Origin of the sequence: Sphingomicrobium sp. XHP0239, from assembly GCF_039555325.1 — a bacterium.
Taxonomy (GTDB): domain Bacteria; phylum Pseudomonadota; class Alphaproteobacteria; order Sphingomonadales; family Sphingomonadaceae; genus Sphingomicrobium; species Sphingomicrobium maritimum.
The window spans coordinates 2,073,494-2,126,849 of the sequence record NZ_CP154608.1; the positions used below are offsets into that span (position 1 = coordinate 2,073,494).

General features: G+C 65.4%; 60 protein-coding genes and 1 tRNA gene (2 of these 61 cut by a window edge). 24 read left to right on the forward strand and 37 right to left on the reverse strand.

Annotated elements, in window-relative coordinates:
• The 3 genes from WJT74_RS10465 to WJT74_RS10475 all read right to left on the reverse strand — a co-directional run.
• Positions 1–683, reverse strand: partial view of a hypothetical protein gene (locus WJT74_RS10465; protein WP_343344553.1) — the 5' portion only. The gene continues 379 nt to the left of window position 1, outside the view; 683 of the gene's 1,062 nt are visible here — the first part of the coding sequence; it begins with the start codon at positions 681–683; its stop codon lies beyond the left edge, outside the window.
• A 49-nt stretch (positions 684–732) separates the two neighbouring features.
• Positions 733–1,998 (reverse strand): spinster family MFS transporter, encoded by a 1,266-nt coding sequence (locus WJT74_RS10470; RefSeq protein WP_343344555.1) that lies wholly within the window; start codon positions 1,996–1,998, stop codon positions 733–735.
• Positions 1,999–2,081: 83 nt separating this feature from the next.
• Positions 2,082–4,433, reverse strand: coding sequence for a TonB-dependent receptor (locus WJT74_RS10475; protein ID WP_343344559.1), 2,352 nt, complete (start codon positions 4,431–4,433; stop codon positions 2,082–2,084).
• 120 nt (positions 4,434–4,553) lie between these two features.
• Between WJT74_RS10475 and WJT74_RS10480 the strand changes: the two genes are divergently transcribed.
• Complete coding sequence (locus tag WJT74_RS10480; RefSeq protein WP_343344562.1) at positions 4,554–5,219, forward strand: TetR/AcrR family transcriptional regulator; 666 nt, start codon at positions 4,554–4,556, stop codon at positions 5,217–5,219.
• Here WJT74_RS10480 and WJT74_RS10485 read toward each other — a convergent pair.
• The 3 genes from WJT74_RS10485 to WJT74_RS10495 are packed head-to-tail and all read right to left on the reverse strand — an operon-like array spanning position 5,202 to position 7,607.
• Positions 5,202–6,371, reverse strand: a complete 1,170-nt coding sequence (locus WJT74_RS10485) for a class V aminotransferase (protein WP_343344565.1) — start codon at positions 6,369–6,371, stop codon at positions 5,202–5,204. The genes WJT74_RS10480 and WJT74_RS10485 overlap by 18 nt on opposite strands.
• On the reverse strand, positions 6,368–7,129 hold the full coding sequence (locus WJT74_RS10490) for a tryptophan 2,3-dioxygenase (RefSeq protein WP_343344568.1): 762 nt from the start codon (positions 7,127–7,129) through the stop codon (positions 6,368–6,370). Before WJT74_RS10490 ends, WJT74_RS10485 begins: the two co-directional genes overlap by 4 nt.
• Positions 7,130–7,151: 22 nt before the next feature.
• Positions 7,152–7,607 carry an outer membrane protein assembly factor BamE gene (locus tag WJT74_RS10495; protein WP_343344571.1) on the reverse strand — a complete coding sequence of 152 codons (456 nt, stop codon included), beginning with the start codon at positions 7,605–7,607 and terminating at the stop codon, positions 7,152–7,154.
• Positions 7,608–7,760: 153 nt separating this feature from the next.
• On the opposite strand from WJT74_RS10495, the gene WJT74_RS10500 reads away from it, so the two are divergent.
• Together WJT74_RS10500 and WJT74_RS10505 are read left to right on the forward strand one after the other, a co-directional pair.
• A complete protein-coding gene (locus WJT74_RS10500) occupies positions 7,761–8,276 on the forward strand; it encodes a ubiquinol-cytochrome C chaperone family protein (protein ID WP_343344574.1) in 516 nt (171 codons plus the stop codon).
• A complete protein-coding gene (locus tag WJT74_RS10505) occupies positions 8,273–8,794 on the forward strand; it encodes a YceD family protein (RefSeq protein ID WP_343344577.1) in 522 nt (173 codons plus the stop codon). Before WJT74_RS10500 ends, WJT74_RS10505 begins: the two co-directional genes overlap by 4 nt.
• Positions 8,795–8,822: 28 nt before the next feature.
• On the opposite strand, the gene ssb is transcribed toward WJT74_RS10505, so the two are convergent.
• Complete coding sequence (gene ssb, locus WJT74_RS10510; RefSeq protein WP_343344579.1) at positions 8,823–9,311, reverse strand: single-stranded DNA-binding protein; 489 nt, start codon at positions 9,309–9,311, stop codon at positions 8,823–8,825.
• A gap of 201 nt (positions 9,312–9,512) precedes the next feature.
• On the opposite strand from ssb, the gene WJT74_RS10515 reads away from it, so the two are divergent.
• The gene (locus tag WJT74_RS10515) at positions 9,513–11,534 is read left to right on the forward strand and encodes a TonB-dependent receptor plug domain-containing protein (RefSeq protein ID WP_343344582.1); all 2,022 of its coding nucleotides are present in this window, start codon (positions 9,513–9,515) and stop codon (positions 11,532–11,534) included.
• Here the strand turns inward: WJT74_RS10515 and feoB are convergent.
• From feoB to WJT74_RS10530, 3 genes are all read right to left on the reverse strand, one after another.
• The gene (gene feoB / locus WJT74_RS10520) at positions 11,531–13,378 is read right to left on the reverse strand and encodes a ferrous iron transporter B (protein WP_343344585.1); all 1,848 of its coding nucleotides are present in this window, start codon (positions 13,376–13,378) and stop codon (positions 11,531–11,533) included. The genes WJT74_RS10515 and feoB overlap by 4 nt on opposite strands.
• A 1-nt stretch (position 13,379) precedes the next feature.
• Positions 13,380–13,646 (reverse strand): FeoA family protein, encoded by a 267-nt coding sequence (locus tag WJT74_RS10525; protein WP_343344588.1) that lies wholly within the window; start codon positions 13,644–13,646, stop codon positions 13,380–13,382.
• Between the two features lie 94 nt (positions 13,647–13,740).
• Positions 13,741–14,397, reverse strand: coding sequence for a COQ9 family protein (locus WJT74_RS10530; protein WP_343344591.1), 657 nt, complete (start codon positions 14,395–14,397; stop codon positions 13,741–13,743).
• A gap of 84 nt (positions 14,398–14,481) precedes the next feature.
• On the opposite strand from WJT74_RS10530, the gene WJT74_RS10535 reads away from it, so the two are divergent.
• Complete coding sequence (locus WJT74_RS10535; protein ID WP_343344593.1) at positions 14,482–15,567, forward strand: alkene reductase; 1,086 nt, start codon at positions 14,482–14,484, stop codon at positions 15,565–15,567.
• The gene (locus WJT74_RS10540) at positions 15,564–16,190 is read left to right on the forward strand and encodes an SOUL family heme-binding protein (protein WP_343344595.1); all 627 of its coding nucleotides are present in this window, start codon (positions 15,564–15,566) and stop codon (positions 16,188–16,190) included. The genes WJT74_RS10535 and WJT74_RS10540 overlap by 4 nt, the downstream gene beginning before the upstream one ends.
• Positions 16,191–16,194: 4 nt before the next feature.
• Here WJT74_RS10540 and ribH read toward each other — a convergent pair whose 3' ends face one another.
• The 9 genes from ribH to WJT74_RS10585 form a co-directional block, all read right to left on the reverse strand.
• Positions 16,195–16,614, reverse strand: coding sequence for a 6,7-dimethyl-8-ribityllumazine synthase (ribH, locus tag WJT74_RS10545; RefSeq protein WP_343344597.1), 420 nt, complete (start codon positions 16,612–16,614; stop codon positions 16,195–16,197).
• Positions 16,614–17,894, reverse strand: a complete 1,281-nt coding sequence (ribB, locus tag WJT74_RS10550; RefSeq protein ID WP_343344600.1) for a 3,4-dihydroxy-2-butanone-4-phosphate synthase — start codon at positions 17,892–17,894, stop codon at positions 16,614–16,616. Before ribB ends, ribH begins: the two co-directional genes overlap by 1 nt.
• Positions 17,895–17,939: 45 nt before the next feature.
• Positions 17,940–18,542 carry a riboflavin synthase gene (locus WJT74_RS10555; RefSeq protein ID WP_343344602.1) on the reverse strand — a complete coding sequence of 201 codons (603 nt, stop codon included), beginning with the start codon at positions 18,540–18,542 and terminating at the stop codon, positions 17,940–17,942.
• A complete protein-coding gene (gene ribD / locus WJT74_RS10560; RefSeq protein ID WP_343344603.1) occupies positions 18,542–19,501 on the reverse strand; it encodes a bifunctional diaminohydroxyphosphoribosylaminopyrimidine deaminase/5-amino-6-(5-phosphoribosylamino)uracil reductase RibD in 960 nt (319 codons plus the stop codon). Before ribD ends, WJT74_RS10555 begins: the two co-directional genes overlap by 1 nt.
• A 26-nt stretch (positions 19,502–19,527) precedes the next feature.
• Positions 19,528–19,854, reverse strand: coding sequence for a hypothetical protein (locus WJT74_RS10565; protein WP_343344605.1), 327 nt, complete (start codon positions 19,852–19,854; stop codon positions 19,528–19,530).
• A 65-nt stretch (positions 19,855–19,919) separates the two neighbouring features.
• A complete protein-coding gene (locus WJT74_RS10570) occupies positions 19,920–20,600 on the reverse strand; it encodes an energy transducer TonB (protein ID WP_343344607.1) in 681 nt (226 codons plus the stop codon).
• A 153-nt stretch (positions 20,601–20,753) separates the two neighbouring features.
• The gene (gltX, locus tag WJT74_RS10575) at positions 20,754–22,055 is read right to left on the reverse strand and encodes a glutamate--tRNA ligase (protein WP_343344609.1); all 1,302 of its coding nucleotides are present in this window, start codon (positions 22,053–22,055) and stop codon (positions 20,754–20,756) included.
• A 61-nt stretch (positions 22,056–22,116) separates the two neighbouring features.
• Positions 22,117–22,590: a hypothetical protein gene (locus tag WJT74_RS10580; protein ID WP_343344611.1), complete on the reverse strand. Its 474-nt coding sequence runs from the start codon at positions 22,588–22,590 to the stop codon at positions 22,117–22,119.
• Complete coding sequence (locus WJT74_RS10585; RefSeq protein ID WP_343344613.1) at positions 22,587–24,251, reverse strand: NAD+ synthase; 1,665 nt, start codon at positions 24,249–24,251, stop codon at positions 22,587–22,589. The genes WJT74_RS10580 and WJT74_RS10585 overlap by 4 nt, the downstream gene beginning before the upstream one ends.
• A gap of 90 nt (positions 24,252–24,341) precedes the next feature.
• Here WJT74_RS10585 and WJT74_RS10590 point away from each other — a divergent pair, with 90 nt between their 5' ends.
• From WJT74_RS10590 to rplT, 4 genes are all read left to right on the forward strand, one after another.
• The gene (locus tag WJT74_RS10590) at positions 24,342–25,274 is read left to right on the forward strand and encodes a ribose-phosphate pyrophosphokinase (protein ID WP_343348172.1); all 933 of its coding nucleotides are present in this window, start codon (positions 24,342–24,344) and stop codon (positions 25,272–25,274) included.
• Between the two features lie 10 nt (positions 25,275–25,284).
• Positions 25,285–25,842, forward strand: coding sequence for a manganese efflux pump MntP (locus WJT74_RS10595; RefSeq protein ID WP_343344616.1), 558 nt, complete (start codon positions 25,285–25,287; stop codon positions 25,840–25,842).
• A gap of 137 nt (positions 25,843–25,979) precedes the next feature.
• Complete coding sequence (gene rpmI, locus WJT74_RS10600) at positions 25,980–26,180, forward strand: 50S ribosomal protein L35 (RefSeq protein WP_343344617.1); 201 nt, start codon at positions 25,980–25,982, stop codon at positions 26,178–26,180.
• A gap of 19 nt (positions 26,181–26,199) precedes the next feature.
• Positions 26,200–26,571, forward strand: a complete 372-nt coding sequence (rplT, locus tag WJT74_RS10605) for a 50S ribosomal protein L20 (protein ID WP_343344619.1) — start codon at positions 26,200–26,202, stop codon at positions 26,569–26,571.
• Positions 26,572–26,629: 58 nt separating this feature from the next.
• Here the strand turns inward: rplT and WJT74_RS10610 are convergent, their stop codons facing one another.
• Entirely contained in the window at positions 26,630–27,247 is a 618-nt protein-coding gene (locus WJT74_RS10610; RefSeq protein ID WP_343344621.1) for a DUF421 domain-containing protein, read from the reverse strand.
• Positions 27,248–27,303: 56 nt separating this feature from the next.
• Positions 27,304–28,209: a DUF5996 family protein gene (locus WJT74_RS10615; RefSeq protein ID WP_343344623.1), complete on the reverse strand. Its 906-nt coding sequence runs from the start codon at positions 28,207–28,209 to the stop codon at positions 27,304–27,306.
• A 65-nt stretch (positions 28,210–28,274) separates the two neighbouring features.
• On the opposite strand from WJT74_RS10615, the gene pheS reads away from it, so the two are divergent.
• Both pheS and pheT read left to right on the forward strand, forming a co-directional pair.
• Positions 28,275–29,351: a phenylalanine--tRNA ligase subunit alpha gene (pheS, locus tag WJT74_RS10620; protein WP_343344626.1), complete on the forward strand. Its 1,077-nt coding sequence runs from the start codon at positions 28,275–28,277 to the stop codon at positions 29,349–29,351.
• On the forward strand, positions 29,348–31,699 hold the full coding sequence (gene pheT, locus WJT74_RS10625; RefSeq protein WP_343344629.1) for a phenylalanine--tRNA ligase subunit beta: 2,352 nt from the start codon (positions 29,348–29,350) through the stop codon (positions 31,697–31,699). The genes pheS and pheT overlap by 4 nt, the downstream gene beginning before the upstream one ends.
• On the opposite strand, the gene WJT74_RS10630 is transcribed toward pheT, so the two are convergent.
• From WJT74_RS10630 to ftsE, 4 genes are read right to left on the reverse strand one after another with little or no spacing between them, the layout of a single operon-like run.
• Complete coding sequence (locus WJT74_RS10630) at positions 31,688–32,413, reverse strand: lysophospholipid acyltransferase family protein (RefSeq protein ID WP_343344632.1); 726 nt, start codon at positions 32,411–32,413, stop codon at positions 31,688–31,690. The genes pheT and WJT74_RS10630 overlap by 12 nt on opposite strands.
• Positions 32,410–32,949 carry a YdcF family protein gene (locus tag WJT74_RS10635; RefSeq protein ID WP_343344635.1) on the reverse strand — a complete coding sequence of 180 codons (540 nt, stop codon included), beginning with the start codon at positions 32,947–32,949 and terminating at the stop codon, positions 32,410–32,412. The genes WJT74_RS10630 and WJT74_RS10635 overlap by 4 nt, the downstream gene beginning before the upstream one ends.
• Positions 32,946–33,794, reverse strand: coding sequence for an FtsX-like permease family protein (locus WJT74_RS10640; RefSeq protein ID WP_343344637.1), 849 nt, complete (start codon positions 33,792–33,794; stop codon positions 32,946–32,948). The genes WJT74_RS10635 and WJT74_RS10640 overlap by 4 nt, the downstream gene beginning before the upstream one ends.
• Positions 33,791–34,501: a cell division ATP-binding protein FtsE gene (ftsE, locus tag WJT74_RS10645; RefSeq protein WP_343344639.1), complete on the reverse strand. Its 711-nt coding sequence runs from the start codon at positions 34,499–34,501 to the stop codon at positions 33,791–33,793. The genes WJT74_RS10640 and ftsE overlap by 4 nt, the downstream gene beginning before the upstream one ends.
• A 103-nt stretch (positions 34,502–34,604) precedes the next feature.
• Between ftsE and WJT74_RS10650 the strand changes: the two genes are divergently transcribed.
• The 4 genes from WJT74_RS10650 to WJT74_RS10665 all read left to right on the forward strand — a co-directional run bounded on the left by WJT74_RS10650 (position 34,605) and on the right by WJT74_RS10665 (position 38,432).
• Positions 34,605–35,534, forward strand: coding sequence for a zinc-ribbon domain-containing protein (locus WJT74_RS10650; protein ID WP_343344642.1), 930 nt, complete (start codon positions 34,605–34,607; stop codon positions 35,532–35,534).
• Positions 35,535–35,623: 89 nt separating this feature from the next.
• Positions 35,624–35,710, forward strand: a tRNA-Leu gene (locus tag WJT74_RS10655).
• Positions 35,711–35,772: 62 nt separating this feature from the next.
• Complete coding sequence (gene msrB, locus WJT74_RS10660) at positions 35,773–36,183, forward strand: peptide-methionine (R)-S-oxide reductase MsrB (protein WP_343344644.1); 411 nt, start codon at positions 35,773–35,775, stop codon at positions 36,181–36,183.
• A gap of 44 nt (positions 36,184–36,227) precedes the next feature.
• Entirely contained in the window at positions 36,228–38,432 is a 2,205-nt protein-coding gene (locus WJT74_RS10665) for a transglycosylase domain-containing protein (protein ID WP_343344647.1), read from the forward strand.
• Here WJT74_RS10665 and WJT74_RS10670 read toward each other — a convergent pair.
• Together WJT74_RS10670 and WJT74_RS10675 are read right to left on the reverse strand one after the other, a co-directional pair.
• Positions 38,400–39,074 (reverse strand): M48 family metallopeptidase, encoded by a 675-nt coding sequence (locus WJT74_RS10670; protein ID WP_343344649.1) that lies wholly within the window; start codon positions 39,072–39,074, stop codon positions 38,400–38,402. The genes WJT74_RS10665 and WJT74_RS10670 overlap by 33 nt on opposite strands.
• Positions 39,064–39,480 (reverse strand): YcgN family cysteine cluster protein, encoded by a 417-nt coding sequence (locus WJT74_RS10675; protein WP_343344652.1) that lies wholly within the window; start codon positions 39,478–39,480, stop codon positions 39,064–39,066. Before WJT74_RS10675 ends, WJT74_RS10670 begins: the two co-directional genes overlap by 11 nt.
• 71 nt (positions 39,481–39,551) lie before the next feature.
• Here WJT74_RS10675 and WJT74_RS10680 point away from each other — a divergent pair, with 71 nt between their 5' ends.
• On the forward strand, positions 39,552–40,154 hold the full coding sequence (locus WJT74_RS10680) for an ankyrin repeat domain-containing protein (protein WP_343344655.1): 603 nt from the start codon (positions 39,552–39,554) through the stop codon (positions 40,152–40,154).
• A 10-nt stretch (positions 40,155–40,164) separates the two neighbouring features.
• On the opposite strand, the gene WJT74_RS10685 is transcribed toward WJT74_RS10680, so the two are convergent.
• The 10 genes from WJT74_RS10685 to WJT74_RS10730 all read right to left on the reverse strand — a co-directional run bounded on the left by WJT74_RS10685 (position 40,165) and on the right by WJT74_RS10730 (position 46,200).
• Complete coding sequence (locus tag WJT74_RS10685; protein WP_343344658.1) at positions 40,165–40,632, reverse strand: MmcB family DNA repair protein; 468 nt, start codon at positions 40,630–40,632, stop codon at positions 40,165–40,167.
• 50 nt (positions 40,633–40,682) lie between these two features.
• The gene (locus WJT74_RS10690; protein WP_343344660.1) at positions 40,683–41,384 is read right to left on the reverse strand and encodes a cell wall hydrolase; all 702 of its coding nucleotides are present in this window, start codon (positions 41,382–41,384) and stop codon (positions 40,683–40,685) included.
• A 176-nt stretch (positions 41,385–41,560) separates the two neighbouring features.
• Complete coding sequence (locus WJT74_RS10695; protein WP_343344662.1) at positions 41,561–41,899, reverse strand: DUF1491 family protein; 339 nt, start codon at positions 41,897–41,899, stop codon at positions 41,561–41,563.
• Positions 41,896–42,366: a PaaI family thioesterase gene (locus WJT74_RS10700; protein WP_343344665.1), complete on the reverse strand. Its 471-nt coding sequence runs from the start codon at positions 42,364–42,366 to the stop codon at positions 41,896–41,898. Before WJT74_RS10700 ends, WJT74_RS10695 begins: the two co-directional genes overlap by 4 nt.
• Positions 42,347–42,811, reverse strand: coding sequence for a PTS sugar transporter subunit IIA (locus WJT74_RS10705; protein WP_343344667.1), 465 nt, complete (start codon positions 42,809–42,811; stop codon positions 42,347–42,349). Before WJT74_RS10705 ends, WJT74_RS10700 begins: the two co-directional genes overlap by 20 nt.
• A 61-nt stretch (positions 42,812–42,872) precedes the next feature.
• Positions 42,873–43,442, reverse strand: a complete 570-nt coding sequence (gene hpf / locus WJT74_RS10710) for a ribosome hibernation-promoting factor, HPF/YfiA family (protein ID WP_343344669.1) — start codon at positions 43,440–43,442, stop codon at positions 42,873–42,875.
• A gap of 61 nt (positions 43,443–43,503) precedes the next feature.
• Positions 43,504–44,211: a DNA polymerase III subunit epsilon gene (gene dnaQ / locus WJT74_RS10715; RefSeq protein WP_343344671.1), complete on the reverse strand. Its 708-nt coding sequence runs from the start codon at positions 44,209–44,211 to the stop codon at positions 43,504–43,506.
• 8 nt (positions 44,212–44,219) lie between these two features.
• A complete protein-coding gene (gene coaE / locus WJT74_RS10720) occupies positions 44,220–44,813 on the reverse strand; it encodes a dephospho-CoA kinase (protein ID WP_343344673.1) in 594 nt (197 codons plus the stop codon).
• Positions 44,810–45,625, reverse strand: coding sequence for a shikimate dehydrogenase family protein (locus WJT74_RS10725; RefSeq protein ID WP_343344676.1), 816 nt, complete (start codon positions 45,623–45,625; stop codon positions 44,810–44,812). The genes coaE and WJT74_RS10725 overlap by 4 nt, the downstream gene beginning before the upstream one ends.
• Positions 45,625–46,200, reverse strand: coding sequence for a Maf family protein (locus WJT74_RS10730; RefSeq protein WP_343344678.1), 576 nt, complete (start codon positions 46,198–46,200; stop codon positions 45,625–45,627). Before WJT74_RS10730 ends, WJT74_RS10725 begins: the two co-directional genes overlap by 1 nt.
• Before the next feature lie 290 nt (positions 46,201–46,490).
• Between WJT74_RS10730 and hemE the strand changes: the two genes are divergently transcribed.
• The 7 genes from hemE to rsmG all read left to right on the forward strand — a co-directional run.
• Positions 46,491–47,534 carry a uroporphyrinogen decarboxylase gene (gene hemE, locus WJT74_RS10735; protein ID WP_432215241.1) on the forward strand — a complete coding sequence of 348 codons (1,044 nt, stop codon included), beginning with the start codon at positions 46,491–46,493 and terminating at the stop codon, positions 47,532–47,534.
• Positions 47,534–47,986 (forward strand): CopD family protein, encoded by a 453-nt coding sequence (locus WJT74_RS10740; RefSeq protein WP_343344684.1) that lies wholly within the window; start codon positions 47,534–47,536, stop codon positions 47,984–47,986. Before hemE ends, WJT74_RS10740 begins: the two co-directional genes overlap by 1 nt.
• A gap of 182 nt (positions 47,987–48,168) precedes the next feature.
• Positions 48,169–49,425, forward strand: coding sequence for a transcription termination factor Rho (gene rho, locus WJT74_RS10745; protein ID WP_343348174.1), 1,257 nt, complete (start codon positions 48,169–48,171; stop codon positions 49,423–49,425).
• A gap of 10 nt (positions 49,426–49,435) precedes the next feature.
• Positions 49,436–50,164 (forward strand): TerC family protein, encoded by a 729-nt coding sequence (locus tag WJT74_RS10750; protein WP_343344686.1) that lies wholly within the window; start codon positions 49,436–49,438, stop codon positions 50,162–50,164.
• Between the two features lie 13 nt (positions 50,165–50,177).
• The gene (gene mnmE / locus WJT74_RS10755; RefSeq protein ID WP_343344688.1) at positions 50,178–51,449 is read left to right on the forward strand and encodes a tRNA uridine-5-carboxymethylaminomethyl(34) synthesis GTPase MnmE; all 1,272 of its coding nucleotides are present in this window, start codon (positions 50,178–50,180) and stop codon (positions 51,447–51,449) included.
• Positions 51,450–51,500: 51 nt separating this feature from the next.
• Positions 51,501–53,294: a tRNA uridine-5-carboxymethylaminomethyl(34) synthesis enzyme MnmG gene (gene mnmG / locus WJT74_RS10760; protein WP_343344690.1), complete on the forward strand. Its 1,794-nt coding sequence runs from the start codon at positions 51,501–51,503 to the stop codon at positions 53,292–53,294.
• A gap of 4 nt (positions 53,295–53,298) precedes the next feature.
• Positions 53,299–53,356, forward strand: partial view of a 16S rRNA (guanine(527)-N(7))-methyltransferase RsmG gene (rsmG, locus tag WJT74_RS10765; RefSeq protein ID WP_343344693.1) — the beginning only. 548 nt of this gene lie beyond the right edge of the window; 58 of the gene's 606 nt are visible here — the first part of the coding sequence; the start codon lies at positions 53,299–53,301; its stop codon lies beyond the right edge, outside the window.

The window sequence follows — 53,356 nt, forward strand, 5'->3', positions numbered from 1 at the left end:
TCGATGATGTCGCCGGCCCCGATCCGATACAGGAAGTCGTCGCCGATCCGATAGCGATAGTCGTTGTCGCGGCCATACCAGTCCCGGTAGGCACCGAAGAGGTCGCGTTCGGCGTAGCGCGGCTCGAAACGCTGGCCGTAGAGCTGTCGTGCCTGGCCGGGGGGGAGGCAGCCGTTGTTCTTCTTGGCAAGACCCGGCGGGCAGTCGTTGCGATAGTCGTTGCCGTAGCTTCCGTAGCGGAAGATGGGTGCATCGACGACGCGGCGGTCGATCACGCGGTCGACGTTCCGGTCGACGACCCGATCCACGATCGTGGCGTTGCCGCGATTGTTGCCGTTCCCGTTGCCGTTCCCGCGCCCGTTGTTGCCACGCGCCTGGGCGAGGCCGCGATCGGCGCGCTGGACGCGAACACGGTCGTTACCGTTGCCGTTGCCTCGACCGTTGCCGCGAGCCTCGGGCGGACCGCCATTGCCACGGTTCGCATTACCGTTGCCGTTGCCGCGGTTGCCACGATCGGCGTTGCCGTTGCCGCGACCGGGCGCGCCGCGGGCATTGCCGTTTCCATTGCCGTTGCCGCGTTCGGCGTTGCCATTGCCCTTCCCGTTGCCCTGGCCGGGCTGGGCGGAAGCGGGGACGGTGAACGCGAGCGCGGCGGCTCCGATCATGAGGGACGCAAGACGCATGAATGATCTCCTTCGGCGGTTCCAACCGAAAGAGGGCCGAAACGGTTCCTTACGTTTCGTCCACCCAGTCGTCGGCAATGCGGCGCGAGGCCATCCACATGAGCAGCGCGGCGACGAGGTAGAAGACCAGCACGATGATCGCGGCGTAGCGCAGCGAATCGGCTCCGTAGCTGGCGCGAAGCGCGTCGGAGATGGCACCGATCAGCAGCGGTCCGACACCCAGTCCGACAAGATTGTTGATGAGCAGGAAGCTGCCGCTGGCGGTGGCGCGCAGGGGTTGGGCGACGATATGCTGGATCGCGGTCGTGACCGGGCCGAGCCACAGAATGTTGAGCGCATTGGGCAGCAGCAGCAGGATCCACACGAAGACGAGATCGTCGCTCATCAGTCCGATGGCGTAGAGCGGGGCGGTGACCAGCCAGGCGATCGCCGGCAGACGCGCGTACCAGGCCTTGTTTCGGGTCCCCAGCTTGTCGGCGAAATAGCCGCCCGCCAGCACCCCGATCGTACCGCCGATGAGCAGATGCGACCCCATGAACTGACCCGCGCCGATCAGGCTCATGTCGAAGGAGCGGATGAGGACGCTGGGGATCCAGATGGCCAGCCCGTATCCGCACAACGAGGACAGCGAGGAGGCGAATGCCATCAGCCAGAAGGTCGGCTTGCGTGCGATGAGCGGGAAGACGCCCATGAGTTCGCCGATCTTCGACGGCTGTCCGGTGAGCCGGGGCGGATCCTTCACGACCATCTTGAAGATTGGCGCGAAGATGATGCCCGCAACGCCCATCGTGATGAAGGCGGCCTGCCAGTTCACGGCTTCGGCGATGTAGGCGCCCAGCAAAGTTCCGCCGCCGAGGCCCACCGGCACCCCGAGCGAGAAGATCGCCAGCGCTCGCGCGCGGCGGGCCGGCGGGAAATAGTCTGCGATCAGCGCGTAGGAGGGGGCGACCCCGCCCGCTTCGCCGATGCCGACGCCGAGACGGTAGAGGAACAGTTGCGTGAAGCTGGTGGCCGTGCCGCAAAGCGCGGTGAAGCCCGACCAGACCGCGACCGCGCCCGCGATGACACCCGAACGGCTGGTGCGGTCGGCAAGCATGGCGAGGGGCACGCCGAGGAAACTGTAGAGCAAGGCGAAGGCAAGGCCGCCGACCGCGCCGAATTCGGCATCGGACAGGCCGAGGTCTTCCTTGATCGGCTGCGCGAGGATGCCGAGGATCTGGCGATCGAGGAAATTGAAGATATAGGCGATGAGGAGCATCCCCAGCACCACGTTCGCGCTGGGACCGCTGCGCCCCGCTGCCGCATGTGTCGCCATTGCCTGTTATCCTCCCCAAAAAAACCGGGCCGCCGCCTCCCCGCGGGGAAGTCGGCGGCCCGTCGGTTGTACCTGCTTGCGCGCTAGAAGCTATAGCCAACCGAGACGAGGAACTGGCGCGGCGCACCGTAGTAAGCGGTCAGCGTGCCTTCGGTCCCGAGCGTCGGGATCGGATTGCCGGTCGGCGAGAGGACGAGGTCGCCCGTGTCGGGGTTCTGCAGCAGGAAGTTGTAGCCCGAGACGATGTAGCGTTCGTCGGTCAGGTTCTTGCCGTAGGCGCCGATGGTCCAGTTGCCGCCCGGAAGTTCGTAGGTGACACCCGCATCCCACAGGAAGAAACCCTCCTGATCGAGCGGGGAGGCCAGTTCGAACTGCTGGCTGTCGCCGCGATAGGAGAGGGTCGTGTTGACCGTAAGATCCCCCTCGCGGACGGGCGCCGCGTAGGTGAGCGTGCCGCTGGCGGTGATGTCGGGGGTGTTCTGTATTTCCCGGTTGTCCGACACGTCGATCCCGCGCGCGTCGATATATTCAAGGAAATCGGCGTCGAGCAGCCCCAGCGACCAGCCGAAGTTGAGCCGCGGCCCGAAGCGATCGCCGAACAGCATCGCGTTGCCCTCGACCTCGAGCCCGCGGATGCGCGCTTCGGCGGCGTTGGTGGTGATCCCGATGAAGGTCTGGTTCCCCTGTGCATCGGTGGTGCCGATCGACCCCGGGATTTGGACGTTCTCGTAATCGGCCTGGAACAGCGCGGCGGCGATGTAGATCCGATCGTCGGCTAGATTGCCCTTCCAGCCCAGTTCGTAGCTTTTCACTTCCTCGGGATCGAAGGCGAAGAAGTCGAAGACCTCGCCCGGGCTGACGGTGCCGTCACCGTCGAGATCGGGCGCCGCGGTGGACTGGCCACGCGGATCGAAGCCGCCGCCCTTGAAGCCTTCGGCGTAGCTTGCGTAGAAATTATGGTCGGGCGTCGGCTGATAGCTGATCGAGGCGCGCGGCGTGAAGGCCGTGTCCTTGCGCTGGCCGTTGAAGTCCGAGGTAGTCGCGAAAACCACCCCCGCTCCGCCGAAGATGGGCGAGCCGCCGCCGAGATAGGTCTCGCGGAAGACGGTGCTGTCGCGTCGGTCCTCGGTGTAACGGCCGCCGAGCGAGACGCTGATCGTCGGGGTGACGTCGAAGGTCACGTCGCCGAAGATCGCCCAGGTCTCGGTATCGACCTCGCCCTGCGTGAGCGCGGTCAGGCCGTTCAACGCCGTGAAGAGGCGAACGTCGAAGACCGTGTCGGCGGTCGCGTCGAGATAATAGGCGCCGAGCAGACCCTGAACGGGCCCGCGGTCGATGAGCAACTGCAGTTCCTGGCTGAGCTGTTCGTTCTCGTAGATGGCGGGCACGTCGAGATCGACGGCGGCGAGCGAATCGAAATCGATGGGCGTCGCGCTGTAATCGTCGCGCCAGGCGGTGATCGACTTCAGCGTGAAGGAGTCGCCGATCGGAGCTTCGAGCGTCAGTGCGACGCCCTGAGCGGTGACTTCCTGTTCGGGATCGAGAAGCCCGCCGCGGCTGTCGAATTCGTCGTCGAGCAGCGGGGCGCCGGATACCAGACCGGTGATCAGCCGCGACCCGCCGCGCGGGTTCGAACGATCCTCGGTATAGTCGTAGGCGATGCGCGCGTTGAACGCGTCGGGGTCGCCCGCTTCGGCGCTCAGGCGGAACGCGCGCACGTCCTTATTGTAGTTCTCGAGCCCCGTGGTGAGGTTCTCGCCGAAACCGTTGTTCTGCAGAATGGCCGCGCCCGCGCCGACGCGCACGACGTCGCCGATCGGGGTAGAGAGCTTGGCGGTCAGGTCGGTCTGCCCATAGCTGCCGAGCGTGCCGCGGATCGCCCCCGAGAAATCGTCGGGCAGCCGGCGGGTGACGTACTTGACGGCGCCGCCGATGGTGTTGCGCCCGTAGAGGGTGCCCTGCGGGCCGCGCAGCACCTCGATCCGCTCGACGTCGTAGATGTCGAGGACCGCGCCTTGCGGACGGTTGAGATAGACGTCATCGAGATAGATGCCGACGCCCTGTTCGAAACCCGCCACGGGATCCTGCTGGCCGACGCCGCGGATGAAGGCGGTGAGCGTGGAATTGGTCCCGCGCGAGGCTTCCAGCGTCACGTTGGGCGTGGTGTCGGCGATGTCGGTGATGTCGAGCGCGGCCTGCCGCTCGAGGACTTCGCCGGTGTAGGCGGTGACCGACAGCGGCACGTCCTGCAGGCTTTCCGCGCGGCGGCGGGCGGTGATGACGATGGCGCCGCCGTCCTCGGCCTCGTTGGCGACGGTGGCGGCGTCGGGTTCCTCGTCGACCTCCTGCTGGGCGTAGGCCGGCGCGGCCGCGATCGCGAGACCGCCGGTGCCGGCAAGAAGCATGGTGCGAATCATAGTCGTCGTGCGGATCATCTTATCCTCCCCTGATGGTCCCGGTCCCCGGGCGGCGCGGTGTCCTGACAATCACCGCGTCCTCGAAAGACCCAATACTGAAAGTTGAACCGACTTTCAACTTTTGTTATGCGCCGGGGCATGGGGGAGGATCGAACAGCCACGGCGAAGGGCGCGGAGACGGCGTCGAGCGACGGCAAAACCACGGATCGCGGGACCGCAAAGACCCCCCGTACCCGGCGGGGCGAGGCGACACGCGCGCGGATCCTCGATGCCGCGCGAGTCGAGTTCGGGCAGACCGGATTTTCCGATTCGTCGATCGTCGCGATCACCAAGCGGGCGCGGGTCGCGCTGGGCACCTTCTACACCTATTTCGACAGCAAGGAGGAAGTGTTCGCCGCCCTGGTCGCCGACATGTCGAGGCGCGTGGCCGACGCGGTCGCCCCTGCCATCCGCGACATCGAGGACGGACTGGACCGCGAGCGCGCCGCGCTGGAGGCGTTCCTGTCGTTCGCGAGCGAGCATGCCGAGGTCTATCGAATCATCGACGAGGCCGAATTCGCCGATCCGAAGGGGTTCGAGCGTCATTATCGCGGCACGGCCGGGCGTATTCGCGAACGGCTGGAAAAGGCCCCCGGGATCGCGGCGGCGGACGGCGACCTCGAGGCCGAGGTGCGCGCGTGGGCGATGATGGGAATGTATGTGTTTCTGGGGCTACGGTTCAGCGTATGGGACCGGGAGGACCCGAGCGAGATCGCGGCGATCGCCAAGCGACTGCTCGGCGAGGGACTACAACGCGGCGGCTAGAGTCGCGAACGCATCGACGTCGGTCTCGTCGTGATAGAGGCCGAAGCCGAGCCGGATCACGTCGCCACGCACGTCGGTGATGCAATCCTTGGCCTTCAGCGCGTCGCACCATTGCTGCGCATCAGGGTGGCGATAGGCGAGGAAGCGCGCGTGCGGATCGGACCCAGGCGGATTGACGAGATCGGCATCGGCGAAGACCGTATCGGCAAGCGCATCGACCATCCGATTCTGGAGTGCCACCACGTCCCCGTTGATCGAGGCTGTCGTGATGCCCTCGGCATCGAGCATCGCGCGCACGGCGTTCCAGCGATAGAGCGCGCTCGGATCGAAGGTCGCGCCCATGAAGCGCATCGCGTCACTCGCATAGCCGACCATCCCAGAGGGCAGCGTCAGATCCTCGAACTCCGCGTACCAACCGGTGATCGGCGGACGTTCGCCGAAACCGGGCGGGCAGATCATGAACCCCATCCCTTCGCCCGACATGGCATATTTGTAGCCGCCCGAGAGGTAGAAGGCCTTGTCGCTCCAGCCTTTCGGGAAAGGATCGGGGACCGCCATGAAGCTGTGGTAGCCGTCGATCACGACCCAGGGGCCGGCGGGGTTGGCCAGCGCGACGATCCTGTCGAGACCCTCGACGATGCGGCCGGTGCCGAACATCGTCTGGCTGACGAAGATCATGTCGTGATCGCCTACGCGGGCGGCTTCGTGGAAGCGGTCGGCAAAGCTGTCGAAGGGATCGAGCGCGATCCGCGTGACCGCGATCTCGCCCGCTTCTTCCCAGCGAAGGAACTGGCGTCGCGCGGAATGGAATTCGCCGTCGGTGGTGAGGATCCGCAGCGGCCCGGCCGTGTCGGCGCGCGGGCAAGCGGGGATCAGGCGCAGGATGAAGTCATGGGTATTGGCGGCGAAGACGACGCGATCGTGATGATCCGTGCCTATGCCCGCTTCCGCAGCGACGTGCCGGGCGGCGGTTGGCCACACCTCGCCCATCACCCGTTCCCACTTGCGATCCGCGAGCCGGGCGGCGTCGGCCCAGCATTCGACCTGCCCCTCGAAACTGGCATCGGGCCAGAGGTGATGGCTGTGCGCCGCCATATGCAGGCGGCCGGGCGCAGCGGTGAGGCTGCGCGAGAAAAGGCGCTTGTGGCTCATAGGTCGGTCCGCAACGACCAGAGCGCGGGAAAGGCGCGCTTGTCCAGCGTGGAGCGCAGATAGGCGGCGCCCGACGAACCGCCCGACCCCTTGCGACCGCCGATCACCCGTTCGACGGTGATGACATGCTTGTGCCGCCACATGGCGAGCGCATCGTCGAGATCGACGAGCTTTTCTGCAAGGCCGTACAGGCCGGAGTGCGCGGCCGGGTCGCGGTAGATCCGTGCCCAGCTGGCCTCGATCGCGTCGGGCGATGCGGTGTCGAAGCCGGCACGCGACAGCGCGGCGACCGCTTCGTCCCACAGGCTCGGCTTGGCAAGCGCATCGTCGAGCAGCGCCCGATCGGGAGTGCCGGGCTCGTGATTCGCCAGATAGCGTTCGTCCTTGAGCCCCAAGCGGTATTCGACCGCGCGGAACTGCGCCGACTGGAAGCCGGAGGCCGAACCGAAGACGTGGCGGAACTTGAGATAGTCGGACGGGGTCAGCGTCGTGAGGATGTCCCACGACAGCGTCATCACGGTCTGGATGCGACTGACCCGCGACAGGGCCTTATGAACGAACATCAGCCGATCGGCGCGCAGTTCCTCGCAGGCATAGTCGAGTTCGTAGAGAATTTCCTTGAGCCACAGTTCCTTGGTCTGGTGGATGACGATGAACAGCATTTCGTCATGCACATCGCTGTGCGGTCGCTGGCTGGACAGCAGCGTGTCGAGCCCCAGATAGTCGGCGTAACTCTGGTCTTCGGGGATGGCGGTCATGTCGCTGTGCCCGCGCGCACCCTTACTGCTGCTGCGGGGTGAGGCCCGGCTGACCGACCTGGCCGATATTGCCGAACAGTTCCTCGAAGAAGCTGCGCTGACGCCCCAAGGTGGGGGTCTCGGCGCCCGCGGGATCGATCTGGGCGACGCGTTCCTGCCCCGTTTCCTCGACCTCGGCGACGTTGCCGTACTGGTCGAAGGCGACGCGGATGACGCGCGTGTCGGTCAGGCGCGGCTGGCGGAAGGCGAATTGCGCGGTACGGCGCGAGACGTAATACCAGTCTTCCTGGCCGAACTGTCCCCGGAACGTCGGTTCGCCCAACGTCGCGCGCACCGAATCGCGATTGTCCGTGCCCGGCGCGATCGACTGCGTCAGTTCCTGGTTGTAGATATACCCCGAATTGTCGCGGATGCCCGCGCAGGCGGCGAGCGAGGCAGCGGCGATGGCGATCACCGCGAAACGGCCGAAACGTGTCATAGGACGAGAACCTTCAAAATCTGTCGTGCCCTTGCCGGGCAGGGTCGCGCGGGATTATGCGGCGGCGAAGCCTTGCACGCAAGGCCAAGCCTAGACCGGCTGACCGCACGGTGAACCGTGACGATCCGTCGACGCAACATGAGGAATAAGCGCATGAGGAAATTGCTGGGCATGTTCCGGGCCACCCCCGGCGCCGCGACGCAGAGCCTCTATGCCGCGATCGTCGGCCAGGCGCGCGACAAGCATTGGTATCTGGAGGGTAAGGTTCCCGACGACATGGACGGGCGGTTCGCTTTGCTTTCGAGCCTCGTCGCGCTGACGATCTTGCGACTCGAGCGGGGCGGCGAGGATGCGGTGCGCGCCAGCGTTTCGCTGACCGAGGGGTTCATCGCCGACATGGATGCGCAGATGCGCGAGATCGGTTTCGACACGACCATCGGCAAGCAGGTGCGGGGCCTGGTCGGGGCGCTGGCGGCGCGGGTCGATCGCTGGCGGCGCGCGACGGACGGCACCGACGAGGAATGGACGGCTGCCACGCGCTTCAGCGTCTATCGCGACGCCCCGGACATGGACGAGAGCACGCTGACCTATGCCGCCGAACAGATGCGGCGGTTCGCCGAGCGGATCGACGGCGAACCCGACGCGAAATTGCTGCGGGGCGAATTGTGAGCGACGCGCTCGATCCGATCGCGATCGCGACGATCCGCGATGGCCAGAAGGTCCGCATCGACGCGGACGAGGCGCTGCGAGGCGCGATCGCGAAGCGGTTGCGGCTGCTATCGGTCGAACGGTTCGAGGCCGAGGCCGTGCTGGGTCAGGACGGCGGGGCGGTCAGTGCGGACGGGCGCGTGAAAGCGGCGGTCACGCAAGCCTGCACCGCGACGGGCGATCCGGTCGAAGAGACGATCGACGAACCGTTCACCCTGCTGTTCGCCGCGCAGCCCGACGTTGACGAGGACGAGGAGATCGAGCTGGCCGCGGACGATCTCGACACGATCTTTCACGATGGCCGCACGGTGCCGCTGGGCGATGCCATCGTCGATACGCTGGCCCTGGCGCTCGATCCCTATCCGCGGGCCGCGGACGCCGACGAGCGGCTGCGCGCCGCGGGCGTGCTGCGCGAGGAGGAAGCGGGCGCTTTCGGCGCGCTGGCCGAACTGAAGAAGAAGATGGAGGGCGGGGACTAATCTTGTCCCCACCCGCCGAAGACGTCGCCTAGAACGGGACGTCGTCGTCGAGATCGTTGTCGAAGGTCGCCGGCTGCGGCCGCTGGCTGGGCGCGTTGCCGCCACCGCCGCTGCTGCCGTAATCGTTCGACTGGCCGCCATAGCTGCCGCCACCGCCGCCGGGACCGTCTTCACGACGGTCGAGCAGCTGAAGCTCGCCGCGATAGCGCTGGAGCACGATTTCGGTGGTGTAGCGGTCGTTGCCCGACTGATCCTGCCATTTGCGGGTCTGGATCTGCCCCTCGAGATAGACCTTCGAGCCCTTGCGCAGGTAATCTTTCGCCACGCGCCCGAGGTTTTCGTTGAAGATCGCGACCTTGTGCCATTCGGTGCGTTCCTGGCGGTTGCCGTCGCGGTCCTTCCACGTTTCGCTGGTCGCGATCGACAGGTTGACCACCTCGCCGCCATTGTTGAGCGAACGGGCCTCCGGATCGCTACCCAGATTGCCGACGAGGATGACCTTGTTGACGCCTGCCATGAACTTCTCTCCCTTTCGTCTGTTCAGGCCGGGATAGAGGGCGCATCGGCCGCTGTGAAGGACCTGCGCACTTCAGCAATTCCCACCGACGGTTCGTCGAAGGAGCCTCGCTTTCGAGCGCGGCGACGATGACAGGCGTCACCGACAATGAAGACGATGATGAAAGCGATGGCCCCGGTGTCCCTCAGAACAGCGACGTGCATGGCAGCCCTGTTGGCCGGCGCCTGTCCCACAGCCTCGTGGGCGCAGGAAGCTGGCAGCGAAGTGGCGAGCGATGTCGATGCCGCTGCGGGCGCCCGCATCTATACCTACGAGGATCTTGCCCTCTACGCGCCGCAGACCGCGCTCGAGATGGTGCGGCGCATCCCGGGGTTCCAACTGGAAGGCGGGAGCCAGGGCCGCGGGCTGGGACAGGCGAGCCAGAACGTCCTGATCAACGGCCAGCGGATCACCGCCAAGAGCAACGACGTGTTCGACACGCTATCGCGGATCGATGCGCAACAGGTCATCCGCATCGAAATCGTCGATGCCGCGAGCCTCGACGTGCCGGGCCTGACAGGTGAGGTCGCCAACGTGGTGTACGAGGCGGGCGGTATCAGCGGGACGTGGCGGTATTTCGGGATCCTGCGCGAAAGGATCGACGACAATTTCCTCAACGGGTCGGTCAGCCTCTCGGGCGGCAGTGCCGCCGCACGCTGGTCGCTCAGCCTTGCCAACAATCGCAGTCGGCAGGGTAACTACGGTCCCGAGCTGGTGTTCGGCCCCGACGGAGAACTGCTCACACGGCGCGAGGAAATCTCCCGCTTCAACGGTGATCAGCCGCGGGTTGCCGGCAGTTATACCCGCAGCCTTTCCAACGGCGACGAGATGAACGTCAACGGCGCCTTCGGCCTCAATATCTCGCGCAACGAGACGCTCGGCACGATCGCCCGCGCGGACGGCAGCGGGTTCGACCAGCGTTCGCTGAGTAGCGAGGACGAGTGGAACGCGGAAATGGGCGGCGACTATGCCTTCGATCTCGGCGACGGCCGGTTCAAGCTGATCGGCCTGCAGCGGTTCGAACATTCGCCGACGGAAAGCCTGTTCGGAGTCGTCGGACTGGGCGACGAGCGGTTCGTGCGGACGGTCGACGAAAGCGAATCGATCGGTCGCGGCGAATATGGATGGAAGCGCGGGACGACCGACTGGGAACTGGCGGGCGAAGCTGCGTACAATCGCCTCGCGGCGACGTCGTTGCTGGTCGACGAGCCGCTCGACGGGCCGGGCCGCGAGATCGCCTTTCCGGACAACAATATCAGCGAGCTTCGCGGTGAGGCGATCCTCAGCATGTCGCGGCCGGTCGCCCCCGCCGTCTCGCTGCAGCTGAACGGCGGCGCCGAATATAGCCGGATCACGGCCGACGGCAGCGATGCGAGCGGCTATTTCAATCCCAAGGGATCAGCCAACCTCAACTGGCGCGCCAGCGACACAGTCACCGTGGATGCTCGGGTGGAACGCACGGTCGACCAGCTTAACTTCTTCGACTTCCTCGCGACCGTCGATCTTCAGGACGATGCCGATCGCGGGCGCAACAACGCCATCCGCCCCCCGACCCGCTGGATCGGTCGGCTGGAAGCGGCGGTGCGCCTGGGCGAATGGGGATCGGTAACGCCCTTCGTGACGGCGCAGCAGATCGACGGCGTGATCCAGGCCATCCCCATCGACGCCGATACCGAGGCGCTGGGCAATGCGGGCGATGCGACTCGCTGGACCGTGGGCGCGGACGGTACCTGGCTGCTCGGTCCGGTCGGGGTCGAGGGAGCGCGGGTCGATTTCGACGTCTCGCTGGGCGACAGCCGCTTCATCGATCCGCTGCTCGGGACGCCGCGCGCGCTCAACGGCCAGACCTATTCGCGCATCAGCGTCAACTATCGCCACGACATTCCCGGCAGCCTGATCGCCTATGGCGGCAATTTCTATACGCAGGACAGCGAAGGCAGCTTCCGGCTCGACCAGTTCACCAATCGGTTCAACAGCGGGCCGAGCGTGTCGGCATTCGTCGAGCACAAGAATCTGTGGCGCGGGATCCAGGGTTCGATCAGCGTCGAGAACATCCTGCAATCCTCCGACCGGTTCGACCGGATCGCCTACGTGGACCGACGCGACGGGCCTATCGCCTTCACCGAATTTCAGGATCGCGAATTCGGCCGGGTCGTGAGCTTCAGCCTGTCGGGATCGATCTAGCCCAGCCCGAAGGCGACCGCCGTCCAGTAGGTCGCCCCTGCCGCGACATAGGCTACCGCGAACAGATAGACGGTCATGAAGATGGGCCATTTCCAGCCGTTCGTTTCACGCTTCGTCACCGCGATCGTGCTGATGCACTGCGGGGCGAAGACGAACCAGGCCAGAAAGGCCAGCGCGGTGGCGAGGCTCCATCGACCCGCGACACGCTCTTCCAGCGTCTGCAGTCCTTCCTCGTCCTCCGCATCGAGCGCGTAGACGGTGCCGATCGCGGCGACCGCGACTTCGCGCGCGGCCATTGCTGGAAGTAGGGCGAGGCTGATGTCGCGGTTGAAGCCGATCGGCGCGACGACGACTTCGATGCCGCTGGCGATCTGTCCGGCGATCGAGGCTTCGACCTGGTTCTCGCCCGGCTCGGCCTGCGGATAGGAGGCCAGTGCCCACAGGATGATCGTCGTCGCCGCGATGATCGTGCCGGCGCGTTTCAGGAAGATGACCGCGCGTTGCCACAGCCCGATGAGGACGTCGCCGATGCGGGGGAGCTGATACTTGGGCAGTTCCATCATGAAGGCTCCGCCCTCCCCCTTCACCACGGTGCGGCGGATGAGCGTCGCGATCAGCAGCGCGCCGAGGATGCCCGCGGCATAGAGGCCGAACAAAACCAGGCCCTGCAGGCCGATGCCGGGGCCGACCGGCGTGTCGGGAATGAAAGCGGCGATGATCAGCGCATAGACGGGCAACCGCGCCGAACAGGTCATCAGCGGCGCGATGAGGATGGTGGTCAGCCGGTCCTTGGAATCCTCGATCGAGCGGGTCGCCATGATCCCGGGGACCGCACAGGCGAAGCTCGACAGGAGCGGGATGAAGGCCGAGCCGTTGAGACCCGCCCGGGCCATCAGCCTGTCCATGAGGAAGGCGGCGCGCGCCATGTAGCCCGACAGTTCGAGCACCAGGATGAAAAGAAACAGAAGGATGATCTGCGGCAGGAAGACCACCACCGAGCCGACGCCCGCGAACAGGCCGTCGACGATGGCGCTGCGCACGATCCCGTCGGGAAGCGTGGCGGCGACCCAATCGCCCGCCGCCAGGACTGCGGCTTCAAGCAGGTCGGCAGGGGGCCCGGCCCAGGCGAACACCGCCTGGAACATGACGAACAGGATCACGGCCAGGATGGCGGGCCCAGCGACCTTGTGCAGCAGCACGTTGTCGAGACGGTTGGACCAGCGCCGGGTCGGCGTTTCCGACACGATTGCGGCTCGCGCGATGGCGCGGGCACGGGCGCGCAACGAGGCGTCAGTGGTCTCGGGGCCGGCCGTCGGCTCGCCGGCCTTCGCCGCCGCCGCCCGGCCGAGCGCGGCACGAAGATCGTCCATCCCTCGACGGCGAACCGCGACCGTCGCCACGACCGGAACGCCCAGTTCGCGTTCGAGGACCGACGGATCGAGTTCGAGCCCGTCGCGCTCGGCCAGGTCCATCATGTTGAGCGCGACCACGGTCGGCTTGCCCAGCGCGATGACTTCCAGTGCGAAACGCAGATGGTTATCGAGATTGGCGGCGTCGATGACAACCAAGAGGGCGTCGGGGCTGCGCTCGTAATCGCCTTCGCCCAGCACCACGCTGCGCGTGACGCGCTCGTCGGGGCTGGTCGCGTCGAGCGAGTAGGTGCCGGGAAGATCGACCAGTTCGGCGGGTGCCCCGTCGGCGAGCGTGAATCGGCCCGCGTGCCGTTCGACCGTGACGCCGGGATAGTTGGCGACCTTCTGGCGAGCGCCGGTCAGAGAATTGAACAGCGCGCTCTTGCCGGCATTGGGATTGCCGACGACGGCGATCAGCGGAATCGGGTTCATGTCAGGCGGCGGGCAAGGCGACCTGGACCGCGGCGGCGTGGGCGCGGCGGATGGCGACGGTCATGCGTCCGACGCGCACGGCGACCGGATCGGCACCGAAGGGCGCGCGATGCAGCGCAGTGACCATGACCCCTTCATCGAACCCGAAATTGCGCAATCGCGACGCGTCGCGCGCCGGGAGCGAATCCCAGTCGATCGACATGATTTCGCCGGAAACCTGCGTTTCCAGCACATCGAGCGAGCGGGTTCGGGTGGTTGTCTTGAGCATTATTGCAACTGATTATCATTAATAAGAAGCCGGTGCCACCCTTTTGTGCGGCGATGATCGACCCCGATGATGCAACAGGTTGCGAAGGAAGCGTTTACATCATCGGAGGGTAGCGAAGCCGCCCGAGAAACCGCGACATGCTGAACCGCCGCGTCGGATCGCCGCGCAGTTTGGCCTTCACCTTCTCGATCTGCATGACGTCATCGATCCGCCGGTCGAGGAAAGCGGCGGTTTCGCTCCACCCCTCGCTGTCGTCGTCGAGCCAGGCGTAGAGGGTGGAGGCATAGACGCCGACGAGGGTCGCCCGCTTCGTATAGTGATTGAGGTCGGTCGCCGTATCGCCTGCCATCCGCCACATCGCATCGGCGCTGCGCCACGCGGTCCGCGCGACAAGGCCGAGGTTCTGGGGCAGCGACAGTATCGACAGGCCGGTCCGCACCGCCTCGCGCGCGGGCGCCGCCGCTTCCAGCCGAAACCAGATCAGGGCGCGGATGCGCTCGCGGATCTTCATCGACGCCATTTCCTCGGGCGTGAAGGCCGCCTGCATCGCCGCATCGATCCCCTCGATCCATGCTGCGACCATCTTCGCGGGCTCGTCCGGAAAAGCGAGGAGCGCGACGTCGCGGTCGATGTCGAGCTGGTCGGCGGCGGCGATCACCGCTTCCTCGCGCCAACCGTCGAACACCGCATTCTCGGCCACGGCCATCGAGAGTTTGAGGCGAGTCGCGTCGAGCGGGGTAGGATCGGTCATGGGAGGATATGTGGTCCGGTCGGTTGTCTTTCGCAACCGCCACCCCACCTCGGCGTTCACTCGATAGCGACGCGAAAGGACCCCATGCCCGATCTGTTCGACCCCATCACGCTTGGCAGCATCGACTGCCCCAACCGCGCCATGATGGCCCCGCTGACCCGCGGTCGCGCCGACGAGCGCGGCGTCCACGGGCCGCTCGCCGCCACCTATTACGCACAGCGCGCCGAAGCGGGGCTGATCATTTCCGAGGCGACCGGAATCTCGAAGGAAGGGCTTGGCTGGCCCTATGCCCCCGGTCTGTGGACCGATGCGCAGGTCGACGGATGGAAACCCGTGACGGAAGCGGTGCATCAGGCAGGCGGACGGATCGTCGCGCAGCTTTGGCACATGGGACGACTGGTCCATCCCGACATGGGCGGCGGCCCGCCGATATCGGCCAGCGCCACGACCGCGCCGCAGAAATTGCATACGTTTACCGGCAAGCAGGACGCCGTCGAAGCGCGCGCCTTGCCGAAGGACGAAATCCCGCGCGTGGTCGAGGATTACGTCCGCGCCGCGGCGAACGCGATGCGTGCAGGATTCGACGGGGTGCAGATCCATGCCGCGAACGGCTATCTGATCGACCAGTTCATCCGCGACGGCGCGAACCACCGCGACGACGATTACGGCGGGTCGGCGGAAAACCGCTGCCGGCTGATGCGCGAGGTTTGCGAGGCGATCGGTGGTGAGATCGGGATGGAGCGGACCGCGATCCGCCTGTCGCCGATCGGCGCGGTGCAGGGAGTCGACGACAGCGATCCCGAAGCCACCTTCACCACCGCCGCGCGCATCCTTCAGGAAATCGGCGTCCCGTGGCTGGAGATGCGCGAACCGGGCGATCATTCATCGTTCGTCGAGGCGGACCGCGACCGCGTCAGCCCGGCGATGCGCGAGGTCTTCAAGGGCAAGATCGGGCTGAACAGCGATCTGGATCGGAAGAGCGGACAGAAGCTGCTCGATCGCGGCATCGCCGATTTCATCGCCTTCGGACGCCCCTTCATCGCCAACCCCGACCTTGTCCGGCGGATGCGCGAGGATGCGCCGATGAACGATCCCGACTCCGCGACCTTCTACACGCGCGGGGCCGAGGGCTACGTGGATTATCCCGAACTGGAAGAGGTAACGTCGTGAGCGAGAAGAACAATCGATGGAAATGGCTGGCGGGTGGCGGCCTGGTCGCCGGTCTCGCGATTGCGGGAGGCCTTCGCTATTATCTCAAGGAGAAGGCGACACCCGAGCCCGACCATCTCACCTACGACGAAGAAGGGCGGTTCGCGCTCAAGGACTATCTCGATTTCTGGGTGGCGGAAACGGTCGCCTACGGCGAACGGCGCGAAGCGATCCGATCGGGCTTCCGAACGCTTGCCGATTACATCTTCGGGCGCAGCCACGAAGGCGAGACCATCCCGATGACCTCGCCGGTATTGGAGGAGGCCGACGGCGAGGATCGGTGGAAGGTGCGATTCGTGATGCCCGAGGGCGAAAGCGACGCGACGCTGCCGACCCCTCCGTCGGGCGTGACGCTCAAACCGGTGCCGGGGCGGCGCTATGGCGTGATCCGCTTCGCGGGTGCGCCCGGCGACTACGATCTGGAAACCGAGGAACTGAGCCTGCGCGGCTGGCTCCGGGAGCGCGGCGAGGAGGTCGATGGCCCGCCGATCTACGCCTTCTACAATTCGCCCGCGATCCCCGGACCGCTCCGCCGCAACGAGGTGTGGATCCCCGTCGCGCTGACCGAGCCCGTAGCGACCTAGGCGCTCAGGCGAACTTCGACTGAAGCTCGATCATGGCGAGGACCGCCGCGGCCGCCTCCCCGCCCTTGTCCTTGCGGGCGGGGTCGGCGCGGGCTTCGGCCTGATCGCGGTTCTCGACCGTGAGGATCGCATTGCCGATCGCGATGCCGTCCATCGTCAGCGCCATGAGGCCGCGCGCGCTTTCGCCCGCGACGATCTCAAAATGATAGGTTTCGCCGCGGATCACCACGCCGACCGCGACATAACCATCGTACCGACCCGCATTGACGGCAAGCGCGATGGCGCCGGGTAGTTCGAGCGCACCCGGGACGGTGACGGTATCGTGGGTATGGCCCGCTTTCTCCAGCGCGGCGCGGACGCCGGCGAGCAGCTTGTCGTTGAGGTCGGCGTAGAAGCGCGCTTCGGCGATCAGGATATGGGCCATCACTCTGCCTCCGTTTCGATGGGTCGTTCCTCGACGATGCGCAGCCCGTAGGCATCGAGCGCGACGGGGGAATGGCGCGTATTGGTGAGCAGGATCATGTCACCGATACCGAGCGCCGCCAGGATCTGTGCGCCGACGCCGTAGCTGCGCATGCCGTCGCCCGACTTGGGGCTGCGGCCCGAGCGAAGGTCGGTGGCACGCGACAGGCTGCCCGGCGCGGCAGCGTGAAGCGCCACGATGACGCCGCATCCCGTCGATTCGATCATCCGCATCGCGCCACCGAGAAGTCCGGCCCGATCCCCGGCTTCGCCCAGGACGTCGGCAAACAGATCGAGGCTGTGCATCCGCACCAGCGCGGGCGTTTCGGGATCGACGTGACCGTGGACGAGCGCGAGCTGTTCTTCACCCGACGCCTTGTCGCGAAAGACGCGGGCGCGCCATGCCGCACCGGACGAGGCGGTGAAAGCGGTCTCTGCGACTTCCTCGACCATATGGTCGCGGTGCAGCCGGTAGGCGATCAGGTCGCGGATCGTGCCGATCTTGAGACCATGTTCGGCGGCATAGTCGATGAGATCGTCGAGCCGCGCCATCGACCCGTCTTCGCGCATGATTTCGCAGATCACGCCGGAGGGGTTGAGCCCCGCGAGCCGCGAGACGTCGACTGCCGCTTCGGTATGCCCGGCGCGCACGAGCGTGCCCCCGGGCTGCGCGGTCAGCGGGAAGACATGGCCGGGGCTGACGAGATCGTCGGCGCTCTTCGACGCGTCGATGGCGACGGCGACGGTGCGCGCGCGGTCGGCGGCGGAAATGCCGGTCGTGACGCCCTCGCGCGCCTCGATCGACACGGTGAAGGCCGTGCCCATGCTCTCGCGATTGACGCTGGCCATCGGCGGCAGACCGAGCTGATCGACGCGCTCCTTCGTCAGCGCGAGGCAGATGAGGCCGCGCCCGTGGCGGGCCATGAAATTGATCGCGTCGGGGGTCGCCATCTGTGCGGGGATGACGAGATCACCCTCGTTCTCGCGATCGTCGTCGTCGACGAGGATGAACATGCGTCCATTGCGCGCCTCGTCGATGATGGTTTCGGCATCGACCAGCACGTCGGCGCGGCCGAGCACACGCTCGAGGCGCGACAGCGTATCGGCGGTCGGGTTCCATTCCTCGCTGCCGAGTTTTCGCAGACTGTTGGGATGAAGCCCCGCGGCGCGTGCAAGGCCGGAACGGGTCATCTTGCCATTGTCGACAAGCGATGTGATGCGGTCGAGAAGATCGGTAGCCATGCCGGGCCGCTATCACACCGCAATGTGATATGCCAGCCGTGTCCATCACATTCTGCTGGCGATCATCCGTTCGAGGTAGCGAGCGAGGACGTCGATCTCGAGGTTGAGCTTTCGACCCGCCGCGATGTTCGCGAGCGTGGTCTTCTGCGCGGTGTGGGGGATAAGATTGACGGTGAAGAAGGTATCGTCGCCGCGATCCTCCACCGTGTTCACGGTCAGCGAAACGCCGTCGAGCGTAACCGAGCCCTTGGCCGCCAGCCCACCGCCCAGTCGTCGCGGCGCAACGATGCCGACGTCGAGCGACCCGCCTTTCTCCTGAACACTCAGGACCTCCGCCACGGCATCCACATGACCGGTGACCAGATGTCCCCCCAGTTCGTCTCCCATGCGCAGGGCGCGTTCGAGGTTGAGGCGCGCGCCCTCTTCCCACAGGCCGGGAGCGGTGCGGCTGACCGTTTCGTTGCTGACATCGACCGCGAACCAGTCTCCACCTTTGTCGACGACCGTGAGGCAGGCGCCCGAACAGGCGATCGAGGCGCCCATCGCGACATCGTCGAGCGGGTCGGTGCAGCCGATCGTCAGCCGCCGGTCTCCGCGTTCCTCGACGCTCCGCACGGTGCCGATGTCGGTGATGATGCCGGTGAACATTAGCCCTCCTCGTTCCGGCTGCGCTCGTAGACTTCGAGGCGGTCGATGCCAAGCGGTTCGGACCGGACGAAGCGCCAGCGGTCGTGCGCGTCGGCGATGGCGTCGAGCCCGATATAGCCGATCGAACTGCGGCCTTCGCCGATCAGAATGGGGGCGCGGTAGATGAGGATGCGGTCGACGAGGTCGGCGCCGAGAAACGCGCTGGCCGCCCCCGAACCGCCTTCGACCATCAGGTCGTTGGCGGGAAGGCCATGAACGTCGCCGGGCGAGCGCAGGACGCGCCAACCCTCGATCTCTTCCGCCGTGCGGCTGAGGAGGAGACGTTCGGGACCACGATCCTCAAGACCCGGCAGGCGGACGTCGAGGCGCGGATCGTCGGCTTCGTACGTGCCGCGCCCGACCAGGATCATGTCGGCGCGCGCGCGTTCGCGGTGGACATGGGCGCGGGCGTCTTCGCCCGTCAGCCATTTGGACTCGCCAGAGGGCAGCGCGATCTTGCCGTCGATCGACAGCGCGAGCTTGAGCGTGATGCGCGGACGCCCGAGCACCGTGCGAATGAAATAGCCCGCAAGGCTGGCCGACGCCTCCCGCTCGCCGCGCCCGACCTCGACGTCGATCCCCGCGCCGCGGAGTCGAGCGATGCCTTCGCCCGCGGTTCGCGGGTCGGGGTCGCGACAGGCGACGACGACCGATGCGATCCCCGCTTCCGGAATCAGCCGCGCACAGGTCGGCCCACGCTCGCTGTGGTGCGCGCAGGGTTCGAGTGTCGTATAGAGGGTCGCGCCGTTCGCCTCGGTTCCCGCCATTTCCAGAGCGACCGCCTCGGCATGGGGGCGCCCCCCACGTTCGGTCGCGCCCTCGCCGACGATGCGGCCGTCCTTCACGATGACGCAACCGACGGCGGGATTGGGCGCGGTGGTGCCGCGCGCCGCCTCTCCCAGCGCGATGGCGCGCCTCATGGGATCGGTCGGCGCAGCGGTTGCGTTCAGATGCCCGCCCTCTCGAGCGCGTCGTCGATCTGCTGGAATTCTTCCTGTCGTTCGCGGGCGCGCTCGTTGATCGCTTCGGCGTCGGCGCGCTGACGAGCGACGATTTCCTCGTCGGTGCGGTCGCTGTCGTATAGCTCGACATATTGGACCGAGCGGCCGGGCGACGTGTTCACCTTCGCATCGACCGTGAACAGGACGACGATGATCCCCGTCACCAGGACGGCAAGCGTGATACCGATGACATGGTCGCGGTCGGCGCTCCGGACGAAGGACGCCAGATCGGCGAACGTGGCCCGTGGCGAGAAAGAACGGAAGAAGGACATTCAATCAAGATAGGCGGCGGGGCCAGGAGTTTCCAGCCCCGCCTTTCGCCTTTCTTGTCAGCGCCTTAGTCGGTGAGCTGGAAGCGCAGCGTGACGGTCTGCGTGCTCGCGACGGGCGTGCCGCCACGGGTCGCGGGGGTGTAGCGCCAAACCTTCATCACATGCTCCCGCGCGGCACGGAAGAAGCGCGGGTCGGCCTCGTTCAGCAAGGTGACGCTGGTGACCCGTCCGCGCGCATCGACGTCGAGCCGGAGCCGCAGCGCCGCTTCCTTTCCCTGACGCTGAAGCGCGGCGGGATAGGGCGGACGCAGATCGCTGCCGCTCGTCAGCAGGCTGGCGGACACCGGAGCGGGAGGAACGGGCGGGGTCGGCGCGGGGGGCGCGACATTGGGGGTGACGGGGCCAAGCGGCACCGTCGCTGGATTGATTGGAACGGGATCCAAAGACTGAAACCGCGGGGCTGGCGGGCTCGACGGTCGCGGAACATCGACGATCGTTTCGGGCACGGTATAGTTGAGCGGCGGTTCGGTCGGCGTCTCGGGCGCGGGTTCGACCTCGCGCGGTTCGGGCTCAGGCGGTTCGGGAAGCGGCAGGTCGTAGGTGCGGGTCGGTTCCGGTTTCACGATCGTCACGAGATCGGGTTTGACCAGCAGAACGGCGGCGAAGGCGGCGGCATGGATGCCGACGACCGCGCCGATCGCGGTGGGCGAAATTTTCTGCTTGGGACGGGGTGCGTAACTCAACATAGCGACTCTCCCTTCAATCTCAGTAATGATACATCATTACATACTTATTGCAAGTGAGGCGTGGATTCTGGCGATGCCGGTTAGAAAGCGCATTCGCTATGATCCTCGCGGCCGAAAATGACCGGGGACGATCGGAGGTTCTATGGAGAGAGCTTACTGCGCGAGTCGATTGCGGGCGATGTCGCGATCGATGAGCGGCAGGAGTGCGCCCATGTCCGGGCCGGCGCTTCGTCCGGTCAGTGCCTGGCGCAGCGGCAGGAACAGGGCCTTGCCCTTCCGCCCGGTCCGCTCCTTGAGAGCGGCGGTCAGTTCGCTCCAGCTTGCCTCGTCCCAGGCAAGATCGTCCGACAGGATCGCCGCTTGCGCCAGATAGTCGCGATCGTCCGCGTCGAATTCGGGACGCTCGATCGTGCCGTGAAGCACCGGCACCCACTCTTCCGCTTCTCGCAACGACGACAGATTGTCGCGCAGCACGGTCCATTCCAGCTCGCCGATCTTCTCGGGCAGTCGATCGGCCACCTCGGCGTAAGGCAACGCGTGGAGGAGGCGTGCATTGACCACGCCGACCTCGTCCCACGAGAAATGCGCGGGCGCCCGGCCGAAGCTCGACAGGTCGAAACTCTCGGCGAGCGCCTTCAGATCGTGCACGGGCTCGACCGGCCGGCTCGTGCCGATGCGCGCGAGCACCGACAGCAAGGCCATCGGTTCGAACCCGTGGTCGCGCAGCGCCTCCACCCCTTCGGCGCCCTGGCGCTTGGAGAGTTTGCCGGAACCGGACACGATCAGCGCCGTGTGGGCGAGGGTCGGACGATCGGCGCCCAACGCATCGAACATCTGCAGCTGGATCGCGGAATTGGTGACATGGTCCTCGCCGCGCACGACGTGGGTGATGTTGAGATCGGCATCGTCGACCGTGCTCGGCAACATGTAGAGCCACGAACCGTCGGCGCGGCGAATGACCGGATCCGAAATCTTCTGCGGCTCGAAATGCTGGGGCCCGCGCACGCCGTCGTTCCATTCGATCGGCGCCGTATGGTCGAGCCGGAAGCGCCAGTGCGGGGCGCGGCCCTCGACCGGTTCGTTCTCCCTCTCCGGTCGCTCGTAGATCGGCGGAAGGCCGCGTCCGAGCAGCACCTTGCGGCGCAGTTCCAGTTCTTCGGGCGTTTCGTAGCAGGCGTAGATGCGTCCCGCCGCGCGCAGCCGCTCGAATGCCGTTTCGTAGGCGTCGAACCGGTCCGACTGGCGGACCTCGTCATCGGGGGTCAGGCCGAGCGCGGCGAGATCGTCGCGGATCGATTGCGCGAACGCCTCGGTCGAGCGCTCCGCGTCGGTATCATCGAGTCGCAGCAGGAAGGCGCCGCCGTGCTTGCGGGCAAGCAGGAAATTCTGAAGCGCGGTACGGATATTGCCGACGTGCAGCCGGCCCGTGGGCGAGGGAGCGAAGCGTGTCTTCATGAAGAGGCGGCGTTAGTCGTCACGCGGATCGCTGTCACGCCCTCTCGCTCGTGCGGGTTTTCTATCCGCCTTCGCGGCCGAGGAGCAGATTGCCGCCCGGGCCCGAGAAGTTGAGCGCTTGCTCGCCCCGCGCGACGATGACGTTGAATTGCGGCATCGCGGAGTCGAGCTGTTGTTCGGCGGGCGAAAGGCCGTTGGGACACGCCTGGGCCATCACCTGTTCGGGTGCGATGACGTTGCCCTGCCGGTTGAGGGCGTAGGCGTAGTCGATACAATCGGACCGGAGCTGCATCTGGTCGTCGGCGAACGTCACGGTGATGGGGAACGTTGACAGGTTGGATGAACCGTTGAACCGCGTGATCGTCCAGGTGCCAGAAAGGTCGAGTTCGGCGGGCGCCGCCTCGTCCATCTCGACATTTTCGCCCTCCGTCTCGATGGCATCGGGATCCTGGATGTCGGGATCGACGGGCGCCTCGGCATCCCCGCAGGCGGAAAGGGCGAGCGGAAGCGCGAGCAGGAAGGCAAGTCGGGTCATTTTCCGGTCCTGAAACTATTGGTGATGGGATAGCGGCGGTCGCGACCGAAATTGCGCTGACCGATCTTAACCCCGATCGGCGCCTGGCGGCGCTTGTATTCGGAATGGAGGATCAGTTTCTCGATCTCGGCGACGAGGTCGGGATCGGCGCCGGTCTTGCGCGCCGTCTTCGCGACGGCATTCTCGTCCTCGATCAGACTTTCGAGGATCCGATCGAGCAGCTTGTAGGGCGGAAGGCTGTCCTCGTCCTTCTGGTCGTGGCGCAGTTCGGCCGAGGGCGGCTTGGTGATGATGCGGATCGGCATGACCGCGCCGTCCGGCCCCTTGGCGAGGCGGGGCTTGTGCCGGTTGCGCCAGCGGGCAAGCGCGAAGCAGGTCGTCTTGTACGCATCCTTCAGCACGTTGTAGCCGCCCGCCATGTCGCCATAGAGCGTGGCGTAGCCGACGCTCATCTCGCTCTTGTTGCCGGTGGTGAGCAGCATGGGGCCAAACTTGTTCGACAGCGCCATGAGGATCACCATCCGCAATCGCGACTGGATATTCTCCTCGGTCTCGTCCGCGGCATGACCGTCGAAATGCTTGTCGAGAATTGACGTCATGGCGTCGGTGCCCGCCCCGATCGGAATGACATCGTAGCGGCAGCCGAGCATTTCCGCGCATTTCTTCGCATCTTCGAGACTGTCGTCGGACGTATATTCGCTCGGCAACATCACGCACCAGACACGGTCGGCGCCCAGTGCATCGACAGCGATGGAGGCGGTCAGCGCGCTGTCGATCCCGCCCGAAAGGCCGATCAGGACCTGCTCGAAACTGTTGCCGTCGACATACTCCTGCAGGCCTTCCATCATCGCGTGATAGATATCCTCCGGGAAGGGATCGAGCGTCGCCTTCTCGCCGTCGGCGCAATACCATCCGTCCTCGCCCTTTTCCCAGTCGAGGAGGGTGAGTTGTTCGTCCCAGTCGGGCAGCTGGACGGGGATCGCGCCGCCGGTGTTGACGACGAAACTGGATCCGTCGAACGCCAGTTCGTCCTGCCCCCCGACGCGGTTGAGATAGACGATCGGAAGTCCCGTTTCGGTCATCCGTTCGCGGACCATCTTCTGGCGGGTCTCGTCCTTGTCGAGTTCGTACGGGCTGCCGTTCATGACCAGCAGCATCTCCGCGCCCTCGTCGGAAAGATGATGGCACACCCGTTCCTGCCAGATGTCCTCGCAGATCGGCAGGCCGAGGCAGATGCCGTTCCAGGTCACCGGGTCGGGCAGCGGCCCGGGATCGAAGATTCGATGTTCGTCGAACGTGCCGTAATTGGGCAGTTCGTGCTTCGCCCGCCAAGCGGAAATGCCCCCTTTTTCGGCGAGGAACACGGCATTGTAGACCCCGCCGTCGTGCGAATGGATTCCGCCGAAGATGATCGCGGGACCGCCATCGGAGGTCGCATCGGCGACATCTTCGTTGGCCTCGCCTGCCCGGCGCACGAAACTGGGTTTCAGCACCAGATCCTCGGTCGGATAACCGGTGACCTGCATCTCGGGGAACATCACGATGTCGGCGCCCTGCTCGGCGGCCTTGGCGCGCCATTCGAGCATGCGTTCGACATTGCCGGCGATATCGCCGACTTTCTGGTTCATCTGGCACAGGGCAAGGCGGAATTTCATCGTCACGCCCTAGCTAGCGCTTATCGCGGCCACAAGGTTGCGCCGCCTCCTTTCATGGCCCTAAGAGAGGGCGACCTTCAGGGGGAACGCATGACGATGAAGCTGCTCACCGGCAATTCCAACCCGCCGCTCGCAAAGGCGGTTGCCGACTATCTCGAGACCAGTCTCGTGGATGCGAGCGTGAAGCGCTTCGCCGACGAGGAAATCTTCGTCGAGGTCCACGAGAACGTGCGCGGCCAGGACATGTTCGTTCTCCAGTCGACCAGTTATCCGGCCAACGATCACATGATGGAACTGCTCATCATGATCGACGCGCTGCGCCGGGCATCGGCCAAGCGGATCACCGCGGTCGTTCCCTATTTCGGCTATGCGCGACAGGACCGCAAACCCGGGCCGCGCACGCCGATTTCGGCCAAGCTCATCGCCAATCTCATCACCGAGGCCGGGGCCGATCGAGTGCTGACGATGGATCTCCACGCGGGACAGATTCAAGGCTTCTTCGACATTCCCACCGACAACCTGTGGGCCGCGCCGGTGATGGCGGCGGACATCCAGGCACGGTACGGCGACAAGAATATCGCAGTCGTCTCCCCCGACGTCGGCGGGGTGGTGCGCGCCCGCAGCCTCGCCAAGCGACTGGACAACGCCCCGCTGGCGATCGTCGACAAGCGCCGCGAACGCGCGGGCGAATCGGAAGTGATGAACATCATCGGCGACGTGGAAGGCCACGCCTGCATCCTCGTAGACGATATCGTCGATTCGGGCGGCACGCTTTGCAACGCCGCGGCAGCGCTCAAAGAACAGGGCGCGACTGACGTCATGGCCTATTGCTCGCACGGCGTGCTGTCGGGCGCGGCGGGCGCGAAGATCAAGGCCAGTGTCCTCAACGAGGTGGTCGTCACCGACTCGATCCATCACGAAGGCCTCGAGGACGACGAGAAGATTCGCAAACTGACCATCGCGCCGCTGTTCGGCGAGGCGATCAGCCGGATCGCGGACGAAAGTTCGGTTTCCAGTCTCTTCGACTAGGGCCGGAGGTATGATCGCGGTCGTCCTGCTCGCGCTGGCATTGGCGATGGATGCCTTTGCCGCCTCCATCGCGCGCGGCGCCGGCGGGATCGCGCGTCGCGACGGCTTCATGCTCGCGCTGGCTTTCGGTCTTTTCCAGGGCCTCATGCCGCTCATCGGCCTTCTCCTCGGCGACGCGTTCAGCGGTATCATCGAGGCGTTCGATCACTGGATCGCCTTCGTCCTTCTCGGCGCGATCGGGGTCCAGATGATCCGCGAGGGTCTGGAACCCGCGGAAACCGAGGGGACAGGGAGAAGATTGACGCTGGCGGCGATCCTGACGCTGGCGCTCGCGACCAGTATCGATGCCGCGGTCGCCGGGCTGACCCTGCGCTTCTTCGAATTGCCCGTCAGCGTCAGCCTCGTCGTGATCGGGGTCACCACCTTTCTCCTGGCGCTCGTCGGGGTGACGCTCGGCGGCAGGCTGGGAATGAGGGTCGGGAAGCGCGCCGAGGTCGCGGGCGGAGCCGTTCTGATCCTGCTGGGCGTGAAGATCCTGGTCGAGCATCTCGGCCTGCTCTCCGCTTGAATCTGCTCGGCGCTCCCTATATAGGCGCACACGATCTTTCCGAATCGTTGGAAAATCCTTCCGGTCCGGCCATCAAGGCTGCCGCGGCTGGTCGCAATCGTCGCTTCGCGGACGCGGAGCCACCAAAGGAGACGAAAATGCCGAAGCTCAAGACCAAGAGCGGCGTCAAGAAGCGCTTCAAGATGACCGCTTCGGGCAAGGTGAAGCACGGGGTCGCCGGAAAGCGCCACCGCCTCATCAGCCACAACGCCAAATATATCCGCCAGCAGCGCGGCACCAAGGTCCTCCCGGACTGCGACGCCAAGCGCCTCAAGCAGTGGGCGCCCTACGGCCTCTAAGATTCAGGGAGTTTAGACTATGCCTCGCATCAAACGCGGCGTGACCACGCGCGCCAAGCACAAGCGGATCCTCGACCAAGCCAAGGGCTATTACGGTCGCCGCAAGAATACCATCCGCATCGCCCGTCAGGCCGTCGAAAAGGCCGGCCAGTACGCCTATCGCGACCGCAAGGTGAAGAAGCGCAATTTCCGTGCGCTCTGGATCCAGCGGATCAACGCGGCCGTCCGCCAGGAAGGCCTGACCTACGGCAAGTTCATGCACGGGCTGAAGCTCGCGGGCGTGGAACTAGACCGCAAGGTGCTCGCCGACATTGCCATGCACGAGCCGGAAGCCTTTTCGGGTATCGTGGCGCAGGCCAAGAAGGCCCTGCCGGAAGAAGTCGCGGCCTAAAGCCCGGTTTCCAGACGAACAAAGAAAGGCGTCGGAGCGATCCGGCGCCTTTTTTGTTCTAATGGACCGGTTCGGCGAAGCGTGTTTCCGATTCTGCGATCTCGTCGCGATGGTCGCGTTCGATCTCGTCGATGAGGTCGGGATTGTAGACGACGCCCCGCAAGCTCGGAAGCGAGCCGATCTCCATGCCCTTCCGACGCGCGATGACGGTCAAGGCGCCGTCCGGTTCCATGATCACCCATTGGGCTTGGGCGGGGTCGACCATTCCCTCGGCTCGCAGACGCGAAAAGATCTCGTCCTTCGATACGCGCGCGTCCTGCATCGCGCGTTCCAGAAAGATGCCCTTGTGAAGCAACAGTTTGGGATCGGCTTTCAGCTGGTCGACCTGGTCGGGGTGCTGCGCGAAGAATTTGGTGACGATCCATTGGCAGGCGCCCAGGGTCGCCATCGCCAGCGCCGCGCTCGCCAGCGCGATGTCCTTTGCTAGGACGCCCGAAGCGAGGATGCTTCCCGACGCGACCGCGATCAGCCAGTCGAAATTGTTCATCTGCGCCATCGAGCGCTTGCCGAGCAAGCGACCGAGAATAACGGCGAAGGCGAAAAGCAGGACGCCCCCCGCCACGACCTCGAGGTTTCGGCCGGGTTCTGCAAACCAGAAGGCGCTTTGCGAACTCATGCGATTTCAAGCGCGCGGTGCAGCAGCCTCGTTCCGGTCGAACCGACTGACAATCATCAAGGGGCTTCGGGCGAACGTTCCAGCCGGTCGCGGTCCCAGGTCGCCAGCCGTGCGGCGGTACGATAGGTCTCCTCGAGGAAGAGCGACAGGCACCCCGCCGGATCGCGGCTCGACCGCACCGCATCGTAGGGCAGCACCCATTCCGACAAGTCGTCCGACCATTCGCCCGCCTTCAGCTTCGCATCGCGATAGCCGTCGGGCTCGGGATAGGAATAGGCGTAGAAGATGGGCGGCGCCTCGGTGACGCCGCCGGCCCAGAAGCCCGCGCTGGCGACTTCGTCCGAATAGGCTTCGGCCATGATCCGGTCGGGCATATTGGGAGCGCCGCCCGGGTGCGGCGGGGCATCGCGGCCTGAGAAACGCGTGACGGCGAGGTCGAAGGCGCCCCAGAAGAAATGCACCGGCGAGGACTTTCCCGCGAACCCGGCGCGATAATGATCGAAGACGGGCAGCATCGCCGACAGGGCCTGCCGGAGCCGCGTGGCGCTGTCGGGGTCGTAGCGACGCTCCGCGGTGTCGTGCTTGAAGGGAACGGCATCCTCGATCTCGTTGGGGACGCCGTAGAAATCGGACGGCAACCCGTGCCGATCGAGCATTCCGACGAGCGAGCGATGCAGTGCCGCAATACTGCCCGCGTCCAGCGAAACCTCGTCGCGGGTCCCGTTGTCGGTGCGCAGTACGATGGCGTGGCAGCACAGGTCGAGCGTCAAAGTGAAGCGGCGGCCGGCGGCGGCGATCGGAAGGGTCTCGAGCCCGCCTGCGACCGGCTGGAGCGCGATATGCCAGCCGTGATTGACCCATGGCGAATTCTTCAACCAAACCTTGCCCACCATCTGGCTGGCGAGGTGAAGGATCGCGAAGGTTTCATGATCGCGCGTGGGGTCGAGTTCGGGCCAATCCATGCGGGTCCCTCCTTGCAAAATCGCGCCCGCTCCGGTTTAGCCCCACGCGAACAAGAGGACGACCCATGGCGACCGCAGACGAACTGAAAACGCTCTATACCGGCAAGGTTTCATCCGCGCCCGATCTGGCCGCGCTGGAAGCGCTGCGCGTGGAAGCGCTCGGCAAGCAGGGACAGGTCACGGGCCTGCTCAAGACGCTCGGCAAGATGAGCCCCGACGAACGTAAGGTCGAGGGGCCCAAAATTCATGCCGCGCGCGAGGCGGTGCAGGGTGCCATCGAAACCCGGAAGGCCGAACTGGAGGAGGAGGCGCTGGAGGCGCGACTCGCGACCGAGAAGATGGACCTCTCGCTCCCCGTCGACGGTCGGCCGCATGGCAGCGTGCATCCGGTAAGCCAGGTAATGGACGAACTGGCGGAAATTTTCGCCGACCTGGGCTTCGCGGTGGCCGAAGGCCCCGAAATCGAGGACGACTGGCACAATTTCGGTGCGCTCAACATTCCCGAGGCGCATCCCGCCCGCGCGATGCAGGACACCTTCTACGTCGAGGCCGAGGGCGACGAGGCGCCGCCGGTGCTGCGCACGCACACCTCGCCCGTGCAGATCCGCACGATGATGCGCGAGAAACCGCCCATCCGCATCATCGCGCCGGGACGCGTCTATCGCTCGGACAGCGACGCGACCCATACGCCGATGTTCCACCAGGTCGAGGGGCTCGTCATCGACCGCGGCATCCACATGGGGCACCTCAAGTGGACGCTGGAGACCTTCCTCAAGGCCTTTTTCGAGCGCGACGACGTCGTGCTGCGCCTGCGCCCGTCCTATTTTCCCTTCACCGAACCGTCCGCCGAGGTCGATGTCGGCTGGTCCGAGGTGAAGGGCCGCCGCGTCGTGGGCGGGGCTGAGGGCTGGATGGAAGTGCTCGGCAGTGGGATGGTGCACCCCAAGGTCATCGCCAATTGCGGGCTCGACCCCGACGAATGGCAGGGGTTCGCCTTCGGTTGCGGAATCGACCGGTTGGCGATGCTCAAATACGGAATGGACGATCTGCGCGCCTTCTTCGACGGCGATCTTCGCTGGCTCAGGCACTACGGGTTCGGAATGCTCGACACCCCCACGCTTTCGGCGGGAGTCGGCGCATGAAGTTCACCCTTTCCTGGTTGAAGGACCATCTCGAGACCACCGCGTCGGTCGAGGAGATCGCGGAAAAACTGACCGCCATCGGACTGGAGATCGAGGGCATCTCCAACCCCGGCGATACGCTGCGTCCGTTCAAGGTCGCGTACGTGGTCGATGCCAAACCGCACCCCGATGCCGACAAGCTGCAGGTGCTGACCGTCGACGACGGGACCGAACAGAAACAGGTCGTCTGCGGTGCGCCCAATGCGCGCGCCGGGATGAAGGGCGTGTTCGGCGGTCCCGGCACCCACGTTCCCGGCCCCGACTTCACCCTGGGCGAAGCGACCATCCGCGGTGTCGAGAGCTTCGGCATGATGTGTTCGGCGCGCGAATTGCAGATCGGTGAAGGGCATGAAGGCATCATCGAACTTCCCGACGATGCGCCCGTCGGAACCAGCTATGCCGACTATGCCGATCTCGACGATCCGGTTTTCGACGTGTTCGTGACGCCCAACCGCCAGGATTGCATGGGCGTCCACGGCATCGCGCGCGATCTTGCCGCCGCGGGCCTCGGCACGCTGAAGCCGCTCGACGTGCCCGTGATCGAGGGCAGCTTCGATCCGACGATCGCCGTCCACATCGAGGACGAGGAAGGCTGTCCCGCGCTTTACGGGCGGACCTTCCGCGGCCTGTCGAACCCCGCCAGTCCCGACTGGATGCAGCGGCGATTGAAGGCGATCGGACAGAAGCCGATCAGCGCGCTCGTGGACATCACCAACTATGCGATGATCGATCTCGGGCGACCGAGTCACGTCTACGACCTTGCGAAGGTGAAGGGCGACCTGATCGTGCGCCGCGCCGCTAAGGGCGAGCAGTTCGAGGCGTTGAACGACAAGACCTATCCACTGTCCGGCACGATGACGGTCATCGCCGACGACGATGGCGTGCACGATCTGGGCGGCGTCATGGGCGGCAATCGCACCGGTGTTGCCGCCGATACCACCGAAAGCTTCCTCGAGATCGCCTATTTCGATCCCGAGCGGACCGCCAAGACGGGCCAGAAGCTGGGCCTCGTAAGCGACGCGCGGAGCCGCTTCGAACGCGGCGTCGATCCGGCGTTTCTCGAAGCGGGCGAGGCGATCATCGGGGCGATGATCCTCGACATCTGCGGCGGCGAGGTAAGCCATCCGATCCGCACGGGCGAACCGCCGGTGAAAGCCCGCACTATCCGCTTCGACTGGAAGCGCACCGCGGCGCTCGGCGGGGTCGACATTCCCGCCGACGAACAGGCCGCCATTCTCACCCGCCTCGGCTTCACGGTCGACGGCAACGACGTGACCATCCCGTCCTGGCGGCGGGACGTCGAAGGACCTGCCGACCTCGTCGAGGAAGTCACACGGGTCCACGGGTTCGACGACATTCCCTCGACCTCGCTCCCGCGTCACGACGGGGTCGCCCCGCCGGCCGCCACGCGGGGTCAGAAGGCCGAACGGCGACTGCGGCGCGCGGCCGCCTCGCGCGGTCTCAACGAGGCGGTGACCTGGAGTTTCATCAGCGAGGAACAGGCCGAGGCGTTCGGTGGCGGCGCCCACGTCCTCGCCAATCCGATCAGCGAGGACATGAAGGTCATGCGTCCCTCACTGCTCCCGGGCCTCGCCGCGGCGGCGCGACGCAATCTCGACCGCGGCCAGTCCAGTGTCCGGCTGTTCGAAGTCGGGCGCCGCTATCTGGCCGATGGCGAGAAGCGCACGGCGACCGTCCTGCTGATCGGCGAGGCACGCCAGCGCGGCTGGGCCGAAGGCAAGGCGAGAAGCTTCACGCCGTTCGATGCGAAGGAAGAGGCGATCGCGCTGCTGGAGGCGGCGGGCGCACCGACGGGCAATCTGGCGCTGTTCCCCGGCGCGGGCGACGACTGGCATCCGGGGCGGAGCGCCGCACTGGGCCTCGGTCCCAAGAAGATCCTCGCGCGGTTCGGCGAGTTGCACCCGAGCCTCGCCAAGGCGCTGGATCTTCCGGAGGCACCGATCGCCGCCGAGCTCTATCTCGACAACATTCCCGAGCCCCGTTCGTCCGAGCGCGCGCGCGCTGCCTATGCGCCGCCGCCGCTCATGGCGGTGAAGCGCGACTTCGCCTTCATCGTTCCCGAGACGCTGAGCGCGGGCGAACTCGAACGTGCGGTCGCGGGGTCGGACAAGAAACGCATCGTCGACACCCGCGTCTTCGACCGGTTCGAGGGCAAGGACGGCCTCAGTCTCGCGGTCGAGGTGACGCTGCAACCACAGGACGCCAGCTTCACCGAAGAGCAGCTCGGCGAGATCGCGCAGTCGATCGTGGCGGCTGCCGAGGCGAAAGGTGCGCGGCTAAGGGGCTAGGTCGCCGGACGGGCGGGAGGTCAGGCGCCGGTCGTCCACGAGCAGGTTGATCTTCTCGTGGACCAACGCCTCGATCTCCTCCCGGGGCAGGCCGGGCGGCAACGGCTCGCCGACCTTGAAGCGGATCACGCCCGCTTTCTTCACGAACCCCTTGGGCCAGACGTGCGCGCTGTCGTGCGCGATCGGAACGACCGGCATCTTGAGCACGCGATAGAGGCCCGCAAAGCCCGGGCGCAGTGGCGGGGCCGCGCCTTCGGGCACGCGGGTACCCTCCGGAAAGATCACGATCGGGCGTCCGTCCGCCTGGGCGCGGCGGCCCTTGGCCACCATGTCGCGCAACGCCTTCGCCCCCGCCGAGCGATCGACGCCGATCACGCCGTAGATGCGCGTGACCCAGCCCCACAGCGGCAGATCGACGAGTTCCTTCTTCATCACCACGATCGGCGTATGGGCGAAACGCAGCGTATCGACCGCCTCGACCATCGCATGATGCTTGACCGCGACGATATAGGCGCCGGTCGGCACCTCGCCGTCCCATTCGAAGCGGATCCGCAGCACATTGTGGACCAGCCAGTGGTGAAAGCGCGCCCAGAAGTGCACGACACTGCGGATCGGCGCGCGCCCGAACGGTGCGACGAGCAAGGCCGTGACGCACACCAGCACGGTCCCGGTATAGAAGATGAGCGCGAAGAAGACCGAGCGGACGAGGTTCATATGCCCAGCAGCAACCCGATCCGCCGGAGCACATATTTGTTATATTCCCCGAACAGCGTCATCAGCGTCGGCGAGGTCGGCACCGCGTCGAGCACGAGCGGATAATCCTCGCCGAGCGCATCGCGAAACTCGAACGCGGCGCGGCGCATGTGCCAGTCGCTGGTGACGAGCCGGACGGCCTGCCCCTCGCTCTCGGAGGCCAGCCAGTCCTTCGCCTCCAATGCATTGGTGCGCGTGTCGACCGATTCCGATCCGATCGTGACGCAGCATTCGTAGAGCCGCTCGGTTCCGCCGACGACCTCGACCAGATCTTCCTGTCGCACCGCCGGGTCGGCGCCCGCGATCAAGAGGCGCTCGGCGCTCCCGTCGCCAAGTCGGCCGAGCGCCTGCTCGATCCGCCCGCCCTCGCCGGTCAGCACCACCATCGCGGGCGTTTCCGGGGCGTCGGTGGGCGCGGGCTCGCCGAGCGTGATCGCGAACCAGACGAAGCCGATCGCGTAGAGGCCGACGAGGAGGGAGAAGAGGCGCAGGATCATAAGGCCCGCCGCAAATCGCGCAGGATGGTGAAGCGCGCAACCAAAAATGCCATGAGCGTCGCGAGCAGCGGCAGCAGAAGGAGCGCGAGCAGATCGAGCGGGCCGAGCAGCCGCGTACCGCCCACCAGAAAGGCCAGGCTCGACCCCCCACTCGCCCCAAGCAACCACAGGACGAGCAGCGCGACCAGCGTGCCGAGCGACCCGCCGACCAGCGCATCCCGCCGGATGCCCGTCAGGAAGGTCTGCGCGACCTGTCGATCGGTGGCGCCCATGTCGTGGAGCGTGGCGATGGTCGACCGATTGGCTGCGAGCGCGCCACGGGTCGCAAGCGCGATCGCGACCGATGCGGCAAGCGCGATGGCGAGCACGAGCGCCAGACCCAGCGCCGCCACCGCACTCAGCGCGCCGAGAACGGGCGCCAACGTTCGCTGCTGCGCAACCAGCCGGGCGCGCGGAAAGGCATTTCGAAGGTCGGCGCGCAGAAGAGCCGGATCGGCACCGCGAACCATTTCCACGTCGACGAGGGCGGGGAGCGGCAGATCGGCCTCGCGCGCCGCGGGGCCCATCCATGTCTCCAAGGTGCGGCGCACCTCGTCGGGGGCGATCGCGCGCACCTCGGTCACGTCATCGCGGTTCGACAGGAACTCGGCGAGTTCGTCGGTCCGCTCGATTCCGCCCGAAAGCTGGACGGTCGAGCGCGCCTCGACCGCGCCTGCCACCAGCCGGTTACCGTTCCACACGGCCAGCCCCGCCGCTGCGGTGATCGTCATCACGAACAACAGCACGGCGAGCAGGTAGGCGGTCGCGCCCTGCGGCCGACGCGGAAGCAGTGTGCGGGGCGTCATGCGCGCCCCCGGGCGCGCGGGCCGGGCGGATGGCGCAGCGCCCCCGTCGGATCCTTGAGCGTACCGCCATCGAGGCGCACCATCGAGGCCCCCGAAGTTTCCTTGATCAGCGACAGATCGTGCGTCGCCACGAACACGGTCGTCCCGAGCCGGTTCAGTCCAGCGAACAGGGTCAGCAATCGTCGGGCCATGTCGGCATCGACGTTGCCCGTCGGTTCGTCGGCGACCAAGAGGTCGGGTTTGCCGATGACCGCGCGGGCGATGGCGACGCGCTGCTGCTCGCCACCCGACAAAGTCGGCGGCCGCGCGTTCGAGCGATCCGACAGGCCGACCCAGTCGAGCATTTCGGCGACCGGTTCCGCGATGTCGGCATCGTCATGCCCGGCGATCCTGAGCGGCAAGGCGACATTGTCGAATGCCGAGAGTTCGTCGATCAGCCGGAAATCCTGATAGACGATCCCGATCCGGCGGCGGAGCGCAGGAAGCTCGGTCCGCGCCATCGACGCAATGTCTTCGCCGAACAGCCGGACGCGCCCGCGCGTCGGCGCGCGTGCCAGCGTCAGGAGCTTGAGGAGCGATGTCTTGCCCGCGCCCGAGGGGCCGGTCAGAAAATAGAATCCGCCTTCCTCGAGCCCGAAATCGAGGTCGACCAGAACTTCCGCGCCGGTGCCGTAGCGCAGTCCCACACGCTCGAACGTGGCGATCATCGCCCGCTCCTCGACGCCGCCGGGTGCAGCCGCGCAATACCGCGAAAACTTGCCATTGGCGTCATGTTGCGGTTTATGCCTTCCAATGTCGAGCGATGATAGCATGATCCTCACCTGCCCGTCGTGCGCGACGCGCTACAATGTCAAGGCGGGTGCCATCCCGCCCGAAGGACGAACCGTGCGGTGCGCGGCGTGCGGAAACAAATGGCACGCCGATCCGCAGCCTGCACCCATGGAACCGCCCGAACCGTCGCCTCCCGACGCAGCGACATCCGGCGATTCGCCGGCAACGAGCGAACAGCCGCCACGCGATGACTTTTCCGAGCGATCGCGCGACTTCGGCCAATCGGTACCGGACGACGCCATGCACGAACGCGCGCCCGCCGACCCTCCCCCGCCCGAAGCGTCGATCGACGAAACCGAACGGCGCCGGGAAGCCGTCATCGCCGCTCCGCCCGAACCCGAAGTGGCCGACGCGGTCGTGTCGCAGGGCGAAAGTCAAAAAGCCTTCATCCACGATCACGCCACGGACGCCCCTTTCGACCGCGATCTTGCCACCGATGCGGCTTTCACGGGGACCGACCCCATCGACGAGCCCGAAGCCGAGGAACAGAACCGGTCGCGCGGCCTGCAATGGGTGCTGGCGCTCATCGTACTGATCGGCGCCGCCGCGGCCGCCTTCTATTTCCTTGCTCCGCCGCAGTGGAAACAGCAGCTGGGTATCGCCCAGACCGCATCGAGCGACAGTCCGTTCGATTTCGTGCTGACCCGCCAGAACCATTCCACGCTCGCCAGCGGACAGCGTCTGCTGTCGATCTCGGGGCGGGTCGTCAATGTGACCGACGAAGAGGCGCAGGTTCCGTCGATTCGCGCCGAATTGCGCGACGCGCAGGAAGCGGTGGTGCATAGCTGGACCATCGCCCCGCCCGCCCCGACGCTGGGCCCGGGCGAGAGCGCGAGCTTCAACAGCGCCGAGGCGGATATCCCGATGCTCGACGGCGATCTGGACATCGTGCTGCTGCCGGTCGGCTGACCTTATCGCACCGCTTGCGCGGGTCAGAACCCTTTGCTAGAGGCCGCGCCTTACCAGCATGGTCGCCCTCGCGATCATGACCTTCGGGTGCGGTCGTGGCGGAACTGGTAGACGCGCAACGTTGAGGTCGTTGTGGCCGAGAGGCCGTGGAAGTTCGAGTCTTCTCGACCGCACCATTTTTCCCGCTTCTTTTGCTGTCCACTGGCGCCGTGAGTTCACGCGCCCTATATCGCTATCCATGAGCGACAAGCATCTGACCGACGCCGAGTGGCGCGAGCGCCTCTCTCCCGAACAATATCGCATCCTGCGCGAAGCGGGGACCGAGCCGCCGTTTTCGGGTGCGCTCAACGACGAGAAGCGACCCGGCGAATTTCGCTGCGCGGCGTGTGGCGAACTGCTGTTCCAGTCGAACGACAAGTTCGAAAGCGGATCGGGATGGCCGAGCTTCACCGCTCCCGCATCGAGCGAAACGGTCGAGGAACATGCCGACCTTACCCACGGCATGAAGCGGGTGGAAATCCGCTGTTCATCCTGTGACAGCCACCTTGGTCACGTCTTTCCCGACGGACCCGGACCGACCGGTCTTCGCTACTGCGTCAATTCCGCCAGCCTCGAGTTCGAGGCCGCGGACGAAGCAAGCGAGAATTGAAGCCGCTTGCGGCCCGGACCCGTCGCTCCTAATCCGGTGGGTTCATGGCCGTCACGTTTCGTAAAGTCTCTCTAGGCATCCTCAAATGGGGCGCGGCGCTGGCCGGCCTCGGACTGATGGTGTTGTTGATCGCGGTCTTCTTCGCCTATCAGTCGCTGCCTTCCTACGAGCAGCTGCGCACGCGTGGCGATCTGGGTCAGACGATCGTGGTCCGCGCCGCCGACGACAGCATCCTGGTATCGATGGGGCCCAGTTTCGGTCGCTGGCTCGACTATAATGAGATCCCCGAAACGATGAAGGAAGCGATGGTCGCGGTGGAAGATCGCCGCTTCCGTTCGCACCCCGGCGTCGATCCCGTCGGGATCGCGCGCGGCATGTACGTTTCGATGCGCGAGGGCGACGGGCCGGGCGGCGCTCGCGGAGTCTCGACCATTTCGCAGCAGGTGGCGCGTAACATCTTCCTGACCCCCGACCGCAGCTTCGTGCGCAAGGTGCGCGAAGCGATCATCGCGCTGGCGCTGGAGCGCAAGTTCTCCAAGAACCAGATCCTCGAACTCTATCTGAACCGCGTCTATTTCGGCGGCGGCGCCTACGGGATCGACGCGGCCAGCAACACTTTCTTCGGGCATGACGCGACCAACATGAGCCTCGGCGAGGCGGCGATCATCGCGGGACTGGTCAAGGCACCGTCCAACTATTCGCCCACCGCCGACATCGACGCCGCGCGCGATCGTGCCAACGTCGTCCTCGACGTGATGGTGCGTGGCGGCTTCCTGTCGCGGCAGGAGGCCAATAGCGCGAACCCCGCCGAAATACGGCTGCAAAAACGCACGGGCACGAACTCGGCGCGCTATTTCACCGACTGGGCGCTGCCCCAGCTCGACACGCTGATTTCCGAAACATCCGAGGCGATCGACGTCTACACGACGCTCGACCCACAGATGCAGGATTATGCCAGCGAAGCGATCAATGCCCACGCCCCCGCGGGCACGCAGGGCGCGCTGGTCGCGATCGATCGCGATGGGGCGGTCCGTGCGATGGTCGGCGGCAAGGATTATGTCGAGAGCATCTACAACCGCGCCGCGGTCGCGCGCCGTCAGCCGGGCAGCGCGTTCAAGCTTTTCGTCTATCTGACCGCGCTCGAACAGGGGCTGCGGCCCGACGATATCGTCGTCGACGAGCCAATCACGATCGACGGCTGGACCCCCCGCAACTCGAACCGCACCTATCTGGGTGCGATCACGCTTCGGGAGGCGTTCGCCCGCTCGGTCAATACGATCAGCGCGCAAATCGGCGAGGAGATGGGCTTCGGCACGATCGCCAGCATGGCCAACCGCTTCGGTATTTCCGATCAGATCGATCCCTATCCCTCGATGGTGCTCGGCTCCAACGAGGTTCGCCTCCTCGACATGACTCGCGCTTATGCCGCGGTCAGCGCCGGCGGCATCTCGCGTCCGCCGTACGCCATCACGAAGGTCGTCACCGCCGACGGACGGCTGCTCTATTCGCACAGTCAGGCGGGCAGCCGCGTGCTCGTCGCGCCGTGGGTCGCGGACGACATGACCGATCTGCTCCAGACCGCCGTCCAGTCGGGCACGGGGCGCGCGGCACAGATCGGGCGGCCGGTGGCGGGCAAGACGGGGACCACCAATTCCAACCGCGATGGCTGGTTCATCGGCTTCTCGAGCGGGCTGACCACGGGCGTCTGGATGGGAAATGACGACAACCGGCAGGTCGCCGGGTTGCAGGGCGGCACGGCACCGGCGCGCGCCTTCAGCGACTTCATGAAGAAAGCGGTCGCCAATCGCCCCGTCGAACAGTTCGAGACGACGGCCGAGCTGCCCGAATGGCAACTGGAGCCCGACGAGGAAGCCTGGATGGAGGGCGACCCGATGCTCGACCCCTACGGCAATCCCATCGAGATGGATCCGCTCGAGCCCCTCGACCCGCTGGCACCGCAGCCGGATCGTCGCCGCGAGCCCGAGCCCGTCGATCAGAACTGGCTCGACGACGTGCTCCAGCGCGAACGAAACGACGGTCGGCGCGCGGGCGACCAGAATGAACAACGCCAGGCCCCGCCACAGCGTCGCCAGCCGCCCGATCGCGACGGTCAGCAGCCGGTACGGGTCGAGCCGCTCGATCCGCGGGTGCGGCAGGTGCCGCCCCCGCCTCCGCCGCCGCCGCCCCCGCCCCAGCCGCGGACCGGGGGCGAGAATTCAGCGCCCGATCCGCTGCAGCCCCGGTCCTAACGCACGCAACTGCGCTTCCAGCGCCGTCACGTAGCCTTCCACCAGTTCTGCTTCGGCACGGCGGAAGGCCGGCGAATGATCCATGTGCAGTCGATGGGCGATCTCGTGCGCGACGACATACCGTCGCACCGCGTCGGGCGCGCAGACCAGCCGCCACGAGAAACGCAGCCGACCGTCGCCCGAACAGCTCCCCCATCGTGTCCGCGCATCGCCCACCGACACGCCCTTCACCGAAACGCCTGCTCTCGCCGCATATTCCGCGACATCGTCGGACAGGAGCCGCCGAGCCTCCGTCCGCAGCCATTGTTCGATCCGGCGGGACACGGTCTCGATGGGGCCGCCGGTCCGGAGGCGGTCGTCGATCCGCTCCACCCGGCGAGAGCCGGCGGGATCGTGACAGATGGTCAGATCCTCGCCCCGGAAAGGAATTGCCGATCCCGGCGTCAACGGCACGGCCTCTGCCCGGCGGCGTCGCTGTCCCTCGATCCAGTCGCGTTTCGTCGCCGCCCACGTGAGGGCCTCGCGCTGGCTCGCGCGGCGGGGAATGGTCAACCGAACGCGGTCGCGGACGGGATCGTAGCGGAGCAGGAAGCGCCGCGCACGGTGGTGACGAACGATTTGGATGAGAGGATCAGAGCGCACGATCGAGCAGATGATGTTCGATGTCGCCCGCCTCGTCCTCGCTGATGGTCCAGCCGACGACCGACTGCCCCGCCTCGATCACGCTTTGCGGACGACCGGTGCGCAGGGGATGCCAATCGGGCAGCGGCTTGCCCTCGGCGCGGAGACGATAGGCACATGTCGACGGCAACCAACGCGTCGCGGCGACCGCATCGGGGAGCAACCGGGTGCAGTCCGGGACCTTCGACTTGCGGTCGGAATAGTCGGAGCAGCGCGCGGTCTCGAGGTCGAGAAGTCGGCACGCGACGTTGCTGGGATAATAGGCGCCGGTGTCCTCGTCTTCGGCCTTGTGCAGGCAGCAACGCCCGCATCCGTCGCAGAGCGCTTCCCATTCGCCAGCGTCCAGATCGCGCAAGGGCTTTTCCATCAAGGATTTTTTGCTATTCACGACAATTGCTAGTGCGGCGCTTGCCGCCGCTTTTCAAGGATCGATCGACCGTGTTTCTTCGTCTCTGTCTGCTGTTCGCCCTGTTTGTCGCCGGTACCGACGACGCCCATGCCCAGATGCGATCGCAAGGAGAGCTGTTCCTCCAGGAAGTTCGCAAGGACGAGCGCGGCAAGATTTCCGAGAAGATCAACGATCCGGGATTCCGGCTGATCAACTTTCGCGGCTCCAACGGCGAAACCGCGCTGATCATCATGGCCGAGGACAAGCGCGAGGCGTGGGTCCGGGCGCTACTGCGCCGCAACGCCGATCCGAACGTGCGCCGCGACGATGGGGAAAGTGCCATGACCCTCGCCGCGCGGTTGCAGAGCGTGCAGATGGTCGAAGACCTTCTTGCCTATGGCGCCGAGCCCGATATCGCCAATCGACTGGGCGAGACGCCGTTGATGATCGCGGTGCGCATGCGCAACGAGCAGATGGTGCGCCGGTTGGTCGAGGCGGGCGCGGATCCCGATCGCAGCGATCATGCCACCGGAATGAGCGCGCGCGATCTGGCGCGGCGCGACACGCGCACCCCCGAATTGCTCGCATTGCTCGACGGCACGCCCGAGGAAGAGCCCGAAAACAAATTGAAGTTCGGTCCCATCCTGCGCTGACACCATCGCTTCAGCGTTCGTCGCCCAGGCTGGGATCGAGTTCGGCCGCAAGCCGCCGCGCCGCACGCCGGGCAAATCGCGCCCCTTCGGCCTTGCGCCGCGCAGGACTCAGCGAATTTTCGCGCGCCTCGCGAAGGCAGGCGGCGTCGTACCGGTCGGCCACGATCAGCCCCGCCTCGCCCGGCAGGAAATCCTCCCCGTCGCAGATGCCGGCGAGGTCCGGCGTCACGGCCCAATAGAAACGGTCGCAATAGTCGAGATAGTCGCGCCATTTGTTGTCGCCCATCAGGTCGGCGCGCGCGACCTTGACCTCGACGATGACCAGCTTGCCCTTTCCGTCCATCCCCATGAGGTCGGCACGCCGACCGTTCGGCAGCGGAACCTCGCAGATCATGAACAACTGCTGCCGGGCGAACAGGCGGGTGACCCCGCGGGCCACGTCGAGCGCGACCGTCGGCGAATCATCGAAACAGGTCATGCCCCGAGCCTTAGCGAGCCCGGGAACAAAAGGCGAATATCGATCGTGCCCTATTGGTAGAAGATATGGTTGCCGATATTGCCGAGGCGCTTCAGCCGCCAGCGCGGATTGACGTAGCGCGCATGAAAGAACAGCGCTCCGTCGAGGCTCGTCGAGTGATGTTCCGCATCGACGATCCGCGCGATCGCGACGGCGGTCCGCCACGCCTGCGACGAACGACGCGGTTCGGGCAGACGGCCACCCCGCACGAAGCTGAACTGGCGATGCTGTTTGACGACGCCGCAATAGCTGTCGGGGAAACGCTGCGAATCGCGGCGGTTCGCGATCACTTCGCCGACCGCCAGCTGCCCGTGCAACGGCTCACCGCGCGTTTCGAAATAGATGGCACGCGCCAGACAGTCCATTTCGCCGGTGCGCGGCTGGGTCCCGGCGAATTGGTCGACCAGTTCGGGCAGGCTGAGCGAGGCCAGCTCCACGGCTTCGAACGGGTTCCCGTTCGCCTGCTCGACCAGCGCCGGTTCCTCGACAGGCTCCGGTTCGGGACCGGTCAGCAAGTCCCCCTCCTCCAGAAGCGCGTCGGTGGCGGGGCCGGCGACCTTGGGAATAGCGAAGATCGGCAGTTCGGCATCGGCGACGACGCTGCTGGCAACGGCAGGGGCATTCCCCATCGTGAGCGCATCGCGCGCAGGTGCCACCGCGCTGGTCGTGGACACGGCGAACGAAAAGGCAAGAAGTTTGATACTGAGCATCATGGCATCCCCATGCCGGTGCGGCGAGACTCCCGTTATCGCAAACCACAGCGGAGTTTCCGCTCAACAGGTTGCGAAAAGGTTTCTCCCCGTCTCGCGGCCGCGGCGCCCCGTTTCCCCGTGCGCCGTCAGCCGCTGGCTCTCCCAATGCGGATCGTTCCTACCCCAAAACGATCATATTAGGAAATCTCGAGGATTTCCGCGCGATATCGGGCGGGATCGACACCGTCGACTTCGATCACCCAGCAGTCGGGATCGACGCGGCGGCGGCGCGCGATCGCTTCATCGAAGGCGCGTGCCTCGGCGTCCTCGTCCAGAAGCGCACGCCAGTGGCGTTGTCCATCGGGACCGATTTCGCGGGTCAGCAGCGAGACGGCGGTGCCGCGGTCGAGCAGCAGCACCAGATGATCGCCACGATCGGGATCGCCCTTCGCAAGCGTCATGGCCATGCCCCCCATGCTCTCGGCCGCGCGCATCAGCGCTTTCGCTTCCAGCCCCGAGGGAAGCCGATCGTTCACGTCCGATAACCGTCGAGCGATGCCAGCGCGATCCGCGAGCGCATGAAGGTGCCGGTTCCCCGCGCGCATTCCTCGCCGTCGGAGTCGAGGATCCGCGCATCGGCGACTAGGACCCTGCGGCGTCCGGATACCCATCGCCCCTCGGCGGTCGCGGGGCCCGCCTGCATGGGGCGCGTGAACAACAGGTTGAACGACGTCGTCAGGACGAACCGATCGGTCACCAGGCTGTTGGCGGCGAAGAAGGCCGCATCGTCGAGCATCTTGAAATAGATCGATCCATGCGCCGCGCCCGCGGCATGGAAATGCCGTTCCTCGATCGTGAAGTGGATGCGCGAACGCCCCTCCTCGGGAAGGGAGAGGCGGCTCTCGATCGCGGAATTGACGGGAGCGGACGCGTACAGCGATTCCAGTCCGCGCAGATGGGCGTCGACGCCGCCCGGGCTGGCGTCAGGCGGTGGCGCGTTCATCGCATCCGGCCATCACCGCGGCGAAGGCTTCGGGGTCGCGCGCTCCGCGGAGCTGTTCGACCGTTGCGGCGTCGCGCACGGCGCGACTGATGGCGGCGAGCGCGCGCAGATGGTCCGCGCCCTGGCTGGGGGGAGACAAGAGCAGGAAGACGAGATCGACCGGCATCTTGTCGATGGCATCGAAATCGACCGGCTTGTCGAGGCGCATGACCGTGCCGACGACTTCCTCGATCCCCTCGACCTTGCCGTGCGGGATGGCGACACCCCCACCGAACCCAGTCGAGCCGAGTTGTTCGCGCGCGAGGATGGCGTCGGCGACCCGCGCTGGCTCGAGACCCAACTTGAGGGCCGCATGCTGCGCCAGCTGCTGGATCAGCGCACGCTTGTCTCGCGCCTGGTCCTCGAAGCGGATGGCACTCGCGGGGATGAAATCACAAAGGTTCATTACTCGTACCCGGGGGCCGGGACGGCAGTCCGCCGTCCGTCCACCCCCTATCTGTCCTGCTCTACTTCTTGCCGGGTTCGACCCAGCCGATGGTCTCGTCGTCGCGCCGATAGACCATATTGAGCTGTCCTGTCTGCCCGTTTCTGAACATCAGTGCATTGGCATTGCGGAGATCGAGCATCATGACCGCATCGCCGACGCTGGCTTCGGGAATGTCGGTGTGCGTCTCGGCGACGATCGCGGGCGCAGAAGGCGCAGGCGCCTCGTCATTCTCGCCGGGCATCTCGAGCACGCGATAATCCGCTTCGGCAGGCAATTCGTCCATCGGTTCGCTGCGATGTTCGCGCAGGCGTTCGGCGTAGCGTTTCAGCTGACGCTCGATCTTCTCGGCCGCGCCTTCGAAGGCGACATGGGCATCGGCGGCGCGGTTGGACGCCTTGAGCACATGGCCGTTGGTCACGGGCGCCACGATGTCGCAGCGGAACTGGTCGTGGGGAGAGCGTCCGAAGGTCACGTTGGCGGAGACGGCGCGGGAGAAATATTTCGTCGTCATCGTCTCGAGCCGATCGGACACGTGGGTCCGAAGTGCCTCGCCGGTATCGACCTGATGGCCTGCGACACGGATTTCCATGCCTGTCTCCTTTTCCTGAAACCAATCGTCGGCGCGATATGGGGCGGTGAACGGGGCTTTGCTAGGCCGCCGCGTCGATCCGGTCCCAGATCGGCGCATCCATCTGCGCCACGAACCTACGATGACGTTCGACTTCTTGTTCCGTCGGCGCGGCGAAGCGGGGCGTCCGCGTGGGCGGAACGGGCGTGGGTGCAGCGACGGCGACCGCGGCGGTCGATGTGCTCGCCTCCTTGCGTGTCCCCAGCGACAGACCGATCTGCCGTCCGCCGGTCAGTTCGATATAGACCTGCGCCAGAAGTTGCGCATCGAGCAGCGCGCCATGCTTGACGCGCGCCGACCGATCTACGCCGAAGCGCGAACAGAGCGCATCGAGACTGTGCTTGGCGCCGGGGAATTTCTGCCGCGCGATGGCGACCGTATCGATCATTCGCGTCAGGCACACGGCCTCGCGGCTGCAGGCGCCCAGTTCGTGATTGAGGAAACCGAAATCGAAGCTGGCGTTGTGCGCGACCAGCTTGTCGCCGCCGATGAATTCCAGGAGCTCTTCGGCCTTGTCGCGAAACAGCGCCTTGTCGGACAGGAAGACGTCGGACAGGCCGTGGACCGCTTCGGCCTCGCTCGGCATCGGCCGTTCGGGATTGAAGTAAGCGTGGAAGGTCACGCCCGTTTCCACCCGGTCGATCATCTCGACGCAGCCGATCTCGACCATGCGATCGCCATTCGCGGGCGACAGACCCGTGGTTTCGGTATCGAAGATGATTTCCCGCATGGGCGGGATTATGATGTCTCGGAGATATCGAGGCAAGCAAGGATCTCGGCGACCTGCGCCTCGCTATGGTCGAGTGACACGCCCGTATCCACGATAAAATCGGCTTTCGCGCGTTTCTCGGCGTCTGGCATCTGCCGCGCGAGGATTGACCGGAATTTCCCCTCGCTCATTCCGGGCCGCGCGAGAACCCGACGCGCCTGTTCCTCCTCGCTCGCCGTCACGACGATGACATGGTCGAAATTCTCCTCACCATGCGTCTCGAACAGGAGCGGAATGTCGAACAGCAATGCAGGCGCGTCGGCATGATCGAGAATGAAACGCGTACGTTCGTGATGGACCGCGGGGTGAATGAGCCCCTCCAGCCGGCTCAGTTTCTCGGGATCGTTCAGCACTTCGGCCGACAGCGCCTCGCGATCGACCGCGCCGTGCCGGGTCGTGCCGGGAAACATGCGCTCGATCTGGGTCACCAGCCGACCGCCCACGCCCTGAAGTTCACGAACGGTCGCATCGGCGTCGAACACGGGAATGCCGCGCTTCGCGAACATCGCGGCGACCGTGGATTTTCCCATGCCGATCGATCCGGTGATGGCGAGCGTCTTCATTCCCTCAACATAGCAAGTAATTCGCTGTCGCGCTCCCTGTTCGGCGGCGAACCGAAAAAGGCTTCGAAACTGGCGGCGGCCTGTTCGACCAGCATGTCGATGCCATCGGCGATGGCGAGTCCGCGGTCACGCGCCTTCAGCACGAGCTCGGTCTCCACGGGCGCGGTGACCATGTCGAACACCCAGCCTTCGGGATCGATCCCGCTCACATCGCAGTTGAGGCAGCGATGGCCCACCATGCCCAGGGGGGTCGCGTTGACGATCCCGTCGGCCTTAGGAGGCACGTCGAGCGCGACCGGCCGTTTGGACAGGCCGAATTCGACCGCCAGCCGGGTCGCCTTCTGGACGTTGCGGGCGTGGATGGTGATGCCGTCGAGATCGACCGCACGCGCCGCGACCAGCACGGCACGCGCTGCGCCCCCGGTCCCGTAGAGCGCGATGTGCCGCATCGGGCGATCCGCTTCGAAAAAGCGCCGCAGGACGTGGAGAATGCCGCCCACGTCGGTGTTGCCCGCCGCCAGTGTCCCGTCCTTCGGGATCAGCAGGTTGGCGGCATTGGCCGCGATGGCGAGATCGCTGCGTATCTCCGCGGCGTCGAGCGCGTCGTACTTGACGGGCATCGTGACGTTGCAGCCGCGCCAGTCGGGGTCGGCGCGTCTTGTCGCCAGATATTCCGCCATCTCGCCCTCGCCGACGCGATGACGGCGATAGTCGCCTTCGATCCCGGTCGCCTTCAGCCAATGAGCGTGGATGACGGGAGACTTGGATTGTTCGATCGGGTCGCCAACGACCTCGGCATAAGGTGTCGCCATCAGTCGATCTCGCCGAGATTGCGAAGCGCTCCGAGCAGCGGGAGCAGCGGCATGCCGAGAATTGTGAAATGGCTCCCCTCGATGCGCTCGAAGAGGGTGACGCCGCGCGCCTCCATCCGGAACACGCCGACGCAGTAGGCAACCTCGGGCCATTCGGCATCAAGGTAGCGGTCGATGAACACATCGCCGAGAGGGCGCACCTCCAGCCGTGCCGTATCGACGATATCCCAGACGATCGCACCGTTGCGGGCAAGCGCCACGCCGCTGTGGAGCGTCATCGTGCGGCCCGAAAAATAGGACAGATGTTCGGCGGCCTGCGCACGGTCGCGGGGCTTGTCGAAACGGCGACCGCCGACCTCGAGCACGCTGTCGCCGCCGATCACCAGGTCCGTGTCCGCCGCCCCCACGCCGAGCGCCTTGCCGCGGGCGAGGACACCGGCCATGTCGGCCGCCTCTCCCTCGAACCCGACCTTGACGTCATCTTCGTCGAAGGCGGACTTCTGCACCGAAAAATCGATGCCGGCGTCGCGTAGCATCGCGGCGCGAATGGGACTGGATGATCCGAGGATCAGCATGCCGCAGACCCCGGCGGGATCGATCTGTGGATAAGCATGGGGCCCGGCGTAGCGCGAATGCGGGGATAGAAAAAGCGATGCGATTCACTCCCGTTGCCCGTGCTTTCACCAACCGTCTTTTCCACATCACGGGCTCGCGAGGTCGAATCCTGTGGAAAACGGGAGTGGGATCGAGCGACTCGCGGGTATGCCGTCGTCAAGCGCCATCGACTCCTGTTGGCAAAGCGGGAAGTTCGTGCCACTCCCCGCTGCCAAGCGACCAATACCTACTAGATTCCTTTCAATATATAATAAGAAAGAAGAAGGCAGTGAGCGGATCGACCCGGCCCTTGCTTGACGTGCTCCGCGGCCGGCGGGTCGACCCCGCCCCCGCCTGGATGATGCGTCAGGCAGGGCGCTATCTCCCCGAATATCGCGAGTTGCGCGCCGAGAAGGGCGGCTTTCTCGATCTCGTCTACGATCCGGAGGCGGCAGCCGAAGTCACCGTCCAGCCGCTTCGCCGCTTTCCGTTCGACGCCGCCATCCTTTTCAGCGATATCCTGATCGTTCCCCACGCGATGGGGCAGGATTTGCGTTTCGTCTCCGGCGAGGGGCCGCGCTTGTCGCCTCCGCTCGCCGACGCGCGGCTCGAGGACTTCGTCCCCAGCCCCGCGCGCTTCGACCCGATCTACGAGACGGTGCGGCGGGTTCGCGGCCTGATCGACGACGACAAGACGGTGCTGGGTTTTGCCGGCAGTCCGTGGACTGTCGCGACCTACATGGTTGCGGGGCAGGGATCGAAGGACCAGGCCCCCGCTCGAAAGATGGCCTATGGCGAACCCGAGCGTTTTGCCGCGCTGATCGATGCGATCACCGCGATGACGATCGACTATCTGGTCGGGCAGATCGAGGCGGGCGCCGATGCGGTCCAATTGTTCGACAGCTGGGCAGGCAGCCTCTCGCCGCAGCAGTTCGAGCGCTGGGTAATCCAGCCCAACGCCGCCATCGTCGCGGCGGTGAAGCGACGCTGCCCCGACACGCCCATCATCGGCTTCCCCAAGGGCGCCGGCGACAAATTGCCGACCTATGCCCGAGAAACCGGCGTCGATGCGGTCGGCGTCGACGAGACGGTCACCCCCGAATGGGCGCACGAGGTGCTTCCCGAGGGCATGCCGGTGCAGGGCAATCTCGATCCCATGCTGCTGATCGGCGGCGGCGAACCGATGCTCCGGGCGATCGACCGGATCCTTGCCGCCTTTGCGGACCGTCCTCACATCTTCAATCTCGGCCACGGGATCGACAAGACCACCCCCATCGCGCATGTCGAGGCGATGATCGGACGGGTGAAGCGCTGATGGATCAGCTGGTCGGCTGGATGGGGGTCGCGGCCATCTGGGCCAAGGCGGCGCACGTCATCTTCGTCATTTTCTGGATCGCGGGTTTGTTCATTCTGCCGCGCTATTTCGTCCATCATCACGAGACCACGCCGGGCAGCGCCGAGGACCGTGCCTGGATCGAGCGCGAGGACCGCGCCTATACGATCATCCTCGGCCCCGCGATGATCATCACCTGGCTCCTGGGGCTGGGTCTGGCGCTCAACGGCGGCTATTTCTCGGCCGGCTGGTTCCACGCGAAGCTGCTGCTGGTCGTCCTGCTGACGGGTTATCAGGGCTGGATCGGCGCCTTTCGCCGAAAGCTCGCCGCGGGCAAACGTCCGTTCGAGGGCAAGACGCTTCGGCTGCTCAACGAAGTGCCGGGAATCTTCACGATCCTGATCGTCATTCTCGCGGTGGTCCGCCCCTTCTGAATTTCAAGCCGTGTTGACTTAGAGGGTCGGTGGATTTACCTGCCGATGGGTAACGCGAGGGTGGCGCGTTGCTTCCCCCAAGCGAAGCGATCCGTTCGTTCGTCGCCCCGACGGTTTGGTCCTGCGTCCTGCATCCGAACCGGGTTTCCCAGACCCCCGCCAAAGAGACTTTTTTCGACATGATGCATCTTCAGGAACTCAAGGAAAAACCGCCCGCCGAACTGGTCGCGATGGCCGAAGAGCTGGGCGTCGAGGGCGCGAGCACGCTGCGCAAGCAGGACCTGATGTTCTCGATCCTGAAGGAACATGCCGAAGAGGGCGAGAAGGTCATGGGCATGGGCACCATCGAGGTGCTCAACGACGGTTTCGGCTTTCTCCGCAGCCCCGAAGCGAATTTCCTCGCCGGTCCCGATGACATCTACGTCGCGCCCAACATCGTGCGTTCGATGGGGCTTCGTACCGGCGACACGGTCGAGGGCGAGATCCGCAGTCCCAAGGACGGCGAACGATATTTCGCGCTCACCAAGGTCACGCAGGTCAATTTCGACGATCCGCAGGCGGTTCGCCAGCGCGTGAATTTCGACAATCTGACGCCGCTCTATCCCGACGAGAAACTCACGCTCGACAGCGCCGATCCGACCGACAAGGACAAGAGCGCGCGGGTGATCGACATCGTCGCGCCCTTGGGCAAGGGCCAGCGCGCGCTCATCGTCGCGCCGCCGCGCACGGGTAAGACCGTACTGCTCCAGAATATCGCCAAGGCGATCACCGACAATCATCCCGAGGTGTTCCTGCTCGTCCTGCTCATCGACGAGCGGCCCGAGGAAGTCACCGACATGCAGCGCAGCGTGAAGGGTGAGGTCGTGTCCTCGACCTTCGACGAACCGGCGTCGCGCCACGTGCAGGTCGCCGAAATGGTGATCGAGAAGGCCAAACGCCTCGTCGAGCACAAGAAGGACGTCGTCATCCTTCTCGACAGCATCACGCGCCTCGGCCGCGCCTACAACACGACCGTGCCCAGCTCGGGCAAGGTTCTGACCGGTGGTGTGGATGCCAACGCGCTCCAGCGGCCGAAGCGCTTCTTCGGCGCCGCACGCAACATCGAGGAAGGCGGATCGCTCTCGATCATCGCGACCGCGCTGATCGATACCGGCTCCAAGATGGACGAGGTGATCTTCGAGGAGTTCAAGGGCACCGGGAACAGTGAAATCGTCCTCGACCGCAAGGTGTCGGACAAGCGCATCTTCCCGTCGCTGGACGTCGGTAAATCCGGGACGCGCAAGGAAGAACTGCTCGTCGACCAGGCCACGCTTTCCAAGATGTGGGTGCTGCGCCGCATTCTCATGCAAATGGGGACCATCGACGCGATGCAGTTCCTTCTCGACAAGATGAAGGACGCCAAGTCCAACGAAGATTTCTTCGCGAGCATGAACCAGTAGGATCGCGACCATGGAAACGCTGCTTCTTCTCCTTGCCTCGGCGACCGAAGGTCTGTCGCTCGGCGGCCCGGCGGAAATCTGGGACGCGATTGTCGCGGATTTCTCCGACATCACCTCGCCCAGCGCCATGTCGGCGTTTCTCCAGGTCCTTGCGATCGACCTCGTGCTGGCGGGCGACAATGCGATCGTCGTCGGCGCGCTCGCCGCCGGCCTTCCACCCGACCAGCGCAGAAAGGTCATCGTCATCGGGGTCCTGGCGGCCTTGGTGCTGCGGATCGCATTTGCGCTCGTGGTGGTCCAACTCCTTCAGATCGTTGGCCTTATCTTCGCCGGCGGGCTTCTCCTCCTGTGGGTATCGTGGAAGATGTACCGCGAACTCAATCACATGGGCGAAAGCGCGGGCAGCCCCGAAATCGAAGGTGATGAACATTCGGGCATGAAGCCTGCGAAGAGCTTTGCGGCCGCTGCTTGGGCCGTCGCGGTCGCGGACGTTTCCATGAGCCTTGATAACGTCCTCGCGGTCGCGGGGGCGGCGAAGGATCACCCGGGCATCATGATCGTCGGCCTGATCCTTTCGGTGGCGCTGATGGGCGTCGCCGCGAACATCATCGCCAAATATATCGAACGCTACAAATGGATCGCCTACATCGGTCTCGCCGTGATCCTCTATGTCGCGGGCAAAATGATCTACGAAGGCTTCACCGACCCCACTGTCGGGGTCGGCCAGCTGTTGGGCTAGCAACGGTCGGGCGATGGCGGGGTCGACCATCGTCGCCCTTTCTTCGGGCGCGCTGCCGTCGGCGATTGCGATCGTTCGGCTGTCGGGAGCGGGCGCCCATGCGGCTGCCGCGACCCTCTGCGCGCTTCCTGAAAAGGGGGAGGTCGCTCTTCGTGAAGTGCGAGATCCGACCGACCGGTCGCTGATCGACGAGGGGATCGTGTTGCGCTTTGATGCGCCGCGAAGCGCAACGGGCGAGGATGGGGTCGAGTTCCATCTTCACGGAAGTCCGGCGATCGTCGATCGCGTGATCGCACTGCTCGTGGCGCAGCCCGATGTCCGCCTCGCCGAACCGGGAGAGTTTACCCGCCGTGCGCTCATGGCTGGGAAGATGGACCTGATCGAGGCGGAGGCGCTGTCCGATCTGTTGGCCGCCGAAACCGAAGAGCAGCGCCGCCAGGCCATGACGCAGATGAAGGGAGGTCTGTCCGGCGAGATCCACATCCTTCTGTCACGAACCATTGATCTGAGCGCGCAGGTCGAAGCGGCGATCGACTATGTCGGGGACGAAGACGAGATCGCACGCGTCGACGACGTCTCTACGTTGCTGGAGGGCTTGAAGACCGATATCGAAGGCCTGCTACGCTCGCCCTCGCGCCGACCGCTGCATGACGGGATCCGCGTCGTCTTTGCGGGGCCACCCAACAGCGGAAAGTCCAGCCTTTTCAACAAGATCGTCGGCTTCGATCGTGCGATTGTCGATTCTCGGCCCGGAACTACCCGGGACAGTATCGAATATCCGGTGCGCCTCGATGACCGTGCCTACATCTTCGTCGATACGGCTGGCGTGCGCGACATGACGGACGATCGCATCGAGCGCGCCGGAATCGATCGAACCCACGGCGCTGTCAGCAGCGCCGACATCCTCATATGGTTCGGAGACCCCGACTCCCAACCGCAACACGCAAACTCGATCCAAGTGTCACCAAAATGCGATCTTGTGAAAACGTGGTGGCCGGGTGTTCCGGTCTCTTCACGGTCGTCGGATGGTGAACGGGCTTTGTTGACGGCGCTGAGGCAAGCGGCGGCGCAAATCCTGCCCGGGCCGAACGAGGCCGTCCTTAATGTGAGACATCGTAAGTTGCTGTCGGACATACTCGACGAACTGGCCGGCCCTGCGCATGACCTCCCGATTCTGGCCTCTAGCCTAACAATGGCTCGGCGACGGTTCGAGGAACTTTTGGGTGTGGGAACCCTCGATGACGTCTTGGACCGCGTGTTCTCCCGTTTCTGTCTCGGCAAGTAGTTTCACGTGAAACACCTTGCGATTGGCCGATTTGCCCACCAATAGAATGACATGAGCGACATTATCGTCATCGGTGCAGGCCACGCAGGCGTGGAGGCAGCTCTCGCGGCCTCCCGAATGGGTGCCGTCACGACGCTAATCTCCTTCGATCGCGATAATATCGGTCAAATGTCCTGCAATCCTTCCATCGGTGGGGTTGGAAAGGGGCATCTCACGCGCGAACTCGACGTGTTGGAAGGTGCCCAGGGGTGGGCGGCCGACCGTGCGGCCATCCACTATCGAATGCTCAATCGGAGCAAAGGACCCGCCGTGCACGGCCCCCGCATCCAAGCAGACCGTAGCCTCTTTCAGAAGGCGATCGTCGAACGGACTAGGGAGAGCCGGATACGTTTCATAGCGGGTGACGTCATCCGACTGCTTCTGGAGAGAGACGAAGTCTCCGGCGTGGAACTGGCCGACGGAAGCGTCGTCGCGGCGAAAGCGGTCATTATCGCAACAGGGACCTTTTTGGGAGGACGGATTTTCCGTGGGTTGGCTTCCCACGAAGCAGGACGAATTTCGGAGCGAGCTGCTACAGCACTGGGCGAGCAGTTTCATTCCCTGGGTCTCGTTGCTGGACGGCTCAAGACCGGAACGCCCCCCCGGCTCGACGGGAGGACGATCGACTGGAGCCGGCTCGAACCTCAACCGTCCGATCAGGATGAATGGCGTTTCTCCATCCAACCCTCCGGGAAGCGACGTCCGCAGCGCGATTGCGCGATCACGCGCACCAATGCCGCGACTCATGACGTCATCAGCCAGTTCGAGGACCAGTCTCCCCTTTATTCGGGCGATATCGACGGCCGGGGACCTCGCTATTGCCCGTCGATCGAGGACAAGGTTCGTCGCTTCGCCGATCGAGACGGACATCAGATCTTCCTTGAGCCCGAGGGGTTGGACACCGATCTGGTCTATCCGAGCGGGATATCCACCTCGCTCCCTGCCGATGCCCAACAGGAGATGATCGCAACGATCGAAGGTTTGGAACAAACGCAGATCGTCGTCCCGGGGTATGCGGTGGAATATCAGTTTTGCGATCCCCGCCGCCTCGACCACACGTTGATGCATCGCGACATCTCGGGCTTATTCATGGCCGGACAGATCGACGGGACGACCGGGTACGAAGAGGCCGCGGCTCTGGGGCTCGTCGCCGGACTGAACGCGGCGTCATACGTAACCGGAAAAGAGCCTTTCCTCTTTGACCGACGCGAGAGCTATATCGGGGTAATGGTGGACGACCTCACCCTTCAGGGGGTCAGCGAACCCTACCGCATGATGACGGCGCGCGCCGAGCGACGGCTTCATCTGCGCGCAGATAATGCCATCGAGCGTCTTTCCTCGCTCGCACATCGGGCGGGAATTTCTCCCGCCCATCGTGAACGCATCGAGCGCCATCAGGATTCGAAGCGAGCCGCACTGGCTCGTCTCGACATACCGGTTGCCGCCGAGCAGCTGGGGCTCGAAGGCCCGTCACGGCCGCTTTCTGCGTGGATCGCGCGAAACGATAGTCGCACGCGCGCGACCGAGCTTCTCGGCAACGATGCGGCCGCGGCCGAAGCAGCGAACGACGCCTATTATCGTCCCTATATTGAGCGGGAAGCAGAGGAATGGGCGCGCGTAGAGCGCGATGAGGAGACGGGCATCCCGAAATCCTTTGATTTCGCCGCCGTTCCCGGCCTGTCGAAGGAAATGGAAGAACGCCTCAACGCCGCACGCCCCACAAATCTTGGGCAGGCCCGACGGATTCCAGGGGTCAACCCCGCCGCCGTTACCGCTCTGCATTTTGCGCTTCGCCATGTCGCCTAAGGCTATGGACCGCCTTCAAGCTGACGTTTCACGTGAAACAAAAGACCTTTTGTATAAATTCG

What these genes read in the sequence shown, in the direction of transcription:
- WJT74_RS10740 (WP_343344684.1), top strand. Translation starts at nt 47,534, where the DNA reads ATGGATCAGCTGGTCGGCTGGATGGGGGTCGCGGCCATCTGGGCCAAG.
- WJT74_RS10610 (WP_343344621.1), bottom strand. Translation starts at nt 27,247, where the DNA reads ATGAGTTCGCAAAGCGCCTTCTGGTTTGCAGAACCCGGCCGAAACCTC.
- WJT74_RS10500 (WP_343344574.1), top strand. Translation starts at nt 7,761, where the DNA reads ATGAGGAAATTGCTGGGCATGTTCCGGGCCACCCCCGGCGCCGCGACG.
- WJT74_RS10665 (WP_343344647.1), top strand. Translation starts at nt 36,228, where the DNA reads ATGGCCGTCACGTTTCGTAAAGTCTCTCTAGGCATCCTCAAATGGGGC.
- WJT74_RS10650 (WP_343344642.1), top strand. Translation starts at nt 34,605, where the DNA reads ATGATCCTCACCTGCCCGTCGTGCGCGACGCGCTACAATGTCAAGGCG.
- WJT74_RS10700 (WP_343344665.1), bottom strand. Translation starts at nt 42,366, where the DNA reads ATGAACGCGCCACCGCCTGACGCCAGCCCGGGCGGCGTCGACGCCCAT.
- WJT74_RS10530 (WP_343344591.1), bottom strand. Translation starts at nt 14,397, where the DNA reads ATGACCGATCCTACCCCGCTCGACGCGACTCGCCTCAAACTCTCGATG.
- WJT74_RS10730 (WP_343344678.1), bottom strand. Translation starts at nt 46,200, where the DNA reads ATGCTGATCCTCGGATCATCCAGTCCCATTCGCGCCGCGATGCTACGC.
- WJT74_RS10485 (WP_343344565.1), bottom strand. Translation starts at nt 6,371, where the DNA reads ATGAGCCACAAGCGCCTTTTCTCGCGCAGCCTCACCGCTGCGCCCGGC.
- mnmG (WP_343344690.1), top strand. Translation starts at nt 51,501, where the DNA reads ATGAGCGACATTATCGTCATCGGTGCAGGCCACGCAGGCGTGGAGGCA.
- ribD (WP_343344603.1), bottom strand. Translation starts at nt 19,501, where the DNA reads ATGAGGCGCGCCATCGCGCTGGGAGAGGCGGCGCGCGGCACCACCGCG.
- pheS (WP_343344626.1), top strand. Translation starts at nt 28,275, where the DNA reads ATGGCGACCGCAGACGAACTGAAAACGCTCTATACCGGCAAGGTTTCA.
- hpf (WP_343344669.1), bottom strand. Translation starts at nt 43,442, where the DNA reads ATGGAAATCCGTGTCGCAGGCCATCAGGTCGATACCGGCGAGGCACTT.
- WJT74_RS10705 (WP_343344667.1), bottom strand. Translation starts at nt 42,811, where the DNA reads ATGAACCTTTGTGATTTCATCCCCGCGAGTGCCATCCGCTTCGAGGAC.
- WJT74_RS10675 (WP_343344652.1), bottom strand. Translation starts at nt 39,480, where the DNA reads ATGGAAAAGCCCTTGCGCGATCTGGACGCTGGCGAATGGGAAGCGCTC.
- WJT74_RS10515 (WP_343344582.1), top strand. Translation starts at nt 9,513, where the DNA reads ATGGCAGCCCTGTTGGCCGGCGCCTGTCCCACAGCCTCGTGGGCGCAG.
- msrB (WP_343344644.1), top strand. Translation starts at nt 35,773, where the DNA reads ATGAGCGACAAGCATCTGACCGACGCCGAGTGGCGCGAGCGCCTCTCT.
- WJT74_RS10555 (WP_343344602.1), bottom strand. Translation starts at nt 18,542, where the DNA reads ATGTTCACCGGCATCATCACCGACATCGGCACCGTGCGGAGCGTCGAG.
- WJT74_RS10725 (WP_343344676.1), bottom strand. Translation starts at nt 45,625, where the DNA reads ATGGCGACACCTTATGCCGAGGTCGTTGGCGACCCGATCGAACAATCC.
- feoB (WP_343344585.1), bottom strand. Translation starts at nt 13,378, where the DNA reads ATGAACCCGATTCCGCTGATCGCCGTCGTCGGCAATCCCAATGCCGGC.
- WJT74_RS10470 (WP_343344555.1), bottom strand. Translation starts at nt 1,998, where the DNA reads ATGGCGACACATGCGGCAGCGGGGCGCAGCGGTCCCAGCGCGAACGTG.
- WJT74_RS10615 (WP_343344623.1), bottom strand. Translation starts at nt 28,209, where the DNA reads ATGGATTGGCCCGAACTCGACCCCACGCGCGATCATGAAACCTTCGCG.
- mnmE (WP_343344688.1), top strand. Translation starts at nt 50,178, where the DNA reads ATGGCGGGGTCGACCATCGTCGCCCTTTCTTCGGGCGCGCTGCCGTCG.
- WJT74_RS10750 (WP_343344686.1), top strand. Translation starts at nt 49,436, where the DNA reads ATGGAAACGCTGCTTCTTCTCCTTGCCTCGGCGACCGAAGGTCTGTCG.
- ftsE (WP_343344639.1), bottom strand. Translation starts at nt 34,501, where the DNA reads ATGATCGCCACGTTCGAGCGTGTGGGACTGCGCTACGGCACCGGCGCG.
- WJT74_RS10590 (WP_343348172.1), top strand. Translation starts at nt 24,342, where the DNA reads ATGAAGCTGCTCACCGGCAATTCCAACCCGCCGCTCGCAAAGGCGGTT.
- WJT74_RS10630 (WP_343344632.1), bottom strand. Translation starts at nt 32,413, where the DNA reads ATGAACCTCGTCCGCTCGGTCTTCTTCGCGCTCATCTTCTATACCGGG.
- ribH (WP_343344597.1), bottom strand. Translation starts at nt 16,614, where the DNA reads ATGGCCCATATCCTGATCGCCGAAGCGCGCTTCTACGCCGACCTCAAC.
- WJT74_RS10640 (WP_343344637.1), bottom strand. Translation starts at nt 33,794, where the DNA reads ATGACGCCCCGCACACTGCTTCCGCGTCGGCCGCAGGGCGCGACCGCC.
- rpmI (WP_343344617.1), top strand. Translation starts at nt 25,980, where the DNA reads ATGCCGAAGCTCAAGACCAAGAGCGGCGTCAAGAAGCGCTTCAAGATG.
- rho (WP_343348174.1), top strand. Translation starts at nt 48,169, where the DNA reads ATGCATCTTCAGGAACTCAAGGAAAAACCGCCCGCCGAACTGGTCGCG.
- coaE (WP_343344673.1), bottom strand. Translation starts at nt 44,813, where the DNA reads ATGAAGACGCTCGCCATCACCGGATCGATCGGCATGGGAAAATCCACG.
- WJT74_RS10535 (WP_343344593.1), top strand. Translation starts at nt 14,482, where the DNA reads ATGCCCGATCTGTTCGACCCCATCACGCTTGGCAGCATCGACTGCCCC.
- ssb (WP_343344579.1), bottom strand. Translation starts at nt 9,311, where the DNA reads ATGGCAGGCGTCAACAAGGTCATCCTCGTCGGCAATCTGGGTAGCGAT.
- WJT74_RS10495 (WP_343344571.1), bottom strand. Translation starts at nt 7,607, where the DNA reads ATGACACGTTTCGGCCGTTTCGCGGTGATCGCCATCGCCGCTGCCTCG.
- dnaQ (WP_343344671.1), bottom strand. Translation starts at nt 44,211, where the DNA reads ATGCGGGAAATCATCTTCGATACCGAAACCACGGGTCTGTCGCCCGCG.
- WJT74_RS10635 (WP_343344635.1), bottom strand. Translation starts at nt 32,949, where the DNA reads ATGATCCTGCGCCTCTTCTCCCTCCTCGTCGGCCTCTACGCGATCGGC.
- pheT (WP_343344629.1), top strand. Translation starts at nt 29,348, where the DNA reads ATGAAGTTCACCCTTTCCTGGTTGAAGGACCATCTCGAGACCACCGCG.
- WJT74_RS10580 (WP_343344611.1), bottom strand. Translation starts at nt 22,590, where the DNA reads ATGACCCGACTTGCCTTCCTGCTCGCGCTTCCGCTCGCCCTTTCCGCC.
- WJT74_RS10570 (WP_343344607.1), bottom strand. Translation starts at nt 20,600, where the DNA reads ATGTTGAGTTACGCACCCCGTCCCAAGCAGAAAATTTCGCCCACCGCG.
- WJT74_RS10690 (WP_343344660.1), bottom strand. Translation starts at nt 41,384, where the DNA reads ATGATGCTCAGTATCAAACTTCTTGCCTTTTCGTTCGCCGTGTCCACG.
- WJT74_RS10525 (WP_343344588.1), bottom strand. Translation starts at nt 13,646, where the DNA reads ATGCTCAAGACAACCACCCGAACCCGCTCGCTCGATGTGCTGGAAACG.
- WJT74_RS10480 (WP_343344562.1), top strand. Translation starts at nt 4,554, where the DNA reads ATGGGGGAGGATCGAACAGCCACGGCGAAGGGCGCGGAGACGGCGTCG.
- rplT (WP_343344619.1), top strand. Translation starts at nt 26,200, where the DNA reads ATGCCTCGCATCAAACGCGGCGTGACCACGCGCGCCAAGCACAAGCGG.
- WJT74_RS10595 (WP_343344616.1), top strand. Translation starts at nt 25,285, where the DNA reads ATGATCGCGGTCGTCCTGCTCGCGCTGGCATTGGCGATGGATGCCTTT.
- WJT74_RS10490 (WP_343344568.1), bottom strand. Translation starts at nt 7,129, where the DNA reads ATGACCGCCATCCCCGAAGACCAGAGTTACGCCGACTATCTGGGGCTC.
- WJT74_RS10475 (WP_343344559.1), bottom strand. Translation starts at nt 4,433, where the DNA reads ATGATCCGCACGACGACTATGATTCGCACCATGCTTCTTGCCGGCACC.
- gltX (WP_343344609.1), bottom strand. Translation starts at nt 22,055, where the DNA reads ATGAAGACACGCTTCGCTCCCTCGCCCACGGGCCGGCTGCACGTCGGC.
- ribB (WP_343344600.1), bottom strand. Translation starts at nt 17,894, where the DNA reads ATGGCTACCGATCTTCTCGACCGCATCACATCGCTTGTCGACAATGGC.
- WJT74_RS10565 (WP_343344605.1), bottom strand. Translation starts at nt 19,854, where the DNA reads ATGTCCTTCTTCCGTTCTTTCTCGCCACGGGCCACGTTCGCCGATCTG.
- WJT74_RS10685 (WP_343344658.1), bottom strand. Translation starts at nt 40,632, where the DNA reads ATGACCTGTTTCGATGATTCGCCGACGGTCGCGCTCGACGTGGCCCGC.